The organism is Streptomyces sp. RLA012 (assembly GCF_056270325.1).
This window is the reverse complement of record NZ_JBWDPA010000002.1, coordinates 5,894,276-5,951,280: the sequence shown is the minus strand read 5'-3', so window position 1 is coordinate 5,951,280 and position 57,005 is coordinate 5,894,276. Positions and strand designations below refer to the sequence as shown.

The window sequence follows — 57,005 nt, the reverse complement described above, 5'->3', positions numbered from 1 at the left end:
CCGCCCCCGCGCGCCGCACCGCCCCGGGGTGCCTTGCCCTCCAGCCAGACACTGGTCCGCGCCGGACGCTCGGCACGGTCGGCTGCCCTCACCATGGCGCACCTTCCTTGGAACTTGGAACTCGGAACTTAAGTACTCGGAACTCAGCGGTTGGCGGTAAGCGGTGAGCACTCAGCAGTGAGCACTCGGCGCTCGGCGTTCGAAAGCGGCGGCAGCGGGTCCGCCCTCCCCGATGCTAAGCGGGCGCTACGCCGAAACCGCCACCGCGGAGTCTGCCCTCTCCGCACGCCGTAGCAACGCCGCGGCCAGCAGTCCACCGAGAAGGACGGCCACCGCGCCCACCAGCTGACTGGTCTGCAGGCCTGAGGAGAACGCGTCCGTGATCCGCCCGCGTTCCTCGTCCGAGCCCGCCGAGGCCAGCGCCGCGGGCAGCGAGGCCGCCGCCACCGGAATCAGCGCCGCGAAACGGGAGTTGAGGACCGCCCCGAGCACCGCGACGCCCAGGCCGTTGCCGAACTCGGCGAGCGTGCCGTTGATGCCCGCGCCGACGCCGGCCTTCTCCGGCGGGATCGCGCTCATGATGGCGTGCGCCATCGCCGGGTTGGCCACGGCGGCGCCCGCGCCGATCAGCAGCAGGCCGAGCAGTGTGCCGCCGTACCCGTGCGCGGCGAGCGTCGCGATCGACACCAAGCCGCCCGACATCAGTGTCATCCCGAGCGCGATCGACACCGGCGTGCCGAGCCGCGCCGTCCACTTCGCCGACAGGCCGGTGAAGTTCAGCGCCACGACCGCGAGCGCGAGCGGCGCCGTACGCAGTCCGGCCTCCAAGGGGCCGTACCCCAGAACGAATTGGAGGTGCTGGGTGAGGAGGAAGAGGGCCCCGCCCATGCCGAAGGTGATGAGGACGACTCCCGCGACGGCTCCCGTGAACCGCCGGTCACGGAAGAAGTGCAGGTCGAGCATGGGGTACGGGATCCGGCTCTCCCAGTACGCGAAGGCGGCCAGCACCAGCACGGCGACCGTGGCCGTGGCCGACACCCGGCCCGAGGTCCAGCCGTGCCCGGGGCCGGAGATGATCGCGTAGACGAGGGCGGTCATGCCGATCGTCGACAGCAGCGCTCCCACCAGGTCCGGACGGTTCCCGCGGGGGCTCTTGGACTCCGGTACGAGGGCCACCACCGCGGCGAGTGCCAGCGCCGCGACCGGCAGGTTGAGCAGGAAGATCGCGCCCCACCAGAAGTGGTTGAGCACGAAGCCGCCGAGGAGCGGGCCGACCGCGAAGCCGAGCGCGTTGACGGCGCTCCAGATGCCGATCGCCTTCGGGTGCTCGGCAGGCGTGAAGATCTGCATGGCGACGGCGAGGGTGGTGGTCAGCAGCAGCGCGCCCCCGATGCCCATGCCCGCCCGTGCGGCGATCAACTGGCCGGTGGAGTCGGCAAGTCCGGCCACCAGCGAGCCGATCCCGAACAGGACGAGCCCCACGATCAGCATCTTCTTGCGGCCGTAGACGTCGGCCGCGCTGCCCGCCGTGAGCAGCAGCCCGGACTGCACCAGTGAGTACGCGTTGATCATCCACTGGATGTCGGAGGTGGCCGCGCCCAACTCCCGGGTGAGGGAGGGGATCGCGACGTTCAGGACGGTGTTGTCGAGCAGCACGGTGAGCTGCGCGAGGCAGATGACGCCGAGGATCAGCCAGCGTTGGGGGTGGCCTTGCGTCTGGTTCCCGGGGTGCCCTGGGGGAGTCGTGGACATGCTGTACACCGTAGAACAGTTCCCATACGGCGTACAACGCGGTTCTCCGGGCGTACGAAAGGGCGGTGGCCCGGAGCTGGATCGCTCCGGGCCACCGCCCCTCACCAAAGCCCTGTTCAGCTGATCAACTGGTCGGCTGCGTCAGGTCGTAGAAGGTGGCCGAACCCACCGTCACCTTCTTGAAGTTGGCCGTGACCCACGAGCTGATCTGGGAGGAGGTGGAGGTGGTGGAGGAGGAGTTGCCGCCACCGCCCATGCTGCCGCCCGAGATCAAGTAATGGATCTTGCCGTCCGTCACGTACTTCTTGAACTGCGCCAGCGTCGGGGACGGGTCGGTTCCGTTGAAGCCGCCGATCGCCATCACCGGCTTGCCGGTGGCGAGCTGGTAGCTCGCGGAGTTCTGGGAACCGATGGCCGCGGCCGCCCAGGTGTACTTGTCCGCGTCGGTCTCCAGCAGCTTCTTGGCCGCGGAGGTGACGGTCGCGCCGTTGAGCAGACCGCCCACACCGCCACCGCCCATGCCGCCCTCGCCCATCGCGCCACCGCCGGGCATACCGCCCTGCTGGTTCTGGCCCTGGGTGTTGCCGTTGCCCTGCTGGTTCGTGCCACCGCCCGGGAAGCCGCCGGTACCGCCCGTCGGGGGCTGGCCCATGCCGCCGCCCTGCTGGTTGGTGCCGTTGCCGCCCTGCTGGTTGGTGTTTCCGTTCTGGCCACCACCCGGGAAGCCGCCCCGCATGCCACCGCCGCCACCGCCACCGGGACCGCCGCCCCGGCCGCCCATCATGCTGGCGCCCGCCGGACCGGCCGTCACGATCGAACCGGTGTGCCCGGTGTTCACCGTGGACAGCGTGTACGCCGTCGGGCCCGCGACCGAGGCCACGAAGCTCAGCCCGACCGCCGCGAGGGCCAGTTGGCGGCCCAGCCTGGCCGCGAAGATCAGGCCGAGCGCGCCGGCCAGACCGCCGACGAGGACGAGCCACTTCAGCCAGGGCAGGTAGTCGGGGGTGCGGTTGAGGAGGACGTAACCCCAGGCCGCGGTCGCGGTGACCGCGCCCGCCAGGGTGAGCGAGGCCCAGGTCTTGGACCGCTCCTCCCACAGCGCCGTCACGCCCATGCCGACGACGGCCGCGATGTAGGGGGCCAGGGCGATCGTGTAGTACTGGTGGAAGATGCCCGCCATGTAGCTGAAGATGATCGCGGTCATCAGCAGCGCGCCGCCCCAGGCGAGGAACGAGCTGCGGGTCAGGTCGGTGCGCCTGGCCTTGCGGGTGAGGACGATGCCCGCGACGAACAGGATCAGCGCGGCGGGCAGCAGCCAGGAGATCTGGCTGCCGATCTCCGAGTTGAACATCCGGTTCCAGCCGGTCTCGCCCCACTGGCCGGTGCCCCCGGCTCCGCCGCCGCCTCCGCCGCCGACGCTTCCGGTCTCGTCGCCGTTGATACGGCCGAGTCCGTTGTAGCCGAAGGTCAGCTCAAGGAAGGAGTTGTTCTGCGAGCCGCCGATGTACGGGCGGGAGGACGCGGGCCACAGCTCCACGATCGCGACCCACCAGCCGCCGGCGACGATCATCGCCACCGCCGACAGGCCCAGTTGCGCGAACCGCTTCTTCAGCTGCACCGGCGCGCAGACCGCGTACACGACCGCGAGCGGCGGCAGGATCAGGAAGGCCTGCAGGGTCTTCGACAGGAACGCGAAGCCGACCGCGACGCCCGCCCAGACCAGCCACTTCGTCCGGCCGTCCTCCAGACCGCGGACCACGCAGTAGATCGTGACGGTCATCAGCAGCGCCAGTATCGCGTCCGGGTTGTTGAACCGGAACATCAGCGCCGCGACGGGAGTGATCGCGAGCACCGCACCCGCGATCAGACCGGCCGCCGGGCTGAAGCGACGGCGCACGGCCGCGTACAGGACGCCGACCGTGGCGACGCCCATCAGCACCTCGGGGACGAGGATCGCCCACGAGTTGAGGCCGAAGATCCGTACCGACAGGGCCATCGGCCACAGCGAGGCCGGGGGCTTGTCGACGGTGATGGCGTTGGCCGAGTCGAGCGAGCCGAAGAACAGGGCCTTCCAGCTCTGGCTGCCGGCCTGGACGGCCGCGGAGTAGAAGGAGTTGGCGTACCCGGAGGCGCTCAGGTTGTAGAGGTAGAGCAGGCCGGTGGCGACGAGCAGGCCGAGGAAGGCGGGACGCACCCAGCGCGGGTCCTCGGGCCGGCCGCGCCAGGCGCGCCGGAAGAAGGGCTGCTTGGGCTCACCGGACTGCGGGGCCACGGTGGGCTGCGCGACGGGCTCCTGCAGAGCCGTCGAGCTCGGCGGCCCCCAGGAGGGCCCGGCGCCCCCGGAGGGACTCATGCCCCCCTGATGGCTCGTACTCGTGTCGGACTGAGTCGTCATCGTGCGTCCCTCGTGTTCCTCGTGTCCCTCGGGTCGTGATCGTGCGGGCGCACCGCCTGCAGCTGCATGGTTGCGTCCCCCCAGGTGCGGTCCACGGCTTCACCGGCGCGGAACTCGTTGGTCTGGTTGTGGTCGTGGTTGATGTACGGAGCTTGGGGCGCCGTCGGGCTCGGGCCCTGAAGCAGCGGCTGGTGCGAGTGCTGCTGGTGGTGCTGGTGCTGGTGCTGGTGCTGGTGCTGGTGCGCCGCCGTCGTACTGAAGGTGGGCGAGGCCGGGTGGTGCGAGGCGACGACGGTCGAGGCCGCCGTCTCGTCGTGCCGGTCCGGAAAGACCCAGGCGCGGAAGAGCAGGAACCTCAGCACGGTCGCCGCGAGGTTGGCGGCGATGAGCACCGCCAGTTCGGTGGAGTGCGCGGGGCTGCTCGTCGCCGCGTTCAGGGCGGCGAGCGAGCCGCTGGTGAGGGCGAGGCCGATACCGAAGACGACCAGGCCCTGCGCCTGGTGCCGCACCGCGCTGCCCCGGCCGCGGACACCGAAGGTCAGCCGCCGGTTGGCCGCGGTGTTGGCGACGGCCGAGACGAGCAGCGCGAGCGCGTTGGCGATCTGCGAGCCCGAGAACGAGCGGAAGCCGCTGTACAGGAGCAGGTAGAAGAGGGTGGACAGGGCGCCCACCACACAGAAGCCGACGAGCTGGCGTGCCAGGCCCTTGGGTACGTCGGTCAGGTCCCGGTCGCGCGGATCGTCCCCGAAGGGGCGCACAAGGCGGTCGAGCGGGAGCGAACCGGTGGCGAGGGCGCGCCCCACGCGCCACACGCCCTTCAGGTCGTCGGTCGCGGTCTTCACGATGTGCACGGTCGAGTTCGGGTCGTCGACCCAGTCGACCGGCACCTCGTGGATGCGCAGTCCGGCGCGCTCGGCGAGCACCAGCATCTCGGTGTCGAAGAACCAGCCGGTGTCCTCGATCAGCGGCAGCAGTACCTGGGCGACATCGCGGCGGATCGCCTTGAAGCCGCACTGCGCGTCCGAGAAGCGGGCCTGCAGTGAGCCGCGCAGGATCAGGTTGTAGGTACGGCTGATGAACTCCCGCTTGGCACCGCGCACCACGCGCGAGCTCCGGGCCAGCCGGGAGCCGATCGCGAGGTCCGAGTGGCCCGAGATCAGCGGGGCCACCAGCGGCAGCAGGGCATTGAGGTCGGTGGACAGGTCCACGTCCATATAGGCGAGGATCGGAGCGTCCGAGGCCGACCACACGGTGCGCAGCGCGCGCCCCCGGCCCTTCTGCTCAAGCCGGAAGGACCTGACCTCCGGTATCTCCGACTCCAGCCGTGCGGCCACCTGCGGGGTGGTGTCCGTCGACGCGTTGTCCGCGATCGTGATCCGGAACGCGTACGGGAAGGTGCGCTTGAGATGCTCGTGCAGTCTCACCACACACGGCTGGAGATCCTTCTCCTCGTTGTAAACGGGGATCACTACGTCCAGGACAGGCGTACCGGCGGACCCGGCCGGGAGGTGCTCCCGCGCCGGCAGGTTGCCGGGAGAAGAGTCGGTTCGCATACGAACGACTCTGATCAAACGCCCTGTTGCACCCATGTGGTGGCGCTGTGCTGTGCCTGTGAGTGCAGTTGCGCCTTTGTTTCCACGAACGGATCCACGTACGTTTCGACGGCGAGCGCGGGCAGATGCAGGGTGAACACAGTCCTGCCGGGCATGCTGTCCACGGTGACGGCACCCCCGTGCGCGGCCGCGACGGCCTGCACGATCGCGAGTCCCAGACCGGTCGAGCCGGAGGACCGGGAGCGCGAGGAATCACCGCGTGCGAAGCGTTCGAAGACGCGCGGGAGCAGGTCGGGCGGGATGCCGGGCCCGTCGTCCTGGACGTCCACACACAGCCACGGCCCGTGCCGGTGCACACGTGCGGTGACCGTCGTACCGGGCGGGGTGTGGGTTCTGGCGTTCGCGAACAGATTGACCATGACCTGTTGCAGCCGTGCGGCGTCCGCCAGCACGAGCGCGGGCTCCTCCGGCAGTTCGAGCCGCCAGTTGTGCTCGCGCCCGGCCGCCCGGGCGTCGCTCACCGCGTCGATGACGAGCGGTACGAGGTCGGTCTGGTCGTACTGGAGCGGGCGCCCCGCGTCCAGCCGCGCGAGCAGCAGCAGGTCCTCGACGAGGAAGGTCATGCGCCCGGCCTCGGACTCGATCCGCCCGAGGGCGTGCCGGGTGTCGGGCCCGGTCTCCTCACGGCCGCGTCTGGTCAGCTCGGCATAGCCACGGATCGACGCCAGCGGCGTACGCAGCTCATGGCTCGCGTCCGCGACGAACTGCCGTACCCGCATCTCGCTCTGCTGGCGTGCGTGCAGGGCACCGTGGATGTGGTCGAGCATGCGGTTGAGCGCGGCGCCGACCTGGCCGACCTCGGTGTGCGGGTCGGCCTCGGACTCCGGGACCCGCTCGTAGAGGGTGACCTCACCGGTGTGCAGCGGGAGTTCGGAGACGCGGGTGGCGGTGGAGGCGACCTTGCGCAGGGGGCGCAGGGCGAGCCCGACGAGCACGCTGCCGGCGATGCCGGCGGCGATGAGACCGGCGGCGGTGACGCTGACCTCGACCCAGATGAGGGTGTTGATGGTGTTGGTGACGTCCCTGGTGGGGATGGCCACGTAGTACTCGCCCTTGGGGCCGCTCATGTACATGACGCGGTATTCGCCGAGGCCGAACAGTTCCACGTTGTGCTTGCCGGTCTTCGCGACGGACCCCAGCGCCGTCTTCTGCGCTGCCGTGAGGTCCTTGGCGGTCATGCTCGCGAAGGCGCCGCCGCTGGTGGTGTTCTCCTTCTTGATCACCGCTTTGGTGACCACGCCGTTCTTCACTACCGCGGCGACGGTGTTCACCCCGTTCGGGCCTCGGGTGAGGAAGGTGAAGGGGTCGTTCGTGGTGTCTTCGAGGTTCCCGCCCGGAGGCGTGTCGGCCGGGTTCCCGTTCCCGCCGCCCGGTTTCACCGGTCCTCCGCCGACCGCCCGCATGGCGGTCTCGGCCACCTGGCCGTCCAGCTGGTCGTACAGATGCGAGCGCAGCGCGAACGTCGTCACCGTACCGATCACCGCACACACCACCGCGATCAGCGTGACCGCGGAGACGACAAGCCGCGTCCGCAGCGTGCGCGGCTGTCGTCCTCGCCCCTGCTTCCGCGGCCGTCGTCGTCCGCTCATGACACCGCGGGCTTGATCAGGTAACCGGCCCCACGCCGGGTGTGGATCATCGGCTCACGACCGGCGTCGATCTTGCGGCGCAGGTAGGAGATGTAGAGCTCGACGACGTTGGCCTGGCCACCGAAGTCGTACGACCACACGCGGTCGAGTATCTGCGCTTTGCTGAGGACACGCCGGGGATTACGCATGAGGAACCGCAGGAGTTCAAACTCCGTCGCGGTGAGGTGGATGTTCTCCCCGGCCCGCGAGACCTCGTGGCTGTCCTCGTCGAGAGTGAGGTCCCCCACGACCAGCACGGAGTCGGAGCGCCGGTCGGCGGCACCGGAACGGCGGATCAGTCCGCGCAGCCGGGCCACGACCTCCTCCAGACTGAAGGGCTTGGTGACGTAGTCGTCGCCGCCGGCCGTCAGCCCCGCGATGCGGTCCTCGACGGCGTCCTTGGCCGTGAGGAAGAGGACGGGCACGTCGGGCAGATCGCGGCGCAGACGCCCCAGGACCGCGAGGCCGTCCATGTCCGGCAGCATCATGTCGAGAACGACGGCGTCGGGCCGAAACTCGCGCGCGGTCTGCACCGCGCCCTGTCCGTCACCCGCACTGCGGATCTGCCAGCCTTCATAGCGAAGGGCCATGGACAGAAGCTCGGTGATCGACAGCTCGTCGTCCACCACCAGCACTCGGACGGGGCTCCCGTCCGGCCTCAGCAGTTCGGTGCGCCCCTGGGGCGAGGTCGTGGTCATAGCGGACACCTTGGCGGGGCCCCCTGAGAGCATGCTTTCGGGAACCTGTGATTTTCCTGAGAAACACACAGGTGCCTCTCAGGGAACGCCTGGGAAGATCACGGGCTTCCACGGGACGCCACCGGGTCAGGATGTGATCTTGAAAAGACGTGCCCCGTTCTCGTAGCAGACGGCCCTCAGCCAGTCGTCCCCCAACCCGAGCCGTTCCAGAGCGTGCAGCTGATGGACATAGGGATAGGGGATGTTCGGGAAGTCGCTCCCCAGCAGGACCCGGTCGCCCAGGCCGACGAGCCGGGCGGCGGCCTCCCGCGGAAACGGCGCGAACCGCTCACCGAAGTCCGTGAACGCCATCGTCGTGTCCAGCCGCACTTCCCCGTACCGCTCCGCGAGCCCAAGGAACTCCTCGTACTCGGGCATCCCCAGGTGCGCGACGATCAGCCGCAGCCGGGGGTGCCGGGCGAGGACGCGGGCGACCGGCTCGGGCCCGGTGTGCTTGCCGGGCGCGGGCCCGGATCCGCAGTGCATCACCACGGGGATCCCGACCTCGGCGAGCAGGCCCCAGGTGGAGTCCAGGAGTCGATCACTCGGGTCGTACGCCCCCACCTGGACGTGTGCCTTGAAGACCCGGGCCCCTTGCTCGACGGCCTCCCGTACGTATCCCTCGACACCCGGTTCCGGAAAGAGGGTGGCGGTGTGCAGGCAGTCGGGCGTCCGGCGGGCGAAGTCGACGGCCCAGGAGTTGAGCCACTGCGCCATGCCGGCCTTGTGCGGGTAGAGCATCGCGGTGAAGGCCCGTACTCCGAACTCCCGGATCACCGCGAGCCGTTCGTCCTCCTCCGCGCGGTAGGTGATGGGCCACTCGACACCGCCGGTCAGCGAGCCGAGTCCGTCGAAGTAGGCCCACACCTTGCGCAGGACGCGCTCCGGCATGAAGTGCGTGTGGACATCGACGAGCCCCGGAAGCCCGAGCCGCCCCCAGAACCCCCGTACGCCCTCCCTATCAGCCACCCGCCCACCCGCCCCCTCGACTCCGTTCAGCCCTGCGGCTCCGCTCAGCCCCTCGACTCCGCCCGAACCCATTGCTCCGCTCACCTCCACGGCTCCGCCCGAACCCTGGGCTCCGCTCACTCCCGGGGCTCCACTCACTCCCGCGGCTCCACTCACTCCCGGGGCTCCGCTCGAATCCTTGGCGCCACTCAGACCTACGGCTCCGCTCAGACCTACGGCTCCGCTCAGACCTACGGCTCCGCTCAGACCTACGGCTCCGCTCAGACCTACGGCTCCGCTCAGACCTACGGCTCCGCTCGAATCCTTCGCTCCGCCGCTCGTCCCAGTCGCTCTCCCCCGCTCGTCCCTCACCTCTCATCCCTCACGGCTCATCCCCCGCCACTCGTCCCCTTGCCCGCCTCCTGGTCGCCCGCCTCCTGTTCGCCTGCCTCCCGGTCGCCCGCCTCCCGGACGTCTCAGAAGAGCCCCTCCTGCATCTCCCCGCCTCCGAACTCCTTCACGGGCACGGTGACTTCATCCCGCTCCGCGGCGGTCAGCTCCCACCCGGTCATGAGCCGGGTATCGACCACGACGACCCCGCGCCCGGTAGCCAGATGCAGATCGGGCCCGGCGGCGGCGACCAGCTCCCCGCTCACCACACCGCCCGCGACGAGCTCGCTCACCGCACCGACGGCCGCCGGGAGCCCGGCGAGCCCGAACACATCGGTGTGGTCGACCGCCTGGAAAGGCGCACGCTCCAGGGACTCCGGCCAGCCATCGAGCTCCATGACCCGCGCGTGCAGCTCCCGGATCTCCTCCAGCCGCTCGTCCGCGCCCGGCAACACGGCCCGCACCGCCCTCTTCTCGGCGTACGGAATCCGGTCCGGCACCCGAAGCGCGGCCCGCAACAGTTCCTCGGTCCGCCGCGCCGCCATCAACGGCCCCTGCCCCAGCCAGCTGAAGACGACGGCCCCCTGCTCCAGCAACCGTGCGGACCCGCGCGCGGCTCCGGTGATCCCGACCTTGACCATGCCGGGCCCGAACCACGCGAGATACACGCGGTACGGCCGCGGATCGTCGGCCATCGTGTCGGCGGCCACGGAGTGCGCCCGGTCCAGCCGCGCGCACTCCTCGCAGCGGGCGCCCGCACTCCGCCCCGACACGGCCGCCCGCACGGGGCACGCGTTCCCCCGCGCCCCCACACACGTCCGTACGCCCCCGTCCACCACTCCAAAGGCCACCCGCTTCCCCCAGGACAGCGCACTGCCCCGCCCACCGCCCCACACCAGCACGGGGCCGTCCACCGACCACCGCAGACCCGAACATCTCCACGTCTGTGCCATCACCCACGAGCGTAGGGCTTACCACCGACAACGCGACTCGGCGGACAGATCGGGCGAAAGGCAAGCCGGACAAGCACGGCGAACAAGCAGGACGAACAGACAGGACGAGCAGCCAGGACGAGCAGGCGGGACGAGCAGGCGGGACGAGCAGCCAGGGCCGGCAGCTCAAGCGACGGTCTCGGTCACCGGGTCACCGCTCACGGGCTTCCCGCCGACGGCGACGTCGGTGCCCGTCGCGGGCCGTCCCCGTCCGGCCAGCCGACACCCCACACACCCGGGATGTCCCTCCCGCGCACCGAGGTCCCTGACCCGCAATCCCCACTCGGCGGCGGGCCGCCGCCCGGGCGGCTTGCCCCGTGACATGAGGGCCTAGAATCCCTCACAGACTAAGAAATCTACTCCAGAAACCTCTCACGCACTAAGGGAAATGACAATGGAGCAGGCCAAGCCGCGCCCGCCCGCGACTCCGGCCCAGGCGCTGAGCGCCATGGACCACCTCGTCGCGACGGCCATGATCGGCCAGCAGGAGATGGCCCAGCGGCTGGACCTGAACGTCACCGACCTCACCTGCTTCGGCTTCGTCCTGGAGGCGGGCGACACCCTCCTGACGGCCGGCGACCTGGCGGAACGCGCCCACGTCACGACGGGCGCCGTCACCGGCATCCTCAACCGCCTCGAACGCGCCGGCTACGTCACCCGCCGCCCCGACCTCGAGGACCGCCGCCGCGTCCGCGTCGCCGCGAACCCCGACGCGGTCGCCCGCGTGACGGCCCTCTACCAGCCGCACTACACCCGCCTCGCCGAACTCTTCTCCGACTACTCGCCCGCCGAAATCGCGGTCCTGTACGACTGGTTCACCCGTACGGGCAAGTTGATGAGCGATTACCTGGAGGAGCTGCGACAGCGGGACTGAGCCCCCTCGCCTCCACTAACGTACGAGGGGCCCGACAACGTACGAGGGGCCCGAAGCCGCAACTTCCTTTTGCGGCTTCGGGCCCTTCTCGTTCTCCGCCGCTGTCCGGCGTCCCCCCAGGGCGGCACGTAATGCCGGCTAGGGCAGCACGTACACCGGCGCTCCGTCCGCCGCATACCCGCTCTGCTTCATGCACCCGCGTTTGAGCAGCATCCGCACACTGTCGAGGACACGCTCCACCGTCAGCCCGGTCCGCCCGGCGATCTCCTCCAGCCGGCACTGCGCCTTCCCTCGCACGAGCGCGGGCGCGAGATACGCGGCGACGGCGTGCACATCCGCGGTGACGACAAGTTTCTCCGCCTGCCACCCGGCCAGCAGCTCCTGCGGAGTCATCGCCGGCGGCTTCCCACCCCCGCCGCCCACCCCCATCCGCCCGGCGATCCGATCCAACGACTCGGCCATGCGCCCCAGCGCCGCCGCCATCGCGTCCTGACTCCGGGCGATCACCTCCTGGCTTCGTGCGATCACCTCATGACTTCGCGCCATCGCGTCCTGACTCCGAGCCACGACAGTCCAGCCACGGTTGGACTCGCGCAACAGCCGATTCCGCTCGGCCGCCAACCGTTCCCGCTGTACCGCCAGCCGATTGCCCTCAGCCATCAGCGCATTGCGCTCCGCCAACAACTCGTTCCGCGCCGCCACCCGCGCCGCGAGCTCCTCGTCCGCCCGAATGTTCCGCTCCTCCAGCCGCACAAGAGCATCGGCGACCTGCTGAGGCACGACATAGGCGACACCACCGTGGGGGGCGGGTTGTACGGGGGCGGGTTCGAGTTCGTAGCAGCCGTCGCGCTGGATGGTCGCGACCACCTCGGCCACCCATGCCTCGAAGGGCTCGCACTCGGGCTTGGTGCATCCGTTGACGAGCTGGACGAGCCCTTCGAGGTTCACCATCTTCATCGACTTCTGCAGCCGGTGACCTGCTACTTTGCGCAAGGTGTCTGCTGTGCAGACGCTTCCCGCAAGCTCACTCAGACGCTTCTGCCAGCGTGCGGCAACATGCATCTGCAGGGCTTGCCGCGTGTTCGCGTACCCCAGGCTCCTCGCCACGTCCGCCGCCGGGAACCAGTGCTCCCCCTGCGGCAACGTCAGCCGCCGCACCCGCGCCCCGGTCGCCGCGAACACGAAGTCGTCGACGTCGATCGCATCCTGCTCGTACATCGAGCACCACCTCCACGCCGGAAAATAGGCGAGGAAGTATGCAACTCCCGTATAAATCAACGATGTTCACCCGATAGGCGACAGAAGGATCGATTCCGCGCAGGAACACCCACATCGGCCAGACAGGCGACCCCGCACGTCCGCGCACCTTCGCTGCCCTCAGAGCCGCCTTGTGGCATGGGTGAGTACAGGTGAGCTTCCATCAGGAGGCTCAGTCACGGATTTCCCTACATGGCGCGGCCTACGGTCAAAGCAATGCCTCCGGCGGGGGATCGGCCGGCACCGCCGGGCATGTACGACACGCCCGGCGGCTGCCTTCAAGTGGTTTGCACTAGGGGTTGCATTGGGTGGCGCCTGCACCGGTGGAGGGGCGGACGCAGAAATCGATGCCGGGCCCACCGTTGTTGGTGTTCGTGCCGGGTCCGCCGTCGAGGGCGTCGTTGCCGTTCTGGCCGAGGAGGGTGTCGTTTCCGGCGGTGCCTTGGAGGGCGTCGTTGCCGTTGCCGCCCTCGATACGGTCGTTGCCGTCGGCCCCGGCAAGGGCGTCGTTGCCGTCACCGCCGCACAGCAGGTCGTCGCCGCCGAGCCCGTTGATGGTGTCGCTGCCGCCGAGCCCGAAGATCGCATCTCGTGCCTGGGTGCCGATGAGGATGTTGGGGCGGTCGTTGCCGGTGATGACGTTGAAGCCCTGGGCCTGCAGGTCGGCGGGGCTGGTGGCGCAGGTAGGGGGAGCGGGGGGCTGCACGGTGAGGGTGAACTGCCGTGCGGCCGCAGGCACGCCCGGGTTGGGGTCGGTGGCCGTGACGGTGAACGTGAACGTGCCATTTGTGGTGGGAGTGCCGGAGATCACTCCGCTGTCCGGGTCGAGGCTCAGGCCGGGGGCAGGGAGCCGCCGGTAACCGCGAAGGTGGGGTTCCCGGTGCCGCCGGTGGTCTGCAGGGTGGTGGAGTACGCGACGTTCTGGGTTGCGTCAGGCAGCGGGCTCACCGTGCTGAAGGCCAGGTCCTGGACCGTGTAGGTGATGGTCACCTGACCATTCGTGTCAGGGGTTCCAACGGACGAGGTGGAGTAAGCGGTGCTGGTGCCCGTCGGGGTGGCGAAACTGCTGCCTCCACCGCCGCTCCCTCCGCCGGCGGCACCCGAGGTGGTGGCCGAAGCACCCCCTCCACCACCGCCGAAGTAACCGCCTCCGCCGCCTCCGCCACCGGAGACGACAAGTCCGGCGCCACAGCCGGAGTAGTTGCCGCCCGAGCCCCCGGTACCGACCACGGCGGCGGAGAAACCACCCCCTGTGCCGCCGGCCTGGGCCATACACGGCGGGGCGACACCTCCTGCACCTCCTGCGCCTCCTGCGCTGGTGGTACCCCCGCCACCGCCACCTCCAGGGGAACCGCCGAAAGTTCCTCCCGGGTCACCGGCAGTGCCGTTCGGGGTGCCGCCGCCACCCCCGTTGGAAGGGAAATTGCGTCCCCCGGTACCGCCGCCCCCGCCCGCCACCACGAGCAGGCTGCCGCCCGTTGACACACTCGACGCCCCACCCCCACCGGAACCGTTGGAAATTGGAGTGGTAGGTCCCGCTCCACCCGACGCTCCGCCGTTGAACCCGCCGGCGGCACCCACGTTGCTACTACAGCCCCTGCCGCCGGCGCCACCCACATTGACAGTGACGGGCGACGGGGTCGCGGAGGCCGGGAGAGTGGTGACCACCCGCGCCCCTGCACCACCCGTTCCGCCATTGACGCAAGAACCGTTGCGGGTACTGCCACCGCCGGCGCCGTCCGCGGTGATCGTTACCGCTGTATTGGCCGGGACGGTGAAGCTCTGCGGGGCACCCGTGAAGGTGAAAGTCTCCGTAAGGAGAACTGCACGGGGCGACGCCGCAGCCGCCGTAGCCGGAACCAGCCCAAGACCGGACAGGACCACACACAGGGCCGTCGCAGTGCCTGCGCCATACCACCGCCCGCCGCCGAGCCTCCCGTGATGAGGCACTGATCGCACGATCAGAGCCGATTTCCGCGCCTGCCCATTGTCCACCGATCTCTCCCGAGGCTTTTGAACCGATGCCCGTGCTCGATCAGCAGCAGGCCTGCACCTCCGTTATCCGGCGGCACCCAAGCGCACCGTACACAATAAAATGACAAATAGGATGATTTGCCCTTTACGTGTCACGCACGGGTGTCCCGGGCCGGTATGGCTTCGCTTGAATACGCCAGGAGACGGCACCACCGCCCGCAAGGCGGGTGTCGGTTCCGGCGCGTTCCGCTTCGCCGCGCCGCATGCGGCCGGAAATGCCGCGTAGGCCATCCCGGCCTATGTACACGCCCCTGCACTGCGGCAGCACGGTGTGCAGGTAGGCGTAGCCGGTGTTGGTGCGGTTTCGCCGGCCCCTTCTTGGCATCGCGATCCAGAGTCCAGGCATCCGCCACCTTGATCACCGCGATGTCGAGAAGTTCGACGACCTCCTCAGGCAACGCGACCGGGAGGCCGGGCAGGGCATCTTCACCCGCTCCCCCGAGGAGGTGGCCTTCGTGCGTCCCAACGCCAGGGTCCACCGCAATGCCGCAGTCACATCCGATGCACCATCCACCCCTCTTCGAGGCGGTTGCCGTCAAACACTGCCGTCAAGGCAAAAACCAGAGGCCCTGTGGATTCCTCCACAGGGCCTCTGGTCAGCTGTGCACTCGGCAGGATTCGAACCTGCAACCTTCTGATCCGTAGCTCTAGATAGATCGGTCAATGACGGTCATACAGGCCGCGCTTCGGGTCTACAAGGACGCTACGGGACGGGACCGGTTGCTGTGGTTGCTGTACTTCGCTGCTGTACCGCCACCTCAGGGCTTCATTCTGGCCTGCGCGTGACAGGGAGTCCGAGGAGCTCACCGGCAAGTGCATCAGCTTCATCCGCGACGGCGAGTTGGACACGTTCCGCAAGGGCTACCGCGGCATGGACATTCCACTGATCATGACATCCGGCCGCGCAAGCTGGTGACGCGTATCGCGATCCTGGTCAAGAAGGCGGGCCCGGGTCGGCGCAAGGACCTGATCCCCAGAGGCGAGGACGCGGCCGCTGAGATCGAGGGCTACACCGAGAGCACTGCTTGGCGGAAGGTCGAGGTGCAGGCAGGGAAGCCGAAGGTCTTCCTGGAGATGAAGTACTTCGTGGACGGCAACGTTGACATCGCCGTGAAGTTCAACTCCGTGCGGAACTACCTCGTCTCTCAAACGTGCATGTTTCACGTGAAACACCTGTACGAACGCCGTTCTGGCCTCGCAGCGGATACCAACAGATGACGTCGTTCCGACGGTGCAAGGGCTCCTAGCGCGTTACGGACAGGTCGCTGGTCAGGAAGGGTGGGGGCACACACGCGCCTGGAGTCCAGGAGTCCGACGTGGTTCGCAAGTTCAACTCCGGACCGATGGCCGACCAGCGACTACCGACCTGCTCAGCAGGATGCAGAGGCACCGTCATACCTTGCCGCTCTTGCGGGAGTTGATACGTGGAGGGGCACCCGCTGTCAGTGCGGTGCGTCAGACTGGTTCTCGCGGCCGCAGGCCTCCACCGGAAACGGCGGCGGCCCCCTGGTCCTACGCAGGAGGCCGCCATCACCGTCGGGAACATCAGTCAAAGGAGGTCGACATTCCCAGCAACAGGAAGCATAGGCGCCAGGTACGACAGTGCCCTAGCTCGATGATCGCTCGGACAAGCCGCTCGCGTGACCACATACGCACTCACGTGGAAGAACGTCCAGCGCGGCGCCACTTCCGCCGTCTCTTGAACTCCGCCACGGATGAGCTTCTGCGTGCCGGGGTGAAGGCCAGCGTGAGCGGGGTCGGAGCACTCGCGCTGTACTGGTGGAATCACCACCGCTGAGTCACCCAGGGTGCTTGTGCTCCGCTCTCCGCGATCGGAGCCCAAGCACACCCCTCCGACCACGGCTTAAAGGAGCAACGTCGGACGGTTGCGAGGGTGACCTGCGGCTCTGCTCCAGGTACCGCAGTCCAGTGCTGCCCGCGACGCTAGTTCCCGGGGTCCGGCGGTTCCGGGAGAGGGCGCGGCAAGGGATCAGCTCCCTCGGCCCATACACGAGTGCAGGACGGCATCCCGGAAAGTGCACCCACGGTTGCCCCGAACTTGCGACCGTCCTCGTGACGGAACGCAAGTTCGTAACGCTGAGACTCCACGTCAACGCTTGAGTGCAGGACCGTGAGCCTCTCGACGGCCACGTCGTAGTGCTGGTGAATGCGTGATCGTGCGATCTCAACAGCTTGCTCCGTTGAAGGCATGGACCCCCATACGTCGCCATCCGCTCGACTCTTCAACTTCTCATAGACGCTCTTGATCGCTGCGGTGACGGCTACCGCTCCGACCCCTCCCGCAGCGTTTGAAGAGACCTGCATGATGATCTCGGAGAAGGATCCTGCGGCGCCCCAACTGTGCTTGCCGGTCTTGGCCAACACGGTGCTGTTATTCGGGTATTCGTTACCCTCGGCCCACGGGATCGCATCGAGATCATCGAGGACTTCTTCGGTGAACATGTCGAGGTGATCAAGCGCTAGATCCCAGACCTCGTGCGGGTAGTGGAACATGTCATCCACTAGCGCAACAGAGATGCGTGACTCCTGGGCCCTCATGCTTCCTCCGTGCATTGGATGAAGCTGATCGTGACAGGCGCATTGGCTGTCACGCAGGCGAACAGGAGCTTCCGCCGCAGCTCTTCTCAGCCCACCACTCTCCCAAGCTCCCATCCCGTCTGCCGTCGGCCCACACACCGTGGAGCGGGCGTGGTTCAGGGCGTCAAGGTGGAGCGCGCCACTGTACGAACGACCTTGACGCCCTGGGCCGCGGCTGCTCGGCTCTGCCTGGGTCGATGGCAGACGGGATGGGAGCACCCCGCGCACGCCACACTCGGCCGGCACTCGCGAACGGCGCCCCCGCCATCTCGGAGCCTGAGCGCCCCCGCCGGAGGCACGTTCTGACCGGAGCACTCCGTGTCCAGGTCTCTACTCATGGGCCGTTGCTTGCTGCGGCCCCAGGGGCCGACCCCGGCGCCGAAGGCGCAGAGGGGTCGGGCCCCAGGGGCCAGCCCGCGCTCGCGCGGGCACTTGATGAGGTAGAGAAACCTGTAACAGCTCGCGCTTGCTCAGGCGTCGAAGTCGTACTCCAGGATGTAAGAGGCAGCGTCAAGAGTCATCTCGTTGATCTCGACGGGGCGCCCTTCGTCCGCGAACGCAGTGCGACAGATGAGGATCACGGGAGTGCCTGCGGAGATGCTCAACTGTGCCGCTTCATGCTTCGTGGGCATGCGTGAGCGGATCTCCTCGCGAAAGTGCACTGGCTTGTATCCGAGTTCGGCCAACCGTGCGTAAGTACCGCCTGGCCCTGTGTCCTCCTGCGTGATGGCCGATCCAGCGACCACAGACGTGGGCAAATAGCTCGTCGCGAGCAGAACGGGCTTCCCATCCAGGACGAACCGCCTACGCCTCACGCATACGGTGTCCTCACCCGCAAGATCCAGGACTTGCCCGATCCGCTCTGGCGCTGCTTCCTCAGAAACCGTCACCTGGTCCACGACGAGCGAGCGGTTGTCGATGTCCGCAGACCAAATCGACCGACCGCTGCCCCACTGATCTTGCGCCAGCCGCTGAATGCCTCGGCGGCGCAGTGGGCGGAAGTTGCGCACGAACACGCCGGCGCCCTTGCGGGACTCAGCAACGCCTTCATCCCTCAGAACACCCAGGGCCTGACGAGCCGTCATGCGGGCCACGCCATGCGCGGCCATCAGCTCGTTCTCTCCCGGAAGCCGATCACCGGGACCGTACTCGCCCGCTTGGATCGCCTCCCGCAGAGAGTCCGCGATCCGCTGGTACTTGGGCCGACGGTCGTCGTCGGTGTTGGCCATTCCGGAGCCCTCCTCTCTTCTCTAGACAGCCTAGGCCATAGGTACACGGCCCGCCCTGTGCGTGTAGCCGCAATCCGACGCCTTCAACATCTCTAGACAGATTCTCTTGACGTCTCTAGACATGTGCGCTCCAATGGAGATGTCTAGAGAGGTCGCGATGGGTGGCCTCACGAAACGAGGGATGTACGCATGCCGTCGTTCAAGATCGATGTTTCGACCGCTGTCGTGTTCGTGGCGACCGCGCCGACGCCGAAGCTGGTCAGTCAGAAGACCGGGGAGCGGGCGGTGGACCGGGAGACCGGTGCCGGCCTGTCCACGGTGGGTCTGCTCATCTCGGACGAGGGGGAGGGGAACCTCTACCAGGTGACCGTTCCCGAGACGGGCCTCCCCGAGGGTCTCGCTCCGGGTGTGCCGGTGAAGGTGATCGGCCTGAAGGCGCGGGACTGGGAGAACGAGTTCAACGGGCAGAAGCGGCACGGCATCTCGTTCCGCGCGGTGGCCGTGACGGCGGTGGCCTGAGCCATGGCTGATCTGTCCCTGTGGCTGGAGGCGTCGGGCGTCTTAGCGGGTGCCGGTGGTCTGGGCTACGCGAAGTTCCGCGCGCCGCGCGTGTACTGGTCGTTCGTCGGACTGCCGGCGGCCTGGGGTCGATTCACCCTGTCGTACCGCTCGACGATGGATGTGTGCGGTCTGACGGTGCAGCCGTCGGGTCTGCGGGCGTTCATGGTCCGCAACGTCGCCCGGCGTGAGGTGCAGCCGGTGCCGCCGAAGGTCCGCCGGGTGCGTGGGACCTCCACCGGTCTGCGGGTCACGTTGCGGCTCCCCGCGGGTCTGGAGCCGGCGGACGTGGTCGCCTCCTCGGAACGGCTGCGCCATGCCTGGGGCGTGCACTCGGTCACCGTGATCGAGACGAAGCCCGGGTTCGTGGAACTGCGGATGACCGGGTACGACGTACTGCGCCGGGTGCGGATGCCGCGCAAGGCACAGCCTCACGACATGATCGTGCCGGTGGCGCTACGCGAGGACGGAACCGCCTTCGTCCGCGACTACCGCAAGGTCCCGATGGCCCTGACCCTCGGCGCCAACCAGTCCGGCAAGTCCATGTTCCAACGCAACCTGGTCATGGGCTTGGCCCAACTGCCGGTGGCCCTGGCGGGCATCGACTGCAAACGCGGTGTCGAACAGTCCTCCTACGCGCCGCGCCTGTCGGCCCTGGCCACCGATCCGGACCGTGCCGCCGCACTGCTCGATGTCCTGGTCGCCGAGATGGAATCCCGGTTCGACCTGCTGAGCCTGTACGGCGTGTCGGACCTGTGGGAACTGCCCGCGAAGGTACGGCCGGTGCCGATCGTGCTCCTCGTCGACGAGATCGCGGAACTCTTCCTGATCTCCTCAAAGAAGGATGAAGAGCGCCGCGAACGGCTGGTGACGGCACTGATCCGGCTGGCGCAGATGGCCCGTGCCGCCGGGATCTACCTGGAGATCTGCGGGCAGCGCTTCGGCTCCGAACTCGGCAAGGGCGCCACCATGCTCCGTGCCCAGCTCACCGGGCGTGTGGTGCACCGCGTCAACGACAAGCAGACCGCCGAGATGGGCCTCGGTGACGTCGCCTCGGAAGCGGTCCCGATGGTCACGACGATCCCGCCGGACAAGGCCGGCCTGGCGGTCGCCGCCGACTCCTCCGGTGGCTGGTCCCGCATCCGTACCCCGATGACGACACAGGCCGAAGCCACGGCGGTGTGCCGGGAGTTCGCCCACCTGGTCCCGCATCTGCCCGCGCTCGACCCGTTCCGCCCGCACGTCCCGGCCGGCCCCGTGCCTGAGAGCGTGCCGCCGCTGGTCAAGCCGGTACCGGTCCCCGAGTAGCACCCCTGTTCCACCCCGGTGGCGCGACCGCTTCGCGCCAGGTCCCTACCCCCTCCATGCCGGAAACCGGAAGGACTCCGATGCCTCACAAGCCCTGGTTTGAATTCGACCCGGTCGAACGAGACGACGCCAACCGGCTCGGGTTCCTGTACGAGGCCCTGCTCAACCACCTGCACTTCAACCCGGTGGTGGACGACTTCACCACGGCCCTGAACAGCGCTCTGAACGCTGAATTCGCCCACCGCGCGGAGGGCATCTACCCGCCCGCCGGGCACGACTACCCCGGTATGGACCGGTGAGCGGCATGTGCGAGCACTGCGAGGACTTCCACCGCACGGTGCTGATGCTCGGCTCCCTGGCCCTGTACGCCGACCTGTACGGCGCCGATCACGCGTTCGTGGACGCGATCGCCCCGTCCATCGCGGCCTCCCTGCCCGAGCCCCCTCCGGGCCTGTTCCCGCCCGGCTTCGACCCCACCGACGGCCCCGAGTACCCCGGCGAGGGGTGACCCGTGGCCACCAGGAAAACACCCCCGCGACCCGCGCCGGCTCCGCCGAAGTGCGGTCCGTGCGACGGCACCGGGGAGGTCGCCGCCACGGTCCACGTGGGCCGCAAGCGCCGCGCTGTCGGCAAACAGGCCGGTATCTGCCTGGCCTGCTTCGGCACCGGCGAGGCCACCACCGACTGAACCGCCGGGGCCGGACGGCCGGACACGACTCCCCGCCCGCCCCTGGCCCGACCCCCTGTGAAGGAGGTGAGGACATGTCCCGCTCGATCCGTCCGGATGCCGTACTCGTACAGGCTGTGATTGCCGGTGCGCTGTCCTTCGCCCACCTGCACGACTTGGCCGATGCCGCCGGGCAGACCGGATGGAAGGCATGGGCCTACCCGATCAGTGTCGATCTGCTGCTGGTGGCCGCGTGGCGCCGGCTGCGGACTGCCCGTAAGGACCGGTCGGCGTGGACCTGGTTCGTGATCGCCCTGTTCGCCTCGCTCGGCGCGAACATCGCCACGGCCGGGCTCCTCGACCTGGACAACGTCCCGGCCTGGCTGTGCATCCTCGTCGCCGGCTGGCCCGCGCTGGCCTTCCTCGGCGGCACCCTCCTCGTCCACGCACCCACCGAACCCCCGGCTTCCACCGAACCCCGTACACAGCCTGTGGACGAACCGGCCGTGACCGACGTCGACATGCACCGCGCCGACACCCCGGCCCCGCCCGCAGCCCCGGAGCTTCCGCCCGCACAGCCCGAACGCGCTACGCCTGCGGTGACGGTGCCGGCCGCGCTCCTGGACCACGCCCGAAAGATCGCCGAAGCGCACCGCGCCACGACCGGAACCCCGATGGCCGCGGACGCTCTCTCCACCCGGCTCGGACTGCCCGGCCCGATGTCCGCCGCGATCGCGGCAGAACTCCAACTCACCTGACCAGAAGGGACAGACATGCCCGTCTACCGGCGCTTCCGCAACCTGATCCGCATCGGCCCCGTCGAGGTCGGCACCTACTTCGACGGCCGCGGACGCAACCGGCACACGGCGGCCTGCACCGCCCCCGGCTGCGGCTTCTCCACCGACTACAACGACCGCGCCGCCGCCGAACTCGCCGCCCGCACCCACCGCTGCCAGCCCTAGGAGACCCCGATGGACGTTCCGCTCTGGCTTGCTCTGATCGTCATCGGCTGGCTCGGCGTCAAGCTCGCCCGCCCGCCCTGGTGGCTCGTGGCCGTGCTGCTGCTCGGCGGCTACCTCCTCGCCCACAGCTTCCTCGGCCCCGCCGTCGGCGCGGCCGTCAAGTAGCCCCACCGAAGGGAGAAAAGCTCGTGTTTACCCCGAAGTACCCGACCCCGGACACCGCCCCGCCCCCTGCGGCCCCCGCACCGGCCCCCACCGCGAACACCCCGGTGACCTCGGCCCCCGCCCCGGTTCCGGTGCCGCAGACCCCGGCACGGCCCACCGTCCAGCTCACCCCCGGCACCGTCGTCGCCCTCGTCGGTGGCGGTACCGCGGTGGTCCTCGTCGTGGGCGCGGTCCTGGTCTCGCTGCTCCTGGCGGTCGCCATCACCGGCGTTTCCGTCGCCCTGGTCGCGGTCGTCCTCCGCCTGCTGCTCAAGGACCTGCACAACCGCTAACCGGCCCCCGGAGCGGCCTCGGTCGCCAAACTTCCGCCGCTCCGGGCGCCTCACCACCTTCCAGATCCAACGGACCCGAAAGGGAAGCCCCATCATGCCTCAGCGCGCCCAGAACACGCCCGTCTGCCGTGACTGCGACGGCTTCGCCGCTGCCGCGATCACCACCGGTACCCGCAACCGCGACGGCTCGCGGACCACCCTTCGTGTCGCCTGCCGGGCCTGCAAGGGCACCGGCCACATCGCCCCCGCCGCCGTCCTCGCACGCGCCGGGAGGTGACCGGGATGTTCCGCAAACCTCTCGCAGACCTCACCCCGACCGAGGAAAGCCCCGGCCTCCGGGTCCGCGGCGGCACCAAGTACACCCGCTCTCAGGGCGACTACGTGTGCGGCGGCTGCGGTGCCGAGGACCACGCCAACGGCGACAACGACGTCAAGGCCCTGGTTGAGGACTACGGCACCAACCACGGTCCCGCCCACCGCCGGAACGGGGGCAACCCGTGATCGGCAACCCGATCAGTGAACCGCGGGTCCTGGACCTGTTCTCCTGCTCCGGTGGCGCCGGCTGGGGCTACCGTCTCGCCGGGTTCGACGTGGATGGCTGCGACATCGCAGACCGCCCCCGCTACCCCTTCCCCTACCACCGGGGTGACGCCCTCGAATACCTCGCCCACCTGATCGCCACGGGCGAGATCGAGCGGTACACCCTCGTCCATGCCTCCCCGCCCTGCCAGGCCGGCTGTGGCCTGACCGTGGGCACCAACCAGTCCCAGGGCTGGGGCGGAACCCACGAAGACCTGGTGGCGCCCACCCGCGAACTCCTCGACCAGTCCGGGCTGCCGTACGTGATGGAGCAGCCCAACGGCCGCGCGAGGATCCGCAAGGACCTGTCCCTGTGCGGCGAGATGTTCGGCCTCGGTGTGCTGCGGCACCGGAACTTCGAACTCGGCCGCTGGGGCGTCATGCAGCCGGCCCACCCCCGTCACCGGGGCTACGTGCGCGGCTGGCGCCACGGCGTCTACCGCGACGGCCCTTATGTGGCGGCGTACGGCGACGGAGGCGGCAAGGCCACCGTCCCGGAGATGCAGCAGGCCATGGGCATCACTTGGACCGACGTCCATGAGGAACTCACCGAAGCCATCCCGCCCGCCTACACGCGGTGGATCGGCACCGCTTTCACGACCGCCCGGCAAGAGGTGATCGTGTGAGCGTCTTCGATTTGCCGCCGCGGAGCCCCAACGGTCTGCGCCTGCTCGACCTGTGCTGCGGAGCCGGCGGACTGTCGCTGGGCCACCACCTCGCTGGGTTCGAGGTGACGGGAGTCGACATCCACCCGCAGCCTAACTACCCGTTCACCTTCCATCAGGCCGACGCGCTCACATTCCCGCTGGACGGCTTCGACCTGGTGCACGCCTCTTGGCCCTGCGAGCGCTATGCCCGGGTCACCGCATGGCGTGGCAACCCCGACGATCACCCCGACCTGCTGGAGGCAGGCCGTGAGCACCTGCAAGCCTCCGGCCTGCCATGGGCCATCGAGAACGTCCCCGAGACTGCAAGGGCTGGACTGCTGCGGCCGGACTACCTGCTGTGCGGCACCACGTTCGGCCTCAACGTCCGCCGTCACCGAGTCTTCGAAACCTCGTGGGGATGGAGCGGCGACCTGGTGCCGCCCTGCTGGCACCCCAAGCGGCTGCTGGCCTTCGACCACAAGGGCGAACGGGCGTATGCCGACGCCATGGGCTGCACCTGGATGACCAATGCTGAAGCCCGTAAGGCCGTGCCGCCCGCGTACAGCGAGTGGATCGGCCGTGCCTTCCTCACCTCCCGTCTGGAGGTGGCCGCGTGACCGACACCGCCACCCTGGCGGGTCTCGACCCGGCCACCCTCGGCGACGTGCTGAGGGTGGCCGGCTCGGCCGACTTCGACCGCTGGCAAGACCAGATCCGCCGCACCGGCGGCTGCTCCGACCCGATCCGGCTCACCGGCGCGACGAAGACGATCGACCCGACGACCAAGACCGTGCTGCACGCCTACACGACCGAGCACGAGCCGGGCGGCATGCTCCGGGTGGCCTGCGGCAACCGCCGTGCCTCCCGCTGCCCGGCCTGCGCCTGGACCTACGCCGGCGACACCTACCACCTCATCCGCGCCGGACTGACCGGAGACCCGGCCAAGGGCACCCCGCACACCGTGCGCGACCACCCCCGCGTCTTCGCCACCCTCACCGCACCCTCATTCGGCCCCGTCCACAACCGCCCCGGCAACCGGCCCTGCCGCTGCGGCCGACACCACCCGGAGGACGCGCCCGAACTCGGCACCCCGCTCGACCCGACGACCTACGACTACGCGGGCGCCGTGCTGTGGAACAACCACGCCTCCGACCTGTGGCGCTACTTCACGATCTACCTCCGCCGCGAGATCGCAAAGCGTGCCGGGCTCACCCAGAAGGACGCCCACGAACAGTCCCGCGTCTCCTTCGGCAAGGTCGCCGAATACCAGAAGCGCGGGGCCGTCCACTTCCACGCCGTGATCCGCTTCGACGGACCCGAAGGACCCGACACCCCACCCCCGCACTGGGCCACCCTCGACCTGCTCACCGACGCGATCCACGCCGCCGCAGCCCGCGTCGCGGTCGACGTACCTCCCGCGGGTGACCAGCCGGCCCGGGTCCTGCACTGGGGCACACAGCTCGACGTGCAGCAGATCAGCGCGTTCGGCAACGGCGAAGAACTCACCGAACAGGCCGTGGCCTCCTACGTCGCCAAGTACGCCACCAAGGCAGCCGAGACCACCGGGGCCGTGGACCGCCGGATCGGCAATAAAGAAGCCCTCGTGCTGCTCGACGTGCCCGACCACCCTCGCCGGCTGATGGAAGCCTGCCTCGACCTGCACGCCCTCTACCCCGACCGGAAGCTGCGGGACTGGGCCCACATGCTCGGCTTCCGCGGCCACTTCTCCACCAAGTCCCGCCGCTACTCCACCACCCTCGGCGCTCTCCGACAGGTCCGCGCCGACTACCGCGCCGCCCAGCAACGCGCCGCCCTGGGCCTGCCCGACCTCGACGACAACCCGGAGGCAACCACCCTCGTGCTCTCCCACTGGACCTACGCCGGCCACGGCTACACCCCCGGCGAATCCTGGCTCGCCGCCAACATCCACCGGGACATCCAACTCAACCGCGAGACAGCACGCGAAGCCATGCACGACCAACTCGAATGGGAGGAAGCCGCAGCATGACCACGGCTGTGATCACACGAAAGTGGCACACCACGGCGGAAGTTGCCGAGATGCTCGGCTATGGCCTGTCCAAGACCAAGATGCTCGTACTGACCGGTGAGATCCGTTCCATCAAGGACGGCCGCAACCGGCGCATACTGCCCCGCTGGGTGGATGAGTACGTCGAACGCCGCGCGCAGGAAGCCGAAGCGGGGTGGTCGGCGTGAGCGGCAAGCGCGCCAACGGCGAAGGCTCGATCTACCCGTATAAGAACGGCTTTGCCGCGTACGTCTGGGTGGACACCCCGGAGGGCAAGCGCAAGCGGAAGTACGTCTACGGCAAGACCCGCGAAGAGGTCCACGACAAGTGGATCAAGTTGCACGGTGAAGCCAAGAAGGGGCCTGTGGCGACCCGGCACCGCACTCTGTCCGCGTTCCTCACGTACTGGCTGGACTCGATCGTGAAGCCCAACCTGGCACCGCTGACGTACATCTCCTATGAGGGTTCGGTGCGGCTCTACATCGGTCCCCACCTCGGCGGGAAGCGGCTCGACAAGCTCACGGTCCGGGACGTCCGCGAGTGGCTCAACAAGCTCGCAGGGATCTGCCAGTGCTGCGCTCAGGAGAAGGACGCCAAACGCCCTCCCGAGCGGCAGCGGTGCTGTGCCGTCGGCGAGTGCTGCGAGGCGTATCCGTCGCGCCGTGTCGTCCAGGCGGCCCGCGATGCCCTGCGCGCCGCGCTCACCCACGCCGTGAGCGAGGAGGAGATCGGTAAGAACGTCGCTTCCCTGGTCACGGTCCCCAAGCCCCGGCGCCGACGGATCAAGCCGTGGTCGGTGGTCGAAGCCAGCCAGTTCCTGGCCGACGCCGCGGCCCGTGACGATCACCTGTTCGCTGCGTGGATGCTGGTGCTCTGCCTCGGGCTCCGGCGCGGCGAGGTACTCGGGCTGACCTGGAAGTCGGTCGACTTCGAGGCCGGCGAGATCTACGTGGATCACCAGATCCAGCGGGCGAGCCGCGAGATCCTGCACCGCGAGACCAAGACCGAGGACTCGGACGACTTCCTGCCGCTGCCGGACGTCTGCCGTACCGCCCTGGTGATGCGGCGCGCTCAGCAGAACGCCGACCGGAAAGCGGCCGGTGATCTCTGGCAGGACCGACACGGGCTGATCTTCACCACGAAGTACGGCACCCCGATCGAGCCAGGGAACCTGACCCGCATGTTCGCCCTGCGGGCCCGCCGCGCCGGCATCCGCTTGATCCCGCTGCGGAACACTCGGCACACGTGCAGCTCGCTCCTGGTCGCGCTCAAGGTCCACCCGAAGGTGGCACAGCGCATCCTGCGGCACTCGCAGATCGCCATGACGATGGAGGTCTACGCCGAAGCGAGCGAGGACCAGGTGCGCGCTGCGGTACGCAAGCTGTCCGAGGCGATGCGCGACGGCTGAGGACCCGTTGCTGTACTTCGCTGCTGTACGGCACGAGAAAGCCCCGCTCCGGTGATCGGAGCGGGGCTTTCACCTGTGTGCACTCGGCAGGATTCGAACCTGCAACCTTCTGATCCGTAGTCAGATGCTCTATCCGTTAAGCTACGAGTGCTTGTTTTGTTTTGGTCCTACTGCCTCTCGCTTCCCGGGCTTTCGGCCCGCTCGCGGCGACAGGAAGAACATTACATGACTGCCGCCGCCATGTGAAATCCGTTTACCGCACCCCTTGTGAGCTGGGCAGACGTGCTCCAGAGGGCCCAACGCCGAAACCCCGGTCCAGGTGGACCGGGGCTTCGGATCTTGAGGCGGAGGCGGAGGGATTTGAACCCTCGATGGGCTTTAAGGCCCAAACCGCATTAGCAGTGCGGCGCCATAGACCGGACTAGGCGACGCCTCCCGCACAACCGCCCACGCGAGCGCGAGTGGTGCGTGCAGATGATGACACAGCCGGGTGGGGTGTCACCAATCGGCTCCCACGGTACTAGGCAGGCGGGCCACAGAGCAAAGTCCAAAAGCGCTGGAGCCTCGGATGGCGCGAGAAGGCCGGAGAGCCGGAGAGCCGACGGCCTGGAGAGCGGGAGAGATCGCGAGGGCGGGGAGATCTCGGGCCGGGATGGGCGGGGAAGGGCGGGGAAGGGCGGGGAAGGGCACGGCAGGACGTGAGAGCGCGGGAGGGCAGGACGGCGCGGGAGGGAGAGAGCGCGGGAGAGGCAGGGGAGCGCGCCGGGCGCGGGCCCCAGCGGCGCGCAACCGCTCGGGGCGCGTCGCGTTAGTCAGGGCATGTTGCGTCGTCTCGTCCTCACCGCCGCCGCGTCCGCCGCGGCGCTGTCCGCCCTGCCCGCCGCCACCGCGCAGGCAGGGGCCGCCCACGCGGAACCGGTCCCCCTGGCCCTGATGCCTCCGCCGGCCCACGGCGAGGACTCCGGCGACCGGCTGACCGTCACCGTGCACGGCATGGGCGGCGGCCGTGACGGCACGTACCGGCTGCGGTGTCATCCCGGCGGCGGCAGTCACCCCGATGCCGGGAAGGCCTGTGCGACGCTGGACCGGCGGACCACCTGGGGCAGGACCCCCTTCGCTCCGGTGGCGCCCGGCACGATGTGCACGATGATCTACGGCGGTCCGGCCACCGCCCATGTCACCGGGACCTGGGCCGGGCGGCCCGTCGACTCGCGGTTCGACCGGGCCGACGGGTGCCAGATCGCCCGCTGGGACGCCCTCGTGCCCCTGCTCCCGGGCACCCGCTCCTAGCGACGGCACCGCTCGGTCACCGTGGCGCGTGTCCGCGTCGCGCCGACGTCGCGCCGATGTGGTTCCGATGCGGTGTTGACCTCGCAGTTCGGGGGAGGGCGTGAGCCGGGGTGAAATGCGTGGTCACATGTTCCACCCCTCTTCTGCGTGCGGCCTCCGTCTCATCCGGCGTCGCGAGCGCAACCTCTGCCCGTAGACTCCCTCGCGTGACACGCTGCGGGCAGGTTGGCAAGATGGCCCTCGCGGTCGGCAAGGTGCGGTAACAGGGAGGAAGCGTCTCGTGAGCAGCAGGCCATCCCGAGGCGCTGCTCGCCTCGCAGCCATACTGGACGCGCTGCCCGATGCCTTGGTGCTGGTCAACGCCAATGGCACGGTCGTCAACGCCAACACCATCGCCCTGGAGGCCTTCGAAGCCCCGGGCACGGCTCTGGTGGGGCGCGGCCTGCTCGATCTGCTGCCGCAGTTCGACTCGCGGCTCATCCCCGGGTCCATGCGACGGCCCGACAGCATCGACCAGCGCGGGCGGACCAAACCGACCCGGATGATCGCGCGGCGGACCGACGGCAGCGAGTTCCCGGTCGAAGTCACCAGTGCGAATCTCGAGAACGGCCAGCAGGCCTACGACAGCTACGGCCCCACCCCGGACGAGCTGCTCATGCTCGTCGTACGCGATCTGTCGGGCACCGTGGACACCGAGGCCGAACTCGCGCGTTCGCAACGCCAGACCGAGATGATCCTGCGGGCGGCCGCCGAGGGTGTCGTCGGGACGGACACGGACGGGCGGGTCGTGCTCGTCAATCCCGCCGCCGCTCAGATACTGGGCTACCGGGCCAGTGATCTCGGTGGGCAGGACCTGCACGCCCTCATCCTTCACTCGCGCGCGGACGGCGAGCCCTTCGCGTACGAGGAGTCGCCGCTCGCCGACACCCTGCGCTCCGGGCGCAAGCACCGGGTGCGCGGGCAGGTGCTGTGGTCCAAGTCCGGGAACAAGGTGCCGGTCGACCTGACGACCGCTCCCGTCCGGGACGGCGACCAGCTCGTCGGCGCCGTCATGACCTTCACCGACCGGCGGCCGTACGACACCCTCGTCGAGGAGAAGGACACCGCGGCCACCCGGCACGAGGAAGAACTCGTACGCATCCGCGAGGAGCACGCCGCGGAGCTCGACGCACTGCGCGAGGAGCAGGCGACCGAGCTCGCCGAGGCGCGCGAGCGGCACGTGGAGGAACTCGCCTCGAACGACGAGCGGTACGCCGCGCTCGGCGAGCGCGAGAAGGACCGCTACGAGGCGCTGACCGCGCGGCACGATCAGCTGCTCGCCGTGCTCGGCCAGTCCCTGCGCGGGCCTCTGGACCAGCTGCGCGGCGAACTCTCCAAGCTGGCGGCCGACGATGCCGGACAGCTGTGGCCCGAGGCCAATCAGGTGCTCCACCACCTGGCGGCGGGCTACTCGCGGATCACGACCCTCGTCGACAACGTGCTCGGCTATCAGCGGCTCGACGCGGGGGCCGAAGGGATCGTCCGTACGAAGGTGATGCTCGACGCGGTCGTCGCGGCCGGTGTCGACGGGGCCGTCGAACTGATCGGACCCGGACGCGTGCAGTTCGCCGTGCACGCGCCGCCCATCGAGGCCGAGGTCGACCCGCAGCGGCTCGCGCAGGCACTCGCCCACCTCATCGCGGACGTGGCCGGCGTCGACGCGACCGGCAACGCACCGGTGTCCGCCGGCGGCTACATGGACAACACCGTCGTGGTGGCGGCGGCACAGCGCGGCGAGGTCGTACGGATCGAGGTGCGCGGGCCGTATGCCGGGGGAGACCCGGTGCACGAGCCGATCGTGCGCGGGATCGTGCGCGCGCACGGCGGCGTGCTGCAGACGCACGAGGTGCCGGGGATGAGCGGCAGCGCGTTCGTGCTGGAGGTGCCCATCGGGGACGGGGCCGGGGCGGTGGCGCCCGAGGCCCGGTCGACCGGGGCCGAGATCGCCCTGCCCGAGCAGGCCTCCCAGCAGGGGCAGCAGGGCCACCAGGGCGGTGCGAACCACGCCGGTGGCAGGCGGCGGGCCCGGCGGTCCTCCGTTGACGCCTTCCTGGAGAGCGAGGTCGCGACCGCGGAGCCGGCCGCGTCCGACGCCGGTACGACCGCTCCCACCGGGCGACGTCGTCGGCGTACGGCGGCGGAGCAGGACTCCGTCGAGGTGTCCGTTCCCGCGCAGGGGTCAGGACCCGAGAGCTCCGGTGACGGCGACTCCGGAGGGACCGGTCGTCGGCGCGGGCGGCCGAGTCCGGCCGAACCCGGTACCGACAGCGGGACCGAGAACGTCTCCGAGGGCGTCTCCGAGGGCGCGGTCGTCATGGCGGCCGAGCACGCGGCGGGAACCGCGGCCGTGGGTACGGGGCTGGGCGGGACGGTGCCTCCCCAGGGGGTACCCGTACCCGCGGTGCCCGTACCCGCGGTGCCCGTACCCGCCGGGCGGCGTGCGCGGCGGGACGGCGAACAGCATGCGCTGCCGCCCGCGCTGCCGCCCGCGTTGCCGGCGGCGCCGACCGCTCCCAGTGCTCCCAGCGGCCCTGGTGGGGCCGTGGGCTCCGCGGAAGGTGCCGGTACGCAGCCGACCGGGCGGCGTCGGCGTGCGCTGGCCGCTGCGGCCGAGCGTGCCGCGGCCCAGGAGACGGGCGGCCGCACGGTGTTCGCCCTGCCGCCCGCGGAAGCCGACCGCTCACCCGAGTACGTCCAGGCCCAGCAGGCCCTGCAGGCTCAAATGGCCCAGCAGCAGGCCCTGGAGTCGGCGGCCGTCACCGGCGGCGCTCTCCCGGGTGCTGTCCCGGGTGACGAAGGCCGTCACGACGCGGCGCTGGACGACGCGGCCGAGGACCACACTCCGCCCCAGCCGCACCCGGTCTCCGCCCCGCCGGGGCGGGCACACCCGGCGCAGGCACTCACGCCGGCACCGGCACCGGCACAGCCGAACGCGATGGTGGTTCCGCCTCAGGGCGTTCCCGTACCGGCCGCCCCGACCCCCGGAGCCCCGGGGCAAGCCGTCCCCGCGCAGGCCCAGGCTCCAGCCCCGTGGCCGGCCCCTGGCGCCAACGACACCTCCGGCGCCGGTATCCCCGTACAGCCGGGGGCGCCCGTGCCGCCGGGGGTCCCCGTACAGCCGGGAGCACCCGTGGCAGCGGCCGCCCAGGCACAGCCGCAAGCCCCCGGCACCCCTCTCCCGCCGGAGCAGCCCGTACAACCGCAACCTCGGCCGCAGCCCCAGCCGCAGCCGCTCGCCGCCCAGCCGCGTGTCGCCCAACCGCTGCCCGCGGAGGCCGCGGCGCCGGTCGACCCCAACTCGACACAGGGACGCGCGTTCAGCGTGCGGACGCTCGGGCAGGGCGTCCCGTTCAGCCGCCAGCCCGCGCCGAACCAGCAGCAGGGCGTACCGGCCAAGGGAAAGACACAGGCTCAGGCGCCGGCGCCCGGACAAGCACAGCAGTCCGCCACGCCTCCCCCCCACCAGACCAACGGCTCCGGCCGCCGCCGCAAGCTCGGTACACCCCCCGAGCCCGCCGCCGAACGCCCGGAGACCGCGGCCCGGCCGCATCCGCCGGCCGGTCAGACGCCGGGGCCGAGGCTGCCCGGAGCCACCGACGGCGCCGGACGGTCGTACGCCATAGGAGCCCCGGACAAGAACGCCGACGAGGGTCCCGAACCGCTGGACGGCCCCGGGGGCGCGGTCGAGGTCGCCGACCAGCCGCATCCGCGGCCCCTGGACGACGAGCTGCCCCCGGAGCCGCTCGACAACCCGCGCCGTCTACTTGTCTGGCCCGCGCCGGACGTGACGACCCAGCAGGCGCTGAGCGACCGCGGCTACCGGCCCGTCATCGTGCACTCGCGCGAGGAGGTGGACGCGCAGATCGCCGCGTTCCCCGCCGCGCTGTTCGTGGACCCGCTGACCGGACCGATCACGCGTACCGCGCTGCAGTCGCTGCGCCAGGCCGCCGTCGCCGCCGAGGTTCCCGTCCTCGTGACGGCAGGGCTCGGTCAGGCGACCCGTGAGGCGGCATACGGCGCCGACCCCGCCGTACTCCTGAAGGCCCTGGCGCCCAGGGACTCCGAGCAGCACCCGCCACGCGTGCTGCTGATCGAGGAGCACGCGGAGATCGCGCTGGCGCTGACCTCGACGCTGGAACGGCGCGGAATGCAGGTCGCCCGGGCGTCCACCGACGAGGACGCCGTCACCCTGGCCTCACAGATGCGTCCGAACCTGGTCGTCATGGATCTGATGCAGGTACGGCGTCGGCGTGCCGGGATCGTCGACTGGCTGCGGGCGAACGGACAGTTGAACCGCACCCCGCTCGTCGTCTACACCGCCGCCGTCGACCGGGCCGAGCTGCCCCGCCTCGCCGCGGGCGAGACGGTCCTGTTCCTCGCCGAGCGCTCGACGAGCGTCGAGGTGCAGGACCGGATCGTGGACCTGCTGGCGCGCATCGGCACAAACTGACCGGGCTCGTACGAGGGTTGGGGTGCTGTTTCACGTGAAACAGCACCCCAGCCCTCATCCCAGCCCTCGCTCCGGCTCCGACAGCCGCCGGAGCCGGAGCCGGAGCCGGCCGACAACCCGTCCGTAAGAGTCGGAGCAACGGGACATCCCGTCCCGTCAGAGCCGAGTGACGTCCAGCTCTCCCTGCGCGTACTGCCTGCGCAGCACCTTCTTGTCGAACTTGCCGACGCTCGTCTTCGGGACCGCCTCGATGATCGTCCAGCGCTCGGGGAGCTGCCACTTGGCGATCTTGCGCTCCTCGGCGAGGAAGGCGCGCAGCGACGCGAAGTCGGCGGTGATGCCCTCCTTGAGGACGACCGTGGCGAGGGGGCGCTCGCCCCACTTGTCGTCCGGGACCGCGACCACGGCGGCCTCGGCGACGGCCGGGTGGGACATCAGCGCGTTCTCCAGGTCGACGGAGGAGATCCACTCGCCGCCCGACTTGATGACGTCCTTGGCGCGGTCGGTGAGGGTCAGGAAGCCGTCCTGACTGATCGTGCCGACGTCGCCGGTCTTGAGCCAGCCGTCCTCGCTGAACTTGTCGGCGGGGCGGACCGGTTCGGCGCCCTGGCCGCCGTAGTACGCGCCCGCGATCCAGGGGCCGCGCACCTCCAGCTCGCCCGCGGACTCGCCGTCCCAGGGCAGCCGTTCACCGCCGGGGCCGGTGAGGCGGGCCTCGACTCCGGCCGGGAAACGGCCCTGGGTGAGGCGGTAGGCGAACTCCTCGTCCGTGCCCACGACACTGGCCGGCGGCCGGGCGATCGTGCCCAGCGGGGAGGTCTCCGTCATGCCCCAGGCGTGGCAGACCCGCATGCCCAGCTTGTCGAAGGCCTCCATGAGCGAGGGCGGGCAGGCCGAGCCGCCGATGGTGACCTGGGTGAGGGAGGAGACGTCCCGGGGCCTGGCGTGCAGTTCGCCGAGCAGGCCCTGCCAGATGGTGGGGACTGCCGCGGCGTGCGTGGGCCGCTCGGTCTCGATCATCTCGGCGAGCGGCGCGGGCTGGAGAAAACGGTCCGGCATGAGGAGGTTGACGCCCGTCATGAACGTGGCGTGCGGCAGGCCCCAGGCGTTGACGTGGAACTGCGGGACCACGACCAGCGAGGTGTCCTGGTCGGTGAGCCCCATCGACTGGGCCATGTTGACCTGCATGGAGTGCAGATAGATCGAACGGTGGGAGTAGATGACGCCCTTGGGGTCGCCGGTCGTGCCGGAGGTGTAACACATGGCCGCGGCGGCGCGCTCGTCCAGCTCCGGCCAGTCGTACGTGGTCGGCTTGCCCGCGATGAGCTCCTCGTACTCGTGCACCCGCACGCTCGCGCCGTCGAGCAGCGAACGGTCACCGGGGCCGGAGACGACCACATGCTCGACCGTCGGCAGATGGGGGAGCAGCGGCGCGAGCAGCGGAAGCAGTGAGCCGTTGGCGATGATCACACGGTCGGCGGCGTGGTTGACGATGAAGACCAGTTGCTCCGCGGGGAGTCGGAGGTTGAGCGTGTGCAGAACCGCGCCCATGGAGGGGATCGCGAAGTACGCCTCGACATGCTCGGCGTTGTTCCACATCAGCGTCGCCACACGGTCGTCGCCCTCGACCCCGAGGTCCTCGCGCAACGCGTGCGCGAGCTGGGCCGCCCGGCCTCCGATCTCGGCGTAGGAACGGCGCTGCGGCTCTCCCTCACCCGTCCAGGTGATCACCTGCGATGTGCCGTGGATCGCCGACCCGTGGGTCAGGATCCTTGAGATCAGCAGCGGTACGTCCTGCATCGTGCTCAGCACGGCGTCCTCCCGGGGCGACATTGCCTACGAGGCGGTAAGGGTTGCGCTGATTCTGCGCACATACCGCGTGGTATGTCACTAGTTCCGGGTGATCGATCAGGTCACAGGGTTATTCGGCTCGGGCGGGAACCTCTCCATGGACGCCGTTCGCCTCACGGCTGAGCCGGGTCACCGGACCGGCTCCAGCTCAGGGTCCTCACGCAGCTTGCCCAGCGCCCGCGACACCGCCGACTTGACCGTGCCGACGGAGACGCCGAGCACTTCCGCCGTCTGCGCCTCGCTGAGGTCCTCGTAGTAGCGCAGTACGACCATGGCCCGCTGCCGCGCCGGCAGCTTCATGATCGCGCGCCACATCGCGTCGTGCAGCGCCTGCTGCTCGGCCGGGTCCCCGGCGGGCGCCTCCTCCGGCTCCGGCAGCTCGTCGCACACGAACTCGTCGACCTTGCGCTTGCGCCACTGCGATGTCCGCGTGTTCAGCAGCGCACGCCGTACATAGCCGTCGAGCGCCCTGTGGTCCTCGATCCGCTCCCAGGCGACGTACGTCTTGGTCAGTGCGGTCTGCAACAGGTCCTCGGCATCGCTCGGGTTCGCGGTCAGCGACCGGGCGGTACGCAGCAGCACCGGCTGGCGGGCCTTCATGTACGACGCGAACGATGGGTACGCCGCGTACGGAAGGGTCCGCGTCGCGACGTTCGAACCGCTGGTGCAGACGAGTGTGGTCATGGCTCCACGCTAGGAGTGACCCCTACCTTTTCGGATCGGCCGCAGGTCCCTAAGAGGTGTCCCCCCTAGGTTGTAGGAGGGGGGTTGGCCCCACCTCCTGAGGGTGGACGAGCGACGCCTGCACCCTGAGGGTTCACCCCTGAGAGACACCTACGGCGGTAGTACAGCGGCTGACGCGGTACTACCGGGGGTGTCCCGGAGAATCCCCCCGAGGCCCTTGCGGCGGGGTGGAAGGCGGGGCGGGCCCGCGAGTGCCTACCCGGCTCCGTCCGCCCCCAGGATCAGCCCCGACGTGGGGACACCGGTGCCCGCGGTCACCAGGGTGCGGCGGGCGCCCGGTATCTGGTTCACGGATGTGCCGCGCAGCTGTCGTACCGCCTCCGCCACCCCGTTCATCCCGTGCAGATACGCCTCCCCGAGTTGCCCGCCATGCGTGTTCAGCGGCAGCCGCTCCTCGGCCACGAAGTCCGCGGCCTCGCCGGGCTTGCAGAACCCGAACTCCTCCAGCTGCATCAGCACGAACGGCGTGAAGTGGTCGTACAGAATCCCCACGTCGATGTCCGCCGGAGTCAGCCCTGAGGTCCGCCACAGCTGCCGTGCCACCACCCCCATCTCGGGCAGCCCGGTCAGCTCGTCCCGGTAGAAACTCGTCATCTGTTCCTGCGCCCGACCCGCGCCCTGAGCGGCCGCCGTGATCACCGCGGGCGGATGCGGCAGCTCCCGGGCGCGCTCCATCGAGGTGACGACCAGCGCCTGACCGCCGTCCGTCTCCTGGCAGCAGTCCAGCAGCCGTAGCGGCTCCACGATCCACCGCGAGGCCGCGTGCTCGGCGAGGGTGATCGGTCTGCCGTGGAAGTACGCCGCCGGGTTCGTCGCCGCGTACTTCCGGTCCACCACGGCGACCCGGCCGAACGCCTCGGGCGTGAGTCCGTACGTGTGCAGATACCGCTGGGCCGCCATCGCCACCCAGGAGGCCGGTGTGAGCAGTCCGAACGGCAGGGACCAGCCCAGCGCCGCCCCCTCGGCCGACGGCTCCCGCTGTTGCACCCCGGTTCCGAATCTGCGTCCCGACCGCTCGTTGAACGCCCGGTAGCAGACCACGACCTCGGCCACCCCCGTCGCCACCGCGAGCGCCGCCTGCTGGACGGTCGCGCAGGCCGCCCCGCCGCCGTAGTGGACCCGGGAGAAGAAGGACAGCTCTCCGATCCCGGCCGCCTGGGCGACGGTGATCTCCGGGCTGGTGTCCATCGTGAACGTGACCATCCCGTCCACCTCGGACGGCGCCAGCCCGGCGTCGTCGAGCGCCGCCCGTACCGCCTCCACCGCGAGCCGGAGCTCACTGCGCCCGGAGTCCTTGGAGAACTCGGTGGCCCCGATCCCGACGATCGCCGCCCGTCCGCCGAGGCGGTCTCTCGTCCGTACGCTCACGAGCCACCCCCGGGCGGAAGGGTGACCGTCACTGTCCCGGTCACATGTCTGCCGATGCCGTTCGTCCCGACAACCCGCACCGTCGCCGTATCGCCCTCGCCCTCGACCTCGACCTCCTCGACCGTGCCCGTCAACACCATCGTGTCCCCGGGGTAGTTGGGTGCACCCAGTCGTATGGCCACCTTGCAAAGGACCGCGGCCGGTCCGAAGTGGTCCGTGACATACCTCCCGACCAGGCCGTTGGTGGTCAGGATGTTCATGAAGATGTCGGGGGAACCCTTGCGCCGTGCCAGTTCCGCGTCGTGGTGCACGTCCTGGTAGTCCCGTGACGCGATCGCCCCGGCCACGATCAGCGTGCGCGTGATCTCGATCTCCAGCGGCGGCAGTTCGTCACCGACCCGTACGCGTTCTCCTCCTCCGACCCTCATGTCTCCGCCTCCCCGCTCACGATCAGCTCTCCCAGCTCCTGGAGCACTTCGCTCCCGCACCCCAGATACGCGTCCAGCTGCCGCCCCCACAGAAAGTGCCGGTGCACGGGGTGCTCCAGGTCGGCCCCCGTTCCGCCGTGCAGATGCTGGCCCGTGTGCACGACCCGCTGTCCCGCCTCGGACGCCCACCAGGCGGCGGTCAGGGCGTGCGTCGCGTACACGAGCCCCTCGTCGTGCCGCCATGCCGCCTCGTACGCCGTCACCCGTATCGCCTCGGTGTCCATGTACGCGTCCGCGGCCCGGAGCTGGACGCCTTGCTTGGCGGCGAGCGGGCGCCCGAACTGCTCGCGTGTGTTGGTGTGCTCCACGGCTCGCGCCAACGACCCGGCGCACACCCCGGCCTGCAGCCCCGCGAAGGCGGTGCGGGCGGTGGCGAGCACATCGTCGTACGCATCTTCCCCGCCCAGCGGCTCAGCCGGCGTGTTGTCGAGCGTCAGCCGCCCCGCCGACCAGGGCGCCGTCAACTCGACCGGCTCGCACTGCGCGTCAGCGGCCCGGACCAGCCACAACCGGCGCCGGTCGTCCGCGACGAGCACGTGGGTGGCGTCCCGCAGCCAGGGCACCACGGGCGCGAGGCCGCTCAGGCGTCCCGCCGCGCCCTCCCGTACGGATCCCGGACCTCGTACGGATCCCGGCCCCCGTACGGATCCGGTCCCGGAGATCGCCCCGCACACGACCACCGTCCCGTCCCCGATCGCGGGCAGCAGTCGGTCCCGCTGCTCGGGCGAACCGTGGGCCGCCACCGTCAGCAGCCCGTACACACAACTCGCCGCGAACGGCACCTGGGCCGTGGTCCGCCCCTGTTCCTCCAGCAGGAGCACCAGGCCGAGGAGCCCCGTGTCCGCGACGGCCGTCACCAGCCCGGCCGCGCACAGCGCCTTCCACAACTCGGCGTCGCTCCCGGTCCCGGCCGCGGCGAGCCGCTCGGGCGTGGAAAGGTCACCGAAGATCCGCTCGGCCAGCTCACGGGCCGCCGTCTGCTCCTCCGTGGGTGTGAAGTCCATGTCAGCCCCCTTCACCCTCCCGGCCTTCATGGCCCTCCCGGCCCTCCCGGCGTCCGTGGCCCTCCTGATTTCCGCGGGCCTCGTCGGCCCGGAAGACCGGCAGCACCAACTCCTCGTCGTACCGTTCGAACTGGACCCGCACGGGCATCCCGATCCGCACCTTGTCGTACGGCACCCCGATCACATTGCTCACGATCCGCACCCCCTCCGCCAGCTCGATCAGACCGACCGCGTAGGGAGGGTCGAAGGCGGGGAAGGGCGGGTGGTGCATGACCACGTACGAAAAGACGGTGCCGTCGCCGCTCGCCTCGACCGTGTCCCATTCCAGGCAGCCGCAGGAGCCGCAACCAGGCAGCCAGGGAAACCGCAACGACCCGCATCCGCCGCACCGCTGGATCAGCAGTCGGTGCTGCCCGACGCCCTCCCAGAACCCGGCGTTGTCCCGGTTGACGACCGGTCGCGGCCTTCTGTCCTTGGCTCTGCTCCGGGCCGGGGCGTACTTGAGGATCCGGAACCGGTGCGTACCCGCGAGGTCCCCGTCCACCCGTACGTCCATCCGGGTCGTGACGAAGTACCCCGTACCCAGCTTGGTCGTCTTGCGCTCGGAGACCGATTCGATCACCGCGTCGAAGGTGATCTCGTCCCCGGGCCGCAGCGGCCGCAGATACTCCTGCTCGCAGTCGGTGGCGACCACCGAGGTGCAACCGGCCTCGTCGAGGAGCCCGAGCAACTCGTCGTACGCGTCCGAGCGGCCCGCGTGCCCGGAGAGGCCGCCCATCGTCCACACCTGGAGCATGGTGGGCGGTGCCACGGCGTCCGGCCCCTCGTACCCCGGATGGGTGTCGCCCATCGCCTCGCACCAGTGCCGGATCATCGGCTCGTTGACCGGGTCCTTGCCCACGCCCGCGACGGCGGCCGCCCGTCCCTCGTACGCCTTGAGCCGCGCCTCCAGCCCCGCCGGTTCCCCGGTCCCCGTCCCGCTCCCGCCGCCGACCGCCGCCCCGCCACTCACCGCGACCTCCTCGCTCACCGACAGCCCCTCACTCACCGCCGTCCTCTCGCCCGCCCCTCTCACCGCCGCCCCCTCGTCATCCCGAGCCGCATCGTCGCCACGATCTCCCGCTGCACCTCGCTCACCCCGCCCCCGAACGTGTTGATCTGCGCCGCCCTGTTCATCCGCTCCAGCTCGCCGTCCCCGAACACCCCCGGCGAACCGGAGCGCACCAGCGCGTCCGCTCCCACGATTTCCTGACACATTCGGTACACCGCGACCGCCGATTCGGTTCCCACGACTTTCACGCCGCTCGCATCGCCGGGCGCCAGCCGGCCCGCGCCGACATCCCCCACCAAACGCCAGTTGAGCAGGCGCGATGCGGCCAGCCGGGCATGCGTCTCGGCCAGCCGGAACCGTACCCACGGCTCGTCAACGCGGCGCCGTCCTGTCACCGGATCAGGGGTACGCGCCGCCGTCAGCGCGGCCTCGTAGAAGTCCTCGGCCTGCATACCGATCGCGGCGAGGGCGACCCGTTCGTGGTTGAGCTGGTTGGTGATGAGCCCCCAGCCGCCGTTCTCCTCACCGACGAGGTTCGAGAAGGGGACGCGGATGCCGTCGTAATAGGTGGCCGTAGTCGTCAGCCCGCCCACCGTCTCGATCGGTGTCCACGAGAACCCCGGCGCGTCCGTGGGCACGAGGATGATCGAGATGCCCCGGTGCTTGGGCGCGTCGGGGTCGGTGCGGCAGGCGAGCCAGATCCAGTCGGCGTGCTGGGCGTTGGAGGTGAAGACCTTCTGCCCATCGATGAGCCAGTCCCGGCCGTCGCGACCGTCGCGGTCGTCCCGACCGTCGCGGTCATCCCCGCCGTCGCGGTCGCCTCGGCCACCCCGGTCATTCCGGTCATTCCGGTCGCCCCCGTCGCCGCGGCCATCCCGGCCATCGACGTCCTGGTCGCCGCGGCCACCCCGGTCATCCAGGCCGTCGCGGCCGTCGCGGCCGTCCCGGTCACTCCCCCCGCCACCGCTCTCCTCGCCGACCCGCACGGCACGTGTCCGCAGGGCGGCCAGATCCGTCCCCGCCGAGGGCTCCGAGTACCCGATCGCGAAAACGACGTCACCGCTCAGGATGCGCGGCAGAAAGTACTCCTTCTGCTCCTCGCTCCCGTACTTCATGAGGGTCGGCCCCACGGTGTTCAGCGTGACCATGGACACCGGCGCCCCGGCCCGGTACGCCTCGTCGAAGAACACGAACTGCTCGTCCGCGCCGCGCCCCTGCCCCCCGTACGCGACGGGCCAGCCGATCCCGAGCAGTCCGTCGGCACCGATGCGGCGCAGCAGCGCGCGCTGCCGGCGGGGGTCGTCGGCGGCCGGGGGCCCGTCGGGCATCAGGTCGCGGAAGTACGTACGCAGTTCGGCGCGCAGCCGTTGCTGGCGCTCGGTGGGGGCGAGGTGCACGGCGGCGGCCCTCCCGGACCTCGTACGAACAAGGTTTTCTGACTGTCCGTCAGATAGTGGGGGCTGTCAAGGTCATGGAGGGCCCTACGGCCCGCCGCCCACAGGGAGGAACCGGGGTCGCAACGCATGAGAAAACGCCTGCGCGACGGCACCGAAGTACCGTCGCGCAGACGCGTTACCACCCCACAAAGCACACCCCGCACGGTGCTTCAAGGCCGATGGACCCGTCGAGAGCGGGTGCACCGGCCCCGGCTCACCAGAGGTTGGTGAAGTTGACGACGGCGTTCGACTGGTCGATGTCCGTGAACGCGGAGCCGTTCACCTGAGCCGTGTTGCTCTGGTTCGAGGCACCGGAGCCGACCGCCTGCTGCTGCGTGGTGGAGGAGTTGCCGCTGTTGTCGCGCCCGACCCCGCTGCCGCTGACGGTTGCCACGCCCGCGTTCGATCCGTTGTCCGCGAAAGCGCCGTTGTCCGCCGTCGCGACACCCGCGAAGAGGGCGGCGGCGAGGGGCAGGGCCGAGACGGCGGCGAGAACGCGGGCGGTACGGATGCTTGCCATGTGAATTCCTCCAAGAACCGGATGTACGGACCGACCGGTATGAACCGGGAAGTACTGCTTGCTCCGGGGCAGTTGGCCGACCACCTCAGTGCCGATCACGACGTCGCGAGTCCAGAGTTGCCCACCGAATCCCCGTCGAACCACCCCGGAAGCTGCGATTCCCCCTCAAGCGTGAGGACATGTCGATAAACCCCCTTCATGACAAGAAAACGCCTGTTCATCCCGGACCGGACGGCTCGCCCCCTGGCACCACAAGAGGGGAAGCGTTTCGCCAGTTTTTGGATCAACCCCTCCCGGATCCCGCCCCGGCACCCTCGCGCCCGGCGAGCCCTTCCCTTTTTCGAACACTCGTACGAACATGGATTCATGGCCACCATCGACCGGCAGGCCACGACTCTGGCCCTGGCCCACGCCCTGTCCGCAGCCGAGCGCGGCCTCGCGGTGATCCCGCTGTCCCGCTCGAAACTCCCGGCCCTGCGCTCCCCCCACCGCGACGACCCCGACCGTGCGCCCCGCGACCCGACCGCCCCGCCCTGCCACGGCGAATGCGGCCGCTTCGGGCACGGTGTGTACGACGCCTCCACCGATCCCCGCCGCATCCGCGAACTCTTCGCCGCCGCCCCCTGGGCCACCGGCTACGGCATCGCCTGTGGCCTCGACCCGCACCACCTCATCGGCATCGACCTCGACACCAAATCCGGTACGGACTCCTCGGCGGCGCTGCGTGAACTGGCCCTGCGCCACCTGTTCACGATCCCGGAAACGGTGGTCGTGCTGACCCCGAGCGGCGGCCGCCACCTGTGGCTGACCGGCCCGCCGGACGTGGTCGTCCCCAACTCGGCGAGCCGGCTGGCCCCCGGCATCGACATCCGCGGCGCCGGCGGCTACCTGGTCGGCCCCGGCTCCCGCACCGAACACGGCGTCTACGGCACGGCGCCGGGCACCGCCCGTCTCGCGCCCGCGCCCTGCCCGCGCGAACTCCTGCGCCTGCTCACGCCTCCGCCCCGTACGCACCACCACACGCCCCCCGGGGCCGGCCAACACGGCCAGGGCCTCGTCCAGTTCGTCCTTGCCGCCCACGAAGGTCAGCGCAACACCCGCCTCTTCTGGGCCGCTTGCCGCGCCTACGAGCACGGCATCGGCCCCGAACTCACCAACGACCTCGTCCAAGCCGCCGTCCACACCGGCCTCACCGAACGCGAGGCCCACTCGACGATCGCCTCGGCATCCCGGATGACGTGTCGACGTCCCGGATGACGTGCCGACGTCCTGGATGACGTGTCGGCCCGGGGCGTCCCGGATGAACCGTTCCGGGTTTGATCGAGGCTCGATCTTTTGGAAGGATCGAGTCCGTTATGGCGAAGCAATACCCCAAGGAGCTCAAGGAGCGGGCCGTGCGTCTGGTCCTGGAGACTCGTGATCAGTACAAGACCGAGTCCGCGGCGATCCGCTCGATCGGAGCGAAACTCGACATCGGGCCGGAGTCCCTGCGGAACTGGGTGCGTCAGGCCGAAGTCGACGCCGGTGCCCGGACCGGTACCACGACCGGGGAATCCGCCCAGCTCAAGTCCCTCAGGAAAGAAGTCGCCGAGCTGAAGCGGGCGAACGAGATCTTGAAGGCTGCGGCGAGTTTCTTCGCGGCCGAGCTCGACCGGCCACACACACGCTCGTAGCGTTCATCGACGAGCACCGGGACCGCTTCGGCGGAGTCGAGCCGATCTGCAGGACGCTCACCGAGCACGACTGCAGCATCCACCCGTCCACCTTTTACGCACACAAGAAGCGCATGCCGTCGGCCCGCTCACTGCGGGACGCGGAACTGGCACCGCTCATCACCAAGATCTACCGCGACAACTACAGCGTCCACGGAGCCCGCAAGATCTGGGCCGAACTGAAACGGCAAGGACATCAGGTGGCCCGGTGCACTGTCGAGCGCCTGATGAAGGCCGAAGGCATCACGGGAGCGGTGCGCGGGAAGAAGGCCGTCACCACCAGGGCGGACAAGGAAGCGGACCGGGCCCCGGACCGGCTGGGCCGGCAGTTCGTGGCCAGCACCCCCAACCGGGTGTGGGTCGCCGACTTCACCTACGTGGCCACCTGGTCGGGCACCATCTACGTCGCGTTCGTCGTGGACACCTTCTCCCGCCGGATCGTCGGCTGGTCCGCCGCGACGAACAAGCAGACGCCGCTGGTACTGTCCGCACTCGAAATGGGCCTGTGGCAACGTGACCGCGCGAACACCCCTGTCATCGCAGGGGAGTTGATCCATCACTCCGATGCCGGATCGCAGTACACCAGCTTCCGCCTCGCCGCCCACCTGACCGCCGAACAGATCGCGGCGTCCATCGGCACCGTCGGCGACGCCCTCGACAACGCACTGATGGAATCGACGATCGGCCTGTACAAGACCGAGCTCATCAAGCCTCAGCGGCCATGGAAGGCCCTCAGCGACGTCGAGTTGGCCACGGCGGAGTGGGCCGACTGGTACAACCACCGCCGACTCCACGGTGAGATAGGCCACGTCCCGCCAGCCGAATACGAAGCCGTCTATTACCAACAGCAGCCAAATCTGCAGGCCACAGCCACAATCTAGAGTCTCTACCGAATCCGGAACGGTTCAACGTGACTTCGCGGCTCACGTCGCCTCACAGACTGGAGAACACCATGCCCGGATGGGCCGTCATGCGAGCCCTCGGTCTGGCGGAACTTTCCAATTACACCGTCTACCGTGAACTCGAGGGGACCGAAGCCGAAGCCCTGGCCGGGATGCTGCGCATCATCGACACCTTTGAGGAGGCTGTCACCGCAGCAGGGCGTCGACGCCAGAGGAGACAGGTCTTCCGCGTCTCCGAACGCAGCTACTTTGTGCGCGTCGAAAACCGGATGTCTAGCAAGGAGGCTCACTTCATCCTCGCCGAACTCATAGCCGACACCCACAACGACGGCCTCCCCGACGCCGCCGGTGGTTTGACGGAGACGCCGTGATTCCTGGCCGCAGGTTGGCCGCACGCGCTGGTCAGAGGTGGGATACCGGCGAATCAGGGTGAGACAAGGTCATGCGAAAGGGGTGCCGCTCCGGAGAGTGGCACCCCTTCTTACCTGCAAAGCTTCAGACCTGCGCGGTGGGTGTGGGATTTGAACCCACGGTGACTCACGCCACGACGGTTTTCAAGACCGTTCCCTTAGGCCGCTCGGGCAACCCACCTCCGCCCCGCCCACCAGGGGCGTAGCAGGTACAGCGTACCGGCCCCGGGTGTTTGGCGGGGCCATGGCCCACACGGGGTCCATTGCCTCTGGTCCGCTCCCCAGGGCGCCGATCAGCACCCGCCCGCGACCCCCGCCACCGTGTCGAAGGGCTGTGGCAGCGCCTCCTGAGGTAGGTGACCTCCGCTGGATCGTGTGCCCGTGCCCACGAGTACAGACGCACAAGGGGGCCTGCCACCTTCCTCCTCATGCTGCAACCGCATCTGGGGTGTGTGGCCTCGGCGTTGGCAGTGGCAGTGGCAATGGCAATGGCAGCGGCGGGCTCGGGCCTCGCTGGTACGTCGGATGACGTGCCGATCAACCGGCGGATCTCCGGAACGCTGAAAGGCATGACGTCGTGTTCCCTGTATCCGCTGCCCCTTTTTCGGCTTCTTGGGCACGGACGGCGGTCAGATGGGCCAGGGCCGCCATGGCGAGGGTGATGTGCCGGTACCAGGCTCGGTAGAGCCCCACCCCCAGCCGCTGGCCGAGCGTCTGGTTGCACGCGGAGAGGCGTAAGCGCGCCCACGCGACAGGCAACCGCCGCGTGGGCGCGCTTACGCCTCATGCCGCTGTCGCGGCGAACCGGCCTTGAGAGCTGCGGCCATCGCCGCTACGCGCCGCCCTGGCTTCCGGGCGGCGGTCAGGGCTTCGTCGCCGACGGAGGTCGAGCCATCCTCGCCGCCGAGGTAGCCGGTGCAGCGCGGTCGGCCGGGGGACCGCATCGCCCCTGTAGCCGGGGACGGCGTCCCGCCACGTGGTGCAAGCGTTCAAGGTGGGAAGCGCCTCGCGGGTCAGTCCGCGGAGGGACGCGGAGCACGCAGGTGGGCCCGCTCCTTCAGCTCCTCCTCCTCGACCAGCGTGAGCATCGGCTGACCCGGCGCGCACATCATGAACACGACGTACTTGGCCGGCGCGTCCGACTGGGCGTTGCCGTTCTGGTAGTGGATCACGTCACCGCCCGGCTCCCAGAACGTCTCACCGGCCTTGATCACGTGCTCCGGCTCACCTTCGAGCTCCCACCGGACCGCGCCCTCGATGACGTAGCCGAAACACGGCCCCGAGTGGCGGTGCGGAGGAGTCCCGGGGTCACCGGGAGGCCACTCGACGAGGACGGTCATCCCCGAAGCACCCTCGGGAACGAAGGGCGGCTTGACGTCCGCCAGCATCTTGGGTCCGACCCCGCTTACCGAGTTCATCTCGTGCACTGTGCTACACCTCCATAGGCCTGCCAGGAACGGACGATCTCGCGTCGGTCACCACGTTCCGGGCCGGTGTACCGACCTCTCGTTCGGGGGTGACCGTGTTCGCCAGTTCCGGGCTCACAAAACTTGCTTCGCAATGAAGACAAGGCACGGCCCGCATCCGTGACACGTCGTGCGCCTGCTGCCTCGCACAGAGAGTCCGGAAGCCACTCTGCTCCCTGTCGGCGGCCTCCACAATCCGGGAGCCCGCGGCATCGAGAGCGCATCGCACCGTGGCGATCCCGGCGTCCAACGCTGTCGCACCAGGATCGTCCAACGCCGTCACAACAGGATGGTGTCCGCACTCGTGGTGCAGCGGATCAAGGCTGGTGAGCGCGCGGTGACCTGCCCGGGGTGCGCACCCAGCCAAGGTCACGGCTCACATCGGCGTGCACTGAGGCGAACACGACGACACCCGCACCACCCACACCACCCGCACCACCCGCACCACCCGCACTACCCGCACCACCACGGCTACCGCGCGACATACCTGGCGGGCGATGTGCTCTTCCCCCTCGCCCGCGTCGCCGTCGTCTCGATGCGCGGCCCGCCGGCCGGGTCCTCAGGCTTCGGGTGTGGTCAGCCACGCGCCGATGCGGGCCAGCGCGGGAGGGCCGGAGGCGGAGACGACGTCCTGAACAAGATCGGCGATCGAGACGGCGCGCAGCGCTTCGCGCCAGGCCGCGTCCGCCCCGGCCATCGCGCGGGCGATCGAGCAAGGTGCGGTGCACGACTCGGCCGGGGCGGCCAGCGGGCCCCGCTGACGGATCTCCGTGCAGGTGAACGCCTGGCCGGGGCCGTCGACCGCTTCGACCACATCGAGCACCGTGATCGAGCCGGGTTCCCGGGTGAGTACGTAGCCGCCCGCCTTGCCCTGGACCGAGCGCACGAGCCCGGCCCGGGAGAGCGCCTGCAGCTGTTTGGCCAGATAGCTCGCCGAGACGTCGTGCAGTTCCGCCAGCTTGGTGGCGGGGACGGGCTCCTCGACCGACGTCAGCACGACGCAGCAATGTAGAGCCCACTCGACTCCGCCGGACATCTTCACTCGGCCACTCTAATCAGCCCGCTCAACTCGGACAACTTGTATCCATGTATTGTCTCGGACAGAATGTGTCCGAGTTCGGCACACGACTCGCCCGCATGGGACCCATGTGCCAAATTTCGGACATACTCCCGACGAAAGGCATGTCATGAAGATCGCAGTCATCGGCGGTACCGGACTGATCGGGTCGCAGGTCGTCAAGAATCTGAACGCCGCCGGGCACGAGGCGGTGCCGCACTCGCAGTCCACCGGAGTCGACGTCATCAGCGGCCAGGGACTGGACGAGGCAGTGGCGGGAGCCGACGTCGTCGTCAACCTGACGAACTCCCCGACCTTCGACGAAGCCTCCCCGGCCTTCTTCCAGACCTCGATGGACAACCTTCTGGCCGCGGCCCAGAAGGGCGGCGCCGGCCACGTCGTCATCCTCTCGATCGTCGGCACGGACCAAGTACCGGAGCTCGACTACTACAAGGCCAAGGTGCTCCAGGAGAACATCCTCGCGGCCGGGCCGATCCCCTACTCGATCGTCCGCGCGACGCAGTTCATGGAGTTCATCGACGCCGTCCTGGCCTGGACCGCCGACAGCGACACCGTCCGGCTGCCCGCCACGCCAATCCAGCCGATCGCCTCCAAGGACGTGGCCGGCGCGGTGGCGGAAGTCGCCGCGGGCGCCCCACTGAATGGCATCCGCAACATCGCCGGCCCCGAGATCTTCTCCCTGGACGAGCTGGGCCGGATCACCCTGTCCCACAAGGGCGACGACCGTACCGTCGTCACCGACCCCACCGCCGGCATGTTCGCCGTCGTCGAGGGCGACGTCCTCACCGACAAGGCCGCCCACCTCGCCCCCACCCGCTACACCGACTGGCTCTCCTGACTCGCTCGCGCCCTCTCAACCGCGTAGACCGCATGCAGCCCACCCCTGACCGTCGTGGGCGATGACAAGAACTCGGTACGGCGGCCAGGGGTGGTCCAAGCGTCGGACCACCCGAACGAGTTGCTTGCGCCGCTTGAGAAGAAGAGGCGGACGCTGTCGGAGCAGATCGGGCAGGTGCGTCCCGACGGCGTCCAGCAGCAGTACACCGGCACGGCCCGCCGCACGGAGAACAACCGGATCGGAACGTTCCTGGCCCATGCCTCCGCCAGGGACCGGGCGTTGACGGACTTCCTCAAGCTGATCCTCAAGCTGATCCTCAAGCTGATCACCGTTGCGCATTTCGTCTGTTTGAAGCGAATCTCGTGCCCAGCTTCGGCTTGCCCTGAGACGCTGGGTGCATCGCGCGAGAGGGCCGGCGTTCATGGAGTGAAAGCCCCCCTGCGCGAGCGACAGATCTGCACCGACAAGTGGGTGAATCTGTGCCTGGTCAACGCCCAACAGCCTGACGGGCGCAGGTGGAAGGACCACGTCGTTCGGCTCCGACACCTGGCCGTGGCCGCCGTGTCGCCGACGGCCGGTGCGGGGCCATGGAGCCGCCATTCCGAGGAAGCCCGGGAATACAGGCAATGAAAGATCGCCACTACGTACATGCGTAGGGAATTGGGGCCTTGCTACAGGCTCACCCGCACGCTGTCCCGGCAACTGTCGACCCCCTGCAGGCCTACATACGGTTCCGCGACACGGAATCCATGTCCATGGTGGGCAAATTATCGGAGTATGTCTCGAAGTGGTAGCTGCTACCGGGCATCGTTGACGCCGAATACGGCATGTCACATCTCACGCCTTCAACATGTGGTCCGTACCAAGCTATTGACGCCCCCTTAGTTCACTTCTTAAATCATGAGGCGACGCACTCACCCCCCACCTCGCTCGGCGCACCCATGCGCCGGAAGGGAGAGCCGTGGTCTCGCCACGATCGCTCCGCAGATGTCTCCTCGCCGCCCTCTCCGCCATGCTGGTCGCGGCCGCCGCGATCGGCCCGGCACAAGCCGACGCCCCGAATGTCGGGGCTGCCGCCGTGACGTTCTCCGACACCTTCGACGGGGCCGCCGGATCGGCCGTCGACTCCTCGAAGTGGCAGGTCGAGACCGGCGACAACGTCAACAACCATGAGCGGCAGTACTACACGTCGGGCAACAAGAACGCGGCCCTGGACGGCCAGGGGCATCTGGTCATCACGGCCCGCCGGGAGAACCCGGCCAACTACCAGTGCTGGTACGGAACTTGCCAGTACACATCGGCTCGTCTGAACACGTCCGGGAAGTTCACCGCGCAGTACGGGCACGTCGAGGCCCGGATGAAGATCCCGCGCGGGCAGGGCATGTGGCCCGCGTTCTGGATGCTCGGCACACCGGTCAACTGGCCGGCCTCGGGCGAGATCGACGTCATGGAGAACGTCGGCTACGAGCCCTCCACGATCCACGGCACGATCCACGGCCCGGGCTACTCCGGCTCGGGCGGCATAGGCGCGGCCTACTCCCTGCCCGGCGGCCAGGCCTTCGCCGACGCCTTCCACACCTTCGCCGTGGACTGGGCTCCCGACTCGATCACCTGGTCGGTGGACGGGACCGTCTACCAGCGGCGCACACCCGCTGACCTGGGCGGGAACGCCTGGGTGTTCAACAAGCCGTTCTTCCTGATCCTGAACCTGGCGGTGGGCGGCTACTGGCCGGGCGACCCGGACGGCTCCACCGCCTTCCCGCAGCAACTGGTGGTGGACTCGGTGTCGGTGACCACCGGTGACACGGCCGCGGGCGTCGCGATCAAGGGGCTCGCCGGGAAGTGTGTGGACGTCGCCGCGGCGAACTCCGCCAACGGCACCCCCGTACAGCTCTACGACTGCAATGGCAGCACCGCCCAGCAGTGGACCGTCGGCTCGGACGGGACGATCCGCGCGCTCGGCAAGTGCCTCGATGTCACCGGCAACGGGACGGCGGACGGTTCGACGGTCCAGTTGTGGGACTGCGGGGGCGGAGCGAACCAGAAGTGGGTCGTCTCCTCGGCGAACGACATCGTGAACCCGCAGGCGAACAAGTGCCTGGACGTGACGGGCGCCAACTCGGCCAACGGCACCCGGCTGCAGATCTATACCTGCAACGGCACCGCCGCCCAGAAGTGGACGGTCGGCTGAGCCGCAGGCCCTGGGGACCGTGGGTCTTGAACATCCGGTCCACGGGATTGAAGCGCCCGATCAGAGGTTCTCGCGCAGGCGGGCATCTGGTCCACGCCCGGTCCACCCACAGTGATCCACAACGCGACAGAGCCGGATCAAGCTGAGACAAGCTCCATGCAGAAGGGGTGTCGCTCACTGAGCGACACCCCTTCTGACCAGCACGTCCATAACCTGCGGAGTAGGCGGGTTCCGAAACCACGGGGACGCTTTCACGTCCTCCGTCCTCACGTCCTCACGTTTTCAAGACCGTTCTCCCAGGCCGCTCGGGCGACCCACCCCGCGCCACCGGCGTACATGTACGTCGGTGGCGCGGGACAAGACCTGACCGACTGACCGGTCAGCTGTCGCCCTCGCGCTGTCCGAGGGTCACGTCGGTGGTGTGGGTCTTTCCGTCGCGGGTGTAGGTGAGCTTGACGTTGTCGCCGGGCTGGTGGGTCCAGATCTCGCCGATGAGGGTCGGGCCGCTGTCGATCACCTGGTCGTCCAGCTTGGTGATGACGTCGCCGGGCTTGAGGCCGGCCTTGTCGGCGGGGCCGCCGGACGAGACCGCGGCCGAGCCGCTGGCGCCCTGTTCGCTGATCTTCGCGCCGCCCGTGCCGTCTTCGAGGGAGACGGATGCGCCGATCACGGGGTAGACCGGCTTGCCGGTCTTGATGAGCTGCTGGGCGACGTGCTTCGCCTGGTTGATCGGGATCGCGAAGCCGAGGCCGATGGAGCCGGACTGGCCGGTGCTGCCCAGACCACCGCTGCTCGACGACTGAATCGCGGAGTTGATGCCGATGACCGCGCCCGAAGCGTCAAGAAGCGGGCCACCTGAGTTACCGGGGTTGATCGAGGCGTCCGTCTGCAGGGCGCTCATGTACGAGGCCTTGCTGCTGGAACTGCCGTCGCTGGAGGCCACCGGGCGGTTCTTGGCGCTGATGATGCCCGTGGTCACCGTGTTCGAGAGACCGAAGGGCGCGCCGATCGCGATCGTGGAGTCACCGACCGCCACCTTGTCGGAGTCGCCCAGGGCGAGCGGCCGCAGATCCGAGGGGGCGTTCTTGAGCTTGATGACCGCGACGTCGTAGCCCTGCGCGTGGCCGACCACCTCGGCGTCGTACTTCTTGCCGTCGGGGAAGGTCGCGGTGAGCTTGCCGCCGTCGACCGCGTCCGCCACGACGTGGTTGTTGGTGAGGATGTGGCCCTGGGTGTCGAAGACGAACCCGGTGCCGGTGCCGCCCGAGCCGCTGCTGCTCTCCGCCTCGATGGTGACGGTGCTCGGCAGCGCCTTGGCTGCCACGCTCGCGACCGTGCCCGAGGCACGCTTCACCTCGCCGCTGCTGCTCGGGGCGGAGACCGTGGTCGAGTCGGTGGAGTTGTCGTTGTTCTTGGCCAGCGAGTAGCCGATGCCACCGCCGACGCCGCCCGCGACCAGCGCGGCCACCAGGATCGCGGCGACCAGGCCGCCGCGCCCGCTCTTCGGCTTCGGCGCGGGCTGCTGGTAGGAGGAGCCCCAGCCGCCGGCTCCCGAGCCGCCACCGTCCGCGTACGACGGAACAGCGGGCGGCGGAGGCGGCCAGCCCGCCTCGGCCGCCGGTGCCGGCGCCCCGGGGTCGTATGCCCGCGCGTCAGGAGCCCCGGCGCCCGCCGACGCGTACGCCGATTCCTGCGCCGGTGCGCCGGGGGCGCTCGGAGGCACCGCCGGGATCTGAGCGGTCGGTGCGCCACTCTCGGGCGCAGCGATCTGCGCGGAAGCAGCGGGAGTTTCCACCGGCACAGGAGGTGCGGACGGGGCCGGGGGTACTGCAGTGCCCTCGTTCTCGGTGCTCACAGCTCTTCTCCTCGATCCACGGCTGTTGTTCTCGGTCGCACTCGGTCACGCTCACTCACGCTTGTCGACGGGTCCGGCGCGATTCAGCTGTGCATGTGTGCATGTGCTTTTTGTACGCCGTCAGCTTTTCCCACGGGACGTCAGAGCACCATAAGCGGTGGCTGTGGGTCCAGGGCCATCCTTTATATCGGAATTTTAGGATGAAATATAAATATTCTCGGCGTATCCGCCCCGACGTGCATCCCTCAGCGGTGGCACCATGACGCGGTGACCCACGCACGACAGCACACGATTCAGGTCGTCGCCCACCGCGGGGCCTCCGAAGAGGCCCCCGAGCACACCCTGGCCGCGTACAAGAAGGCGATCGAGGACGGTGCCGACGCCCTTGAGTGCGATGTACGGCTGACCGCGGACGGACATCTCGTCTGCGTCCACGATCGACGCGTCAACCGTACGTCCAACGGCCGCGGGGCGGTCTCCGCCCTGGAGCTCGCCGAGCTCGCCGCCCTGGACTTCGGCGCCTGGAAGAACCGCGACGAGTCCCCCGACTGGGAGTACGGCCCCGGGGACCCGGAGGACACCTCCGTCCTCACCCTGGAACGGCTGCTCGAACTCGTCGCCGACGCGGGCCGCCGCGTCGAGCTGGCCATCGAGACCAAGCACCCCACGCGCTGGGCGGGCCAGGTCGAGGATCGGCTGCTGCTCCTTCTGAAGCGCTTCGGCCTGGACGCCCCGGCGAGCGCCGCCACCTCACCAGTACGCGTCATGAGCTTCTCGGCACGGTCCCTGCACCGCGTCCGGGCCGCGTCCCCGACCATGCCGACGGTCTATCTGCTGCAGTTCATCTCGCCCCGGCTGCGCGACGGACGACTGCCCGCCGGTGTCCGGATCGCGGGCCCCTCGATGCGGATCGTACGCAGTCATCCCGGGTACATCGAACGGCTGAAACGAGCCGGTCACCAAGTGCACGTCTGGACCGTGAACGAACCCGAGGACGTCGACCTCTGCGTTGAGCTGGGCATTGACGCCATCATCACCAACCGCCCCCGCGCGGTGCTGCGCCAACTCGGCCGCTGAACCCAAAACCACCTGGCCAGAAGCCATCGGTGCATCCTCGACAGACCCCGGCGGACCAGGGCAGACCCCCGACGACAAACGTCGAAAACCAGCCAGGTAGCTACAGGGAGTGCACCGGCGCGTTCGTTCCGTATTCGATCGTTACGAGTGCGTCAGCAGACGTGGATTGGCCGGTTTCCGGTCCAGTCCGGAGGGGCATCCACACCGTGGCGTGGGGCAAAGGAGGTCTCGGGGGTGGCGTTGGTGGTGGCACAGGAGGTGCCCACGTCGTCGAGCATGGCCGTTCCCCATGGCCCTGCGGGCGTGGGGAGAGCAAGGCATCGGATGCGGGACCAGTTGCGTACCGGTGGAGTGGCGGAATCGGTCATCGACGACGCCGTACTGATCCTTTCCGAACTGCTGAGCAATGCGTGCCGGCACGGCAGGCCGCTCGGCGAGGCCCTGGCGGGTGACGGCGACGTCCGCGCCGCCTGGCGCGTCGACGCGTCCGGGAGACTCACCGTCGAGGTGACGGACGGGGGTGGTCCGACCCGCCCGGTCCCGGCCACGCCCTCGGTCACCGCACACGGCGGCCGCGGGCTGAACATCATCACGGCGCTGGCCAAGGACTGGGGCGTACGGGACGACGCCCGCGGAGAGGTCACGGTGTGGGTCGTCGTCCGGGAGCACCTGGACATGGCGGTCGACGCGGTCGAATCGTCCACCACGCGCCGGCGGGACGGCTTCGCTACGCGCGTCGCGTCGCCGGCCGCGGCGGAGATGTCCGAGTTGGACTTCGCGGACGCCTTCGACGACTTGGACTGACGCCCGGTGTCGGACCGGCACCCGCATCACGCTGACGTCCGCGCCGAGGGAGGAAGCGTCCGCGCCGGGAGGGGCACCCCCATCGGGAAAGAGATGCCCGCACCGAGTGGACACCTCCTACCGGGCTGGATGCCGGTATCGGGCGGACGTCCGGCGTCGGGACGACGCCTGGTACCAGGGCCGCCCCGGTACCAGGACGACACCTGACGGGCGCGCCGGGCGGGCCCGGTCGGAAGCTCCGGTTCCAGGACGACTCGGTGCGTTGTCCACAGGGTCCCGTCGGCCGTCGTGCGAACGGCTAGGCTCGCGCCAGTACGAGACGAGCCGTGATCGGGAGACACCCACGATGGCCAAGAAGCGACCCCAGACGAAGGCCAAGCAGCCTCAGCTGAAGGATGGGGAGATCCCTGTTGTCGGCGCTCGCGAACCCTGCCCCTGCGGCAGTGGCCGCCGCTACAAGGCCTGTCACGGCCGGGCGGCCGCACACGCGGTGACCGAGCTGGTGCAGCGCCCCTTCGAGGACCTGCCGGGCGAGGGCGACTGGGTCGCGCTGCGCGAGCTGGTGCCCGCCGCCACCGTCGAGCTGAAGCTCAAGGAGAGCCTCCCCGAGGGAGTCCCCTCGGTGACGCTCGCCACGGTTCTGCCGATGGCCTGGCCCGCGCTGCGCCGCGACGACGGCTCGGTTCTGCTCGGCCTGCAGAACGACACGGCGTCCGGCGACATCAGCCGCGACCTCGCCGATACCCTCCAGCGCGCGCTCACGGCGGAGCCCGGCACCCCGGTGCAGGGCCGCCGTGCCCCGGCCGACGGACCGCGGCTGCAGGAACTGCTCGACCCCGAAGGCCCGTTCGAGCCAGTTGTGCACTCGGGCTTCGAATTCTGGGTCCCGGACGCGGAGAACTCGACGCCGGAGGTGGCCGCCTCCCTGGAGCGGGCCAACGCCGCCGCGATCCCGACCGTGAAGCTCTCCGGCGTCGACGCGGCGTACTGGTGCGAGACCCCCGACAAGAACCACCTGCGCTGGGTCATGCCGTACCCCGAGGAGCAGCTTCTGGACGCGCTCGCGCGGCTGCACGCCGCCGGCCGTTCGAGCCTCGGCGAGGGCACCCGGCTGGTCGGCTCCTTCCGGGCGCACGGGCTCACGGTGCCGGTCTGGGACCTGCCGACGGGTGTCACGGCCGACGACGTGGAGAAGCCGGCGGCCGAGTTCGCCGAGCGCCTCGCGGTCGCTCTGGCCTCGGACGCGCCGCTCACCGCGGACGAGCGCCGGGCGCGCGGCGGCCTCACGAACCGACAGGTCACGCTCAGCTGACACCCCACCGGGAACTGACCGACCGGTCAGCTGGTGGCGCCTGTGCGGAACAGGTGACTCCTGTCACAACTCCCGGTTGTGACACATAAATCCGTGTCCGAATAGCCGAGATCGAATTTGCGAACCGCCGATCTCTTGTTACCGTTCGAGTAGCCCGGTTGCTGGTGCATCCCCCGTCGCCAGCAACCGGGTCTTTCCATGTACGGATTTTCGTACGGCATCAACCGCCTTGCCGGGGCGCCCAGTTGGCTCGGCAGTGGTGCCGAACCGACTCCGCTGCCGCGCCGAGCCTGCCTCGCTACGGCGCCGAGCCGCTCTCCGATTCGAGGCCCGCGCCGACGTCCGCGCCGAGTCCCGCGCCGACGTCGGAACCGATTTCCGGACCGATTTCCGGACCGGCTTCCGGACCGACTTTCGGACCACCGCCCGAGCCGACGTCCCCGTCGCTCCCCGAGCGCAGCAGCAGTGGCCCGCTCCCGGCGCCCCTCGCGAACTCCGCGACGGCCGTGTACGCCCCCACACCCCCCGTCGTACGCTCTCTGGGCGTCTCGCACGCCCCCGGGTCGTCCTTGGCGTCCACCACGCAGTTCATCTGCACGCTGTGGCCACCGGGCCCCATGAGGCTCAGCGCGGAGCTCAGCTCCTCGCCGGTCGCATTGCGGTAGTAGGTGCGCGCCCAGGTCTCCTCCCCCTGGGTCAGGACGCAGGTCTGCGCCTCGATGCCGTCGGGCGAGGAGAGTTCGGGTCCGCACCGGGCGGCGGTGGCCAGACCGAGGCCCAGCAGCCGGGGCGAGGACGTGGATGCGGGGGTGGCGGCGGGCGCGGCCGACCGCTTGTCGTCGAGGTGTTCGGACGCACGCAGGAGCTCGCGGCTCTCGTCGCCGACGGGTCCCGCGGATGCCACGGTCAGCGGCACGGCCACGGTGAACGCCACGACGCCCGCCAGCGCCACCAGGCGAACTCTTCTGGGGTCCGGACCGGCGCGTGGCGGCGATGGGGCTCGGTGTCCCCCAGGATGACGCTGCATACTGCGGAACATAACGAGCGCGGGTGGGCGCGCGGCTCACCGCGCGCCGGGCACCCTACAACTCGGGCGCGCTCACACCCGTACGAGTGAGCGCCTCCACCACGGCGTCCACCACAGCTTCTACATCGGGCACCCAGGGCGCGGCGGAGCCGGGCAGTGGGGCCCGCTCCCAGCGGATCTGACCCTGGCCGGTCTCGGACGGGGGCAGCGCGATGTAGCCGCCCTCGCCGTGGAAGCGCAGGGACCCCGGCACGAAGTCCTTGGCGTAGAGGAGCTCACCGAGCTGCTCCATGGAGTAGGGCGCGACAAGGATCGCCCAGCGCGTCGGGGCCGCGACGACCGGGCCGAGGCGCATGCCCTTGCGGTCGAGCGCGTCGAGCGCGCGGGCCGCCGCGGGGGCGGGCAGGCTCACCGCGCAGGGAGCCTTGTCTCCGGTGGCCAGCACGATCGGTGCCGACGGCCGGTTGGTCCACCACCAGCGCACCATGCGCTCGTCGGTGGTGGCCGCGAGGAGGCCGGGGTCGAAGGGGTGAGCACCGGGCACCGTGCACTCCGGGTCCGGGCAGCCGCAGCGGGCACGCCCCTGCGGATCCGGTGCCACACCCGGGAGTACGGGCCACTGCCAATCGGTCGCGAAGGTCAGGGCCGCACTGAGCATCTCAGGCCTCCCGTCGTTCCGCCTGGACAGAAGCCTGCGTCGCCTTCCGAGGATCTCGCGCATGAGCGCTCGTTCCTTTCCGTTGCACGCCTGGCAACACCGTGGATCACATCACACCATGTGTCGATCACTTCACTGTGCGTACCTGCTGGCGCATCACACCCCTGCGCAAGACAAGGGGAACCCATCTGGGCAGAGCATTGGTTGCGTCCGCGTCCATACTGCGTCTGGCTAAAGCATGGGCATGGCGTGGGGTGGCGGCGCCTGGCGTTTTGCCGTCCCGCTATTTCTTGCCGCCTCCGCCACGGGAGGATGGGGCACGGTCGTCGGTGGTT

The 57,005-nt window shown here is 69.5% G+C and carries 53 protein-coding genes, 3 tRNA genes and 4 pseudogenes (1 of these 60 cut by a window edge); 29 read left to right on the top strand and 31 right to left on the bottom strand.

The window, feature by feature from the left end; translation table 11 throughout:
- The 9 genes and pseudogenes from RV986_RS27185 to RV986_RS27145 all read right to left on the bottom strand — a co-directional run.
- Positions 1-95: the beginning of a TetR/AcrR family transcriptional regulator gene (locus tag RV986_RS27185; RefSeq protein ID WP_475919899.1), read on the bottom strand. Its footprint begins 679 nt before the window's first position; 95 of the gene's 774 nt are visible here — the first part of the coding sequence; its start codon is at positions 93-95; the stop codon falls past the left edge of the window.
- 151 nt (positions 96-246) lie between these two features.
- On the bottom strand, positions 247-1,752 hold the full coding sequence (locus RV986_RS27180; protein WP_475919898.1) for an MFS transporter: 1,506 nt from the start codon (positions 1,750-1,752) through the stop codon (positions 247-249).
- Between the two features lie 124 nt (positions 1,753-1,876).
- Positions 1,877-4,147, bottom strand: coding sequence for an ArnT family glycosyltransferase (locus RV986_RS27175; RefSeq protein WP_475919897.1), 2,271 nt, complete (start codon positions 4,145-4,147; stop codon positions 1,877-1,879).
- On the bottom strand, positions 4,144-5,700 hold the full coding sequence (locus RV986_RS27170) for a bifunctional glycosyltransferase family 2/GtrA family protein (RefSeq protein ID WP_475919896.1): 1,557 nt from the start codon (positions 5,698-5,700) through the stop codon (positions 4,144-4,146). Before RV986_RS27170 ends, RV986_RS27175 begins: the two co-directional genes overlap by 4 nt.
- 14 nt (positions 5,701-5,714) lie before the next feature.
- Positions 5,715-7,349, bottom strand: coding sequence for an ATP-binding protein (locus tag RV986_RS27165; protein ID WP_475919895.1), 1,635 nt, complete (start codon positions 7,347-7,349; stop codon positions 5,715-5,717).
- Positions 7,346-8,086, bottom strand: coding sequence for a response regulator transcription factor (locus RV986_RS27160; protein WP_405881212.1), 741 nt, complete (start codon positions 8,084-8,086; stop codon positions 7,346-7,348). The genes RV986_RS27165 and RV986_RS27160 overlap by 4 nt, the downstream gene beginning before the upstream one ends.
- A gap of 126 nt (positions 8,087-8,212) precedes the next feature.
- Positions 8,213-9,166, bottom strand: coding sequence for an amidohydrolase family protein (locus RV986_RS27155; RefSeq protein WP_475924445.1), 954 nt, complete (start codon positions 9,164-9,166; stop codon positions 8,213-8,215).
- Positions 9,167-9,549: 383 nt separating this feature from the next.
- Complete coding sequence (locus RV986_RS27150) at positions 9,550-10,416, bottom strand: DUF2797 domain-containing protein (RefSeq protein WP_475919894.1); 867 nt, start codon at positions 10,414-10,416, stop codon at positions 9,550-9,552.
- Positions 10,417-10,581: 165 nt separating this feature from the next.
- Positions 10,582-10,770: pseudogene (locus RV986_RS27145) on the bottom strand (HGxxPAAW family protein); the annotation flags it as partial.
- A gap of 73 nt (positions 10,771-10,843) precedes the next feature.
- Between RV986_RS27145 and RV986_RS27140 the strand changes: the two are divergent.
- The gene (locus RV986_RS27140; protein ID WP_475919893.1) at positions 10,844-11,329 is read left to right on the top strand and encodes a MarR family winged helix-turn-helix transcriptional regulator; all 486 of its coding nucleotides are present in this window, start codon (positions 10,844-10,846) and stop codon (positions 11,327-11,329) included.
- A 138-nt stretch (positions 11,330-11,467) separates the two neighbouring features.
- On the opposite strand, the gene RV986_RS27135 is transcribed toward RV986_RS27140, so the two are convergent.
- The 3 genes from RV986_RS27135 to RV986_RS27125 all read right to left on the bottom strand — a co-directional run bounded on the left by RV986_RS27135 (position 11,468) and on the right by RV986_RS27125 (position 13,858).
- Positions 11,468-12,547, bottom strand: coding sequence for a BRO-N domain-containing protein (locus RV986_RS27135; RefSeq protein WP_475919892.1), 1,080 nt, complete (start codon positions 12,545-12,547; stop codon positions 11,468-11,470).
- 331 nt (positions 12,548-12,878) lie between these two features.
- Entirely contained in the window at positions 12,879-13,397 is a 519-nt protein-coding gene (locus tag RV986_RS27130) for a calcium-binding protein (RefSeq protein WP_475919891.1), read from the bottom strand.
- Positions 13,398-13,417: 20 nt separating this feature from the next.
- Entirely contained in the window at positions 13,418-13,858 is a 441-nt protein-coding gene (locus tag RV986_RS27125; RefSeq protein ID WP_475919890.1) for a hypothetical protein, read from the bottom strand.
- Positions 13,859-15,433: 1,575 nt separating this feature from the next.
- Between RV986_RS27125 and RV986_RS27120 the strand changes: the two genes are divergently transcribed.
- Positions 15,434-15,838, top strand: a complete 405-nt coding sequence (locus RV986_RS27120; RefSeq protein WP_475919889.1) for a hypothetical protein — start codon at positions 15,434-15,436, stop codon at positions 15,836-15,838.
- A 726-nt stretch (positions 15,839-16,564) separates the two neighbouring features.
- On the opposite strand, the gene RV986_RS27115 is transcribed toward RV986_RS27120, so the two are convergent.
- Both RV986_RS27115 and RV986_RS27110 read right to left on the bottom strand, forming a co-directional pair.
- The gene (locus RV986_RS27115) at positions 16,565-17,179 is read right to left on the bottom strand and encodes a hypothetical protein (RefSeq protein ID WP_475919888.1); all 615 of its coding nucleotides are present in this window, start codon (positions 17,177-17,179) and stop codon (positions 16,565-16,567) included.
- 509 nt (positions 17,180-17,688) lie between these two features.
- A complete protein-coding gene (locus tag RV986_RS27110; protein ID WP_475919887.1) occupies positions 17,689-18,447 on the bottom strand; it encodes a GntR family transcriptional regulator in 759 nt (252 codons plus the stop codon).
- Positions 18,448-18,636: 189 nt separating this feature from the next.
- On the opposite strand from RV986_RS27110, the gene RV986_RS27105 reads away from it, so the two are divergent.
- The 16 genes from RV986_RS27105 to RV986_RS27030 all read left to right on the top strand — a co-directional run bounded on the left by RV986_RS27105 (position 18,637) and on the right by RV986_RS27030 (position 27,099).
- On the top strand, positions 18,637-18,966 hold the full coding sequence (locus RV986_RS27105; protein ID WP_388217928.1) for an SCO3933 family regulatory protein: 330 nt from the start codon (positions 18,637-18,639) through the stop codon (positions 18,964-18,966).
- 3 nt (positions 18,967-18,969) lie between these two features.
- Positions 18,970-20,313, top strand: coding sequence for an FtsK/SpoIIIE domain-containing protein (locus RV986_RS27100; protein WP_475919886.1), 1,344 nt, complete (start codon positions 18,970-18,972; stop codon positions 20,311-20,313).
- 80 nt (positions 20,314-20,393) lie between these two features.
- On the top strand, positions 20,394-20,612 hold the full coding sequence (locus RV986_RS27095; RefSeq protein WP_475919885.1) for a hypothetical protein: 219 nt from the start codon (positions 20,394-20,396) through the stop codon (positions 20,610-20,612).
- 5 nt (positions 20,613-20,617) lie between these two features.
- Complete coding sequence (locus RV986_RS27090; protein ID WP_075031201.1) at positions 20,618-20,821, top strand: hypothetical protein; 204 nt, start codon at positions 20,618-20,620, stop codon at positions 20,819-20,821.
- Positions 20,822-20,824: 3 nt separating this feature from the next.
- Positions 20,825-21,001 (top strand): hypothetical protein, encoded by a 177-nt coding sequence (locus tag RV986_RS27085; protein WP_475919884.1) that lies wholly within the window; start codon positions 20,825-20,827, stop codon positions 20,999-21,001.
- Between the two features lie 74 nt (positions 21,002-21,075).
- Entirely contained in the window at positions 21,076-21,738 is a 663-nt protein-coding gene (locus RV986_RS27080) for a DUF2637 domain-containing protein (protein WP_475919883.1), read from the top strand.
- 15 nt (positions 21,739-21,753) lie between these two features.
- Positions 21,754-21,942 carry a mobile element transfer protein gene (locus tag RV986_RS27075; RefSeq protein ID WP_343325027.1) on the top strand — a complete coding sequence of 63 codons (189 nt, stop codon included), beginning with the start codon at positions 21,754-21,756 and terminating at the stop codon, positions 21,940-21,942.
- A gap of 9 nt (positions 21,943-21,951) precedes the next feature.
- Positions 21,952-22,107 carry a hypothetical protein gene (locus tag RV986_RS27070; RefSeq protein ID WP_095853506.1) on the top strand — a complete coding sequence of 52 codons (156 nt, stop codon included), beginning with the start codon at positions 21,952-21,954 and terminating at the stop codon, positions 22,105-22,107.
- 23 nt (positions 22,108-22,130) lie between these two features.
- The gene (locus tag RV986_RS27065; protein WP_475919882.1) at positions 22,131-22,439 is read left to right on the top strand and encodes a SpdD protein; all 309 of its coding nucleotides are present in this window, start codon (positions 22,131-22,133) and stop codon (positions 22,437-22,439) included.
- A gap of 94 nt (positions 22,440-22,533) precedes the next feature.
- The gene (locus tag RV986_RS27060) at positions 22,534-22,716 is read left to right on the top strand and encodes a hypothetical protein (RefSeq protein ID WP_475919881.1); all 183 of its coding nucleotides are present in this window, start codon (positions 22,534-22,536) and stop codon (positions 22,714-22,716) included.
- Between the two features lie 5 nt (positions 22,717-22,721).
- Positions 22,722-22,940, top strand: a complete 219-nt coding sequence (locus tag RV986_RS27055) for a hypothetical protein (RefSeq protein WP_475919880.1) — start codon at positions 22,722-22,724, stop codon at positions 22,938-22,940.
- Entirely contained in the window at positions 22,937-23,644 is a 708-nt protein-coding gene (locus tag RV986_RS27050; RefSeq protein ID WP_475919879.1) for a DNA methylase, read from the top strand. Before RV986_RS27055 ends, RV986_RS27050 begins: the two co-directional genes overlap by 4 nt.
- Positions 23,641-24,282 (top strand): class I SAM-dependent methyltransferase, encoded by a 642-nt coding sequence (locus tag RV986_RS27045; protein ID WP_475919878.1) that lies wholly within the window; start codon positions 23,641-23,643, stop codon positions 24,280-24,282. Before RV986_RS27050 ends, RV986_RS27045 begins: the two co-directional genes overlap by 4 nt.
- Entirely contained in the window at positions 24,279-25,673 is a 1,395-nt protein-coding gene (gene repSA, locus RV986_RS27040; protein ID WP_475919877.1) for a replication initiator protein RepSA, read from the top strand. Before RV986_RS27045 ends, repSA begins: the two co-directional genes overlap by 4 nt.
- Positions 25,670-25,879 carry an excisionase family DNA-binding protein gene (locus RV986_RS27035; protein WP_351621375.1) on the top strand — a complete coding sequence of 70 codons (210 nt, stop codon included), beginning with the start codon at positions 25,670-25,672 and terminating at the stop codon, positions 25,877-25,879. The genes repSA and RV986_RS27035 overlap by 4 nt, the downstream gene beginning before the upstream one ends.
- Positions 25,867-27,099 (top strand): site-specific integrase, encoded by a 1,233-nt coding sequence (locus tag RV986_RS27030; RefSeq protein ID WP_475919876.1) that lies wholly within the window; start codon positions 25,867-25,869, stop codon positions 27,097-27,099. Before RV986_RS27035 ends, RV986_RS27030 begins: the two co-directional genes overlap by 13 nt.
- A 78-nt stretch (positions 27,100-27,177) precedes the next feature.
- On the opposite strand, the gene RV986_RS27025 is transcribed toward RV986_RS27030, so the two are convergent.
- Positions 27,178-27,250 (bottom strand) — tRNA-Arg (locus RV986_RS27025).
- Positions 27,251-27,444: 194 nt separating this feature from the next.
- Positions 27,445-27,535 (bottom strand) — tRNA-Ser (locus tag RV986_RS27020).
- A gap of 383 nt (positions 27,536-27,918) precedes the next feature.
- Here RV986_RS27020 and RV986_RS27015 point away from each other — a divergent pair.
- Both RV986_RS27015 and RV986_RS27010 read left to right on the top strand, forming a co-directional pair.
- Positions 27,919-28,389, top strand: a complete 471-nt coding sequence (locus RV986_RS27015; protein WP_475919875.1) for an SSI family serine proteinase inhibitor — start codon at positions 27,919-27,921, stop codon at positions 28,387-28,389.
- 280 nt (positions 28,390-28,669) lie between these two features.
- Positions 28,670-32,878: a hybrid sensor histidine kinase/response regulator gene (locus RV986_RS27010; RefSeq protein ID WP_475919874.1), complete on the top strand. Its 4,209-nt coding sequence runs from the start codon at positions 28,670-28,672 to the stop codon at positions 32,876-32,878.
- A 156-nt stretch (positions 32,879-33,034) separates the two neighbouring features.
- Here the strand turns inward: RV986_RS27010 and RV986_RS27005 are convergent, their stop codons facing one another.
- From RV986_RS27005 to RV986_RS26970, 8 genes are all read right to left on the bottom strand, one after another.
- On the bottom strand, positions 33,035-34,711 hold the full coding sequence (locus RV986_RS27005; RefSeq protein ID WP_475919873.1) for a long-chain fatty acid--CoA ligase: 1,677 nt from the start codon (positions 34,709-34,711) through the stop codon (positions 33,035-33,037).
- 147 nt (positions 34,712-34,858) lie between these two features.
- Entirely contained in the window at positions 34,859-35,413 is a 555-nt protein-coding gene (locus tag RV986_RS27000) for a SigE family RNA polymerase sigma factor (RefSeq protein WP_475919872.1), read from the bottom strand.
- Between the two features lie 255 nt (positions 35,414-35,668).
- Positions 35,669-36,841, bottom strand: a complete 1,173-nt coding sequence (locus RV986_RS26995; protein WP_475919871.1) for a lipid-transfer protein — start codon at positions 36,839-36,841, stop codon at positions 35,669-35,671.
- On the bottom strand, positions 36,838-37,269 hold the full coding sequence (locus RV986_RS26990; protein ID WP_475919870.1) for a MaoC/PaaZ C-terminal domain-containing protein: 432 nt from the start codon (positions 37,267-37,269) through the stop codon (positions 36,838-36,840). Before RV986_RS26990 ends, RV986_RS26995 begins: the two co-directional genes overlap by 4 nt.
- Entirely contained in the window at positions 37,266-38,333 is a 1,068-nt protein-coding gene (locus tag RV986_RS26985; RefSeq protein WP_475919869.1) for an acyl-CoA dehydrogenase family protein, read from the bottom strand. Before RV986_RS26985 ends, RV986_RS26990 begins: the two co-directional genes overlap by 4 nt.
- A gap of 1 nt (position 38,334) precedes the next feature.
- Entirely contained in the window at positions 38,335-39,285 is a 951-nt protein-coding gene (locus tag RV986_RS26980) for a bifunctional MaoC family dehydratase N-terminal/OB-fold nucleic acid binding domain-containing protein (RefSeq protein WP_475924444.1), read from the bottom strand.
- Positions 39,286-39,404: 119 nt separating this feature from the next.
- Entirely contained in the window at positions 39,405-40,781 is a 1,377-nt protein-coding gene (locus RV986_RS26975) for an acyl-CoA dehydrogenase family protein (RefSeq protein ID WP_475919868.1), read from the bottom strand.
- A 253-nt stretch (positions 40,782-41,034) separates the two neighbouring features.
- Positions 41,035-41,340, bottom strand: coding sequence for a hypothetical protein (locus tag RV986_RS26970; protein WP_475919867.1), 306 nt, complete (start codon positions 41,338-41,340; stop codon positions 41,035-41,037).
- Positions 41,341-41,706: 366 nt separating this feature from the next.
- Between RV986_RS26970 and RV986_RS26965 the strand changes: the two genes are divergently transcribed.
- The 3 genes from RV986_RS26965 to RV986_RS26955 all read left to right on the top strand — a co-directional run bounded on the left by RV986_RS26965 (position 41,707) and on the right by RV986_RS26955 (position 44,325).
- Positions 41,707-42,597 (top strand): bifunctional DNA primase/polymerase, encoded by an 891-nt coding sequence (locus RV986_RS26965; RefSeq protein WP_475919866.1) that lies wholly within the window; start codon positions 41,707-41,709, stop codon positions 42,595-42,597.
- 98 nt (positions 42,598-42,695) lie between these two features.
- A protein-coding gene (locus tag RV986_RS26960; RefSeq protein ID WP_475919865.1) for an IS3 family transposase occupies positions 42,696-43,933 on the top strand; the annotation gives its coding sequence in 2 pieces (ribosomal slippage) (positions 42,696-42,969 and positions 42,969-43,933; 1,239 coding nt in all).
- Between the two features lie 71 nt (positions 43,934-44,004).
- A complete protein-coding gene (locus tag RV986_RS26955; RefSeq protein WP_475919864.1) occupies positions 44,005-44,325 on the top strand; it encodes a hypothetical protein in 321 nt (106 codons plus the stop codon).
- 135 nt (positions 44,326-44,460) lie between these two features.
- On the opposite strand, the gene RV986_RS26950 is transcribed toward RV986_RS26955, so the two are convergent.
- The 4 genes and pseudogenes from RV986_RS26950 to RV986_RS26935 all read right to left on the bottom strand — a co-directional run bounded on the left by RV986_RS26950 (position 44,461) and on the right by RV986_RS26935 (position 46,866).
- Positions 44,461-44,545, bottom strand: a tRNA-Ser gene (locus RV986_RS26950).
- Between the two features lie 356 nt (positions 44,546-44,901).
- Positions 44,902-45,114: pseudogene (locus RV986_RS26945) on the bottom strand (IS701 family transposase); the annotation flags it as partial.
- Positions 45,115-45,377: 263 nt separating this feature from the next.
- Positions 45,378-45,782 (bottom strand): cupin domain-containing protein, encoded by a 405-nt coding sequence (locus RV986_RS26940; protein ID WP_475919863.1) that lies wholly within the window; start codon positions 45,780-45,782, stop codon positions 45,378-45,380.
- Between the two features lie 607 nt (positions 45,783-46,389).
- Positions 46,390-46,866, bottom strand: coding sequence for an RrF2 family transcriptional regulator (locus RV986_RS26935; protein WP_475924443.1), 477 nt, complete (start codon positions 46,864-46,866; stop codon positions 46,390-46,392).
- Between the two features lie 151 nt (positions 46,867-47,017).
- On the opposite strand from RV986_RS26935, the gene RV986_RS26930 reads away from it, so the two are divergent.
- The 3 genes and pseudogenes from RV986_RS26930 (at position 47,018) to RV986_RS26920 (ending at position 49,937) form a co-directional block, all read left to right on the top strand.
- Positions 47,018-47,746 (top strand): SDR family oxidoreductase, encoded by a 729-nt coding sequence (locus RV986_RS26930; RefSeq protein ID WP_475919862.1) that lies wholly within the window; start codon positions 47,018-47,020, stop codon positions 47,744-47,746.
- Between the two features lie 96 nt (positions 47,747-47,842).
- A pseudogene (locus RV986_RS26925) lies at positions 47,843-48,034 on the top strand (hypothetical protein); the annotation flags it as partial.
- 673 nt (positions 48,035-48,707) lie between these two features.
- Complete coding sequence (locus RV986_RS26920) at positions 48,708-49,937, top strand: ricin-type beta-trefoil lectin domain protein (protein WP_475919861.1); 1,230 nt, start codon at positions 48,708-48,710, stop codon at positions 49,935-49,937.
- A gap of 379 nt (positions 49,938-50,316) precedes the next feature.
- Here RV986_RS26920 and RV986_RS26915 read toward each other — a convergent pair whose 3' ends face one another.
- Positions 50,317-51,792, bottom strand: a complete 1,476-nt coding sequence (locus tag RV986_RS26915; protein ID WP_475919860.1) for a S1C family serine protease — start codon at positions 51,790-51,792, stop codon at positions 50,317-50,319.
- 267 nt (positions 51,793-52,059) lie between these two features.
- Between RV986_RS26915 and RV986_RS26910 the strand changes: the two genes are divergently transcribed.
- From RV986_RS26910 to RV986_RS26900, 3 genes are all read left to right on the top strand, one after another.
- On the top strand, positions 52,060-52,869 hold the full coding sequence (locus RV986_RS26910) for a glycerophosphodiester phosphodiesterase (protein ID WP_475919859.1): 810 nt from the start codon (positions 52,060-52,062) through the stop codon (positions 52,867-52,869).
- Positions 52,870-53,016: 147 nt separating this feature from the next.
- Positions 53,017-53,673 (top strand): ATP-binding protein, encoded by a 657-nt coding sequence (locus RV986_RS26905; protein WP_475919858.1) that lies wholly within the window; start codon positions 53,017-53,019, stop codon positions 53,671-53,673.
- Between the two features lie 346 nt (positions 53,674-54,019).
- Positions 54,020-54,985 (top strand): DUF5926 family protein, encoded by a 966-nt coding sequence (locus RV986_RS26900; protein ID WP_475919857.1) that lies wholly within the window; start codon positions 54,020-54,022, stop codon positions 54,983-54,985.
- Positions 54,986-55,406: 421 nt separating this feature from the next.
- On the opposite strand, the pseudogene RV986_RS26895 reads toward RV986_RS26900, so the two are convergent.
- Positions 55,407-56,012, bottom strand: a pseudogene (locus RV986_RS26895) (hypothetical protein); the annotation flags it as partial.
- A gap of 55 nt (positions 56,013-56,067) precedes the next feature.
- On the bottom strand, positions 56,068-56,733 hold the full coding sequence (locus RV986_RS26890) for a bifunctional DNA primase/polymerase (protein ID WP_475919856.1): 666 nt from the start codon (positions 56,731-56,733) through the stop codon (positions 56,068-56,070).
- Positions 56,734-57,005: the final 272 nt, after the last annotated feature.

Bases quoted from the DNA above. Each gene is read 5' to 3' on its own strand.
- RV986_RS27180 (WP_475919898.1), bottom strand. From the start codon at position 1,752: ATGTCCACGACTCCCCCAGGGCACCCCGGGAACCAGACGCAAGGCCAC.
- RV986_RS27175 (WP_475919897.1), bottom strand. From the start codon at position 4,147: ATGACGACTCAGTCCGACACGAGTACGAGCCATCAGGGGGGCATGAGT.
- RV986_RS27170 (WP_475919896.1), bottom strand. From the start codon at position 5,700: ATGCGAACCGACTCTTCTCCCGGCAACCTGCCGGCGCGGGAGCACCTC.
- RV986_RS27165 (WP_475919895.1), bottom strand. From the start codon at position 7,349: ATGAGCGGACGACGACGGCCGCGGAAGCAGGGGCGAGGACGACAGCCG.
- RV986_RS27160 (WP_405881212.1), bottom strand. From the start codon at position 8,086: ATGACCACGACCTCGCCCCAGGGGCGCACCGAACTGCTGAGGCCGGAC.
- RV986_RS27155 (WP_475924445.1), bottom strand. From the start codon at position 9,166: ATGGGTTCGGGCGGAGTCGAGGGGCTGAGCGGAGCCGCAGGGCTGAAC.
- RV986_RS27150 (WP_475919894.1), bottom strand. From the start codon at position 10,416: ATGGCACAGACGTGGAGATGTTCGGGTCTGCGGTGGTCGGTGGACGGC.
- RV986_RS27140 (WP_475919893.1), top strand. From the start codon at position 10,844: ATGACAATGGAGCAGGCCAAGCCGCGCCCGCCCGCGACTCCGGCCCAG.
- RV986_RS27135 (WP_475919892.1), bottom strand. From the start codon at position 12,547: ATGTACGAGCAGGATGCGATCGACGTCGACGACTTCGTGTTCGCGGCG.
- RV986_RS27125 (WP_475919890.1), bottom strand. From the start codon at position 13,858: ATGGCCCAGGCCGGCGGCACAGGGGGTGGTTTCTCCGCCGCCGTGGTC.
- RV986_RS27115 (WP_475919888.1), bottom strand. From the start codon at position 17,179: ATGAGGGCCCAGGAGTCACGCATCTCTGTTGCGCTAGTGGATGACATG.
- RV986_RS27110 (WP_475919887.1), bottom strand. From the start codon at position 18,447: ATGGCCAACACCGACGACGACCGTCGGCCCAAGTACCAGCGGATCGCG.
- RV986_RS27105 (WP_388217928.1), top strand. From the start codon at position 18,637: ATGCCGTCGTTCAAGATCGATGTTTCGACCGCTGTCGTGTTCGTGGCG.
- RV986_RS27100 (WP_475919886.1), top strand. From the start codon at position 18,970: ATGGCTGATCTGTCCCTGTGGCTGGAGGCGTCGGGCGTCTTAGCGGGT.
- RV986_RS27095 (WP_475919885.1), top strand. From the start codon at position 20,394: ATGCCTCACAAGCCCTGGTTTGAATTCGACCCGGTCGAACGAGACGAC.
- RV986_RS27090 (WP_075031201.1), top strand. From the start codon at position 20,618: ATGTGCGAGCACTGCGAGGACTTCCACCGCACGGTGCTGATGCTCGGC.
- RV986_RS27080 (WP_475919883.1), top strand. From the start codon at position 21,076: ATGTCCCGCTCGATCCGTCCGGATGCCGTACTCGTACAGGCTGTGATT.
- RV986_RS27075 (WP_343325027.1), top strand. From the start codon at position 21,754: ATGCCCGTCTACCGGCGCTTCCGCAACCTGATCCGCATCGGCCCCGTC.
- RV986_RS27070 (WP_095853506.1), top strand. From the start codon at position 21,952: ATGGACGTTCCGCTCTGGCTTGCTCTGATCGTCATCGGCTGGCTCGGC.
- RV986_RS27060 (WP_475919881.1), top strand. From the start codon at position 22,534: ATGCCTCAGCGCGCCCAGAACACGCCCGTCTGCCGTGACTGCGACGGC.
- RV986_RS27055 (WP_475919880.1), top strand. From the start codon at position 22,722: ATGTTCCGCAAACCTCTCGCAGACCTCACCCCGACCGAGGAAAGCCCC.
- RV986_RS27035 (WP_351621375.1), top strand. From the start codon at position 25,670: ATGACCACGGCTGTGATCACACGAAAGTGGCACACCACGGCGGAAGTT.
- RV986_RS27015 (WP_475919875.1), top strand. From the start codon at position 27,919: ATGTTGCGTCGTCTCGTCCTCACCGCCGCCGCGTCCGCCGCGGCGCTG.
- RV986_RS27005 (WP_475919873.1), bottom strand. From the start codon at position 34,711: ATGTCGCCCCGGGAGGACGCCGTGCTGAGCACGATGCAGGACGTACCG.
- RV986_RS27000 (WP_475919872.1), bottom strand. From the start codon at position 35,413: ATGACCACACTCGTCTGCACCAGCGGTTCGAACGTCGCGACGCGGACC.
- RV986_RS26990 (WP_475919870.1), bottom strand. From the start codon at position 37,269: ATGAGGGTCGGAGGAGGAGAACGCGTACGGGTCGGTGACGAACTGCCG.
- RV986_RS26985 (WP_475919869.1), bottom strand. From the start codon at position 38,333: ATGGACTTCACACCCACGGAGGAGCAGACGGCGGCCCGTGAGCTGGCC.
- RV986_RS26970 (WP_475919867.1), bottom strand. From the start codon at position 41,340: ATGGCAAGCATCCGTACCGCCCGCGTTCTCGCCGCCGTCTCGGCCCTG.
- RV986_RS26965 (WP_475919866.1), top strand. From the start codon at position 41,707: ATGGCCACCATCGACCGGCAGGCCACGACTCTGGCCCTGGCCCACGCC.
- RV986_RS26955 (WP_475919864.1), top strand. From the start codon at position 44,005: ATGCCCGGATGGGCCGTCATGCGAGCCCTCGGTCTGGCGGAACTTTCC.
- RV986_RS26940 (WP_475919863.1), bottom strand. From the start codon at position 45,782: ATGAACTCGGTAAGCGGGGTCGGACCCAAGATGCTGGCGGACGTCAAG.
- RV986_RS26935 (WP_475924443.1), bottom strand. From the start codon at position 46,866: ATGTCCGGCGGAGTCGAGTGGGCTCTACATTGCTGCGTCGTGCTGACG.
- RV986_RS26930 (WP_475919862.1), top strand. From the start codon at position 47,018: ATGAAGATCGCAGTCATCGGCGGTACCGGACTGATCGGGTCGCAGGTC.
- RV986_RS26900 (WP_475919857.1), top strand. From the start codon at position 54,020: ATGGCCAAGAAGCGACCCCAGACGAAGGCCAAGCAGCCTCAGCTGAAG.
- RV986_RS26890 (WP_475919856.1), bottom strand. From the start codon at position 56,733: ATGCGCGAGATCCTCGGAAGGCGACGCAGGCTTCTGTCCAGGCGGAAC.